The following is a 57,671-nucleotide window of genomic DNA, read 5'->3' on the forward strand; positions in this document are numbered from 1 at the left end:
GTTTATTAAAGTGCGCCTAAAATGTCCGGTTATCCACTTTTCATTCCAGAATTCGTGCTCTGCGCGAATTCTTCCTTGTTTTGGTTCAAGATTGCGAACGAGCTTCGCGAGTTTCGCAATTACCTATATTGTAAAGTAAAGACAAATATTTTATTATTATACATCAAAACATTTTTACTCTGCAGTTAGCAATAATAATAAAACATTCTGTCAATCTCTATATACAATATATTACAGTATTTTTCAAACTTTGTATACCCTTTTTCTTCTCTTTTTTTTTTTGCAAAAAATGACAATTTTTTTCTTATTAATTAACTCGCATTACAACACTAATTATTTAGAGCTTCTTATCTTTAAACAAAAATAGAGCCTATTCAAAAAATTTCTGAATAAGCCCAAATATTCTTACAACATTTTTTAACTTTTATACCGTACCATATTTTCAATCGGATACCTGTCAAGTTCTTCTATATGCTCCATATTTTTCCTAAACCGTTCATATCGGTTGCAACAATATTCTAAAAAATCATCTCCACTATAATGCCTGATTAGTGCCCATACTGTCCATAATAAATCCTGAGCCATCAAATAACATTTTATTTTCAATTTTTCTGGCTCAGGCACATTACTTTCATAATAAAAAGAAAAAAATTGCTCAATCGCTTTCTTTCCCAATTGGGATTCAATAATGTATGCTGCAATGTCCCACGCAGGGTCATTTTGCCCCGAATATTCCCAATCAATCAGATAGTATTCTCCCTTTTTATCAAGCAAAAAATTTTCCGGCACTGTATCATTATGGCATAAACAGTAAAACTCTTCCTCTAAATTATCTTCCATAAAATGAATCAAACGTTCCTTTAAAGTAAAATAATCAGAAAACATTAGACCATTTTGCTTATAAACCAGCTTTTCATAAAGAGCAATTTCCTTTTTCCAATCAAATCGGTTTGAAAATTTTAAATTACTTTGGTGGAGTTTTTTTAAAATATTCGAAACTCCCAAAAGATTTTCTTTTGTACTGGGATTAACTTGTGCAAGATTCTTACTTTCCCTTATATAAACTGAAATTTTTACACCTGTGTCAGAATCGCAGTAAACACATTTTGAATTAACTCCAAGCTCGGAGGCAATACCTGTATTAATCCGTTCCACTTTCCGGTTAATAAAATGCTCTGTCATCGTTCCCGGTTCACGAATTACATAAGTTTCTCCCTGAATTTCCATAATATAATTATAGTTTGTAAGACCACCCGCAAACCTAGATTTATCATACTCGATTGCAGCATCATTAAATACTTGACGGAGCGTCTGTTGTACTACTTCTTCTTTTCTATTCATTCAATTCACCAATACCCTCGTTTTTCTTTTTGACTCAATTATTGTAATAGTAGCAGAATTCGCTAAGAATATCAATATAATAACAAGTTTTGTCATGACAAATGTACCAATGGCTGAATGTAAAGAAAAAAATTATTTCCATAACTTTTGATACAATAAAACGACTTCTTCCTTTACAGGTATTCTAGGATTTCCCATTGTACACGCATCTTTTAATGCAGACTCCGCCATATCCCAGACCGCACTCTCATATTCACATTCCGGTACTTTTTCTATTTCCGATATCGTCCCCGGCATATTCATCTCTTTCATCATTCCTTTGACCCACTGAATTAAAGACCGAACTGCCATCGTATCATTAAAGCAATTAAGCCCAAGTATTTTAGCTGCCTTTCCATAACGTCGCATTGTTTCCTTATCTTCCGTTCCAATATTATAAGCAATCAGATAAGGTAAAATAATTGCATTTGCCCTGCCGTGTGGAATATGAAACTTTCCTCCAAGCTGGTGTGCCATTCCATGATTTAGCCCAAGAGAAGAAGTCTGAAATGCCATTCCTGCAAGACAGGACGCATAATGCATTTGTTCTCTTGCTTCTTTATCCTTAGGATTCCGATAAGAACGAAGTAAATAAGTACCGCATAATTCGATTGCCTTTTCTGCAAGTGCATCGGAAAAACAGGAATGTTTCGAACTAACCAAGGCCTCTAGTGCATGAGTCAATACATCCATTCCTGTATCCGCCGTAATAAATGCAGGAACACTTTCTACCAATTGAACTGCAAGAATTGCTTCATTTGGTGTCAGAGATTCAGAAGAAAGCGGTTGTTTTGTTTTCGAGCCAGGGTCTGATACAACCGAAATATTTGTCACTTCAGAGCCGGTTCCACTTGTAGTAGGAATTGCAATAAGCGGTATTTTTCCATAAGATTCTATTTTTAAGGCAAATTCTCGAATTGCCTTTGCAGAATCAATTGCAGAACCTCCACCGACAGCAACTAATACATCAGGATGATAAGTAAGCATTTTGTCAACTCCCTGCGTAATTTTATCAATTGGAGCATCCGGTGCAACTTCCTTAAATATTTCATATTCTTTCTTTCCCCGTTCCAGCGGCTCCGTAATCATAGTAATCATACCACTCTCTTCTACGAAAGGGTCAACAATCAGTAATACTTTTTGTCCTGCAATGGTTTCTAAATGTTCCAACGCATTTTCTTCAAAATAAATTTTTGTATTCATTGAAAAACAATTCATAATAACCTCCATTTTATACATTTTTATCTTCGATTCCATAATTTTATTGTAGTCCATTCTCTCTAACACAAATGAAAGAAATAGGAATTGTTTCTTGTATAATGCCTAACACTTTTTATCTATTCTTGCATTTTTTCACCTATCTTGCATTTTTTATACCTTTGCTTTTGTCATTACCTGTTTTTTATACTTTTGCGGAGTCATATTCATTCTGGCACAAAACACTCGATTAAAATAAGAAGGATCACGAAATCCACATTCTACTGAAACCCGGTAAGCCGGATAACTGGTTGTTTCAAGTAACTTACAAGCATATTGAATTTTAAGCCGATTTACATACTCTGTAAATGTAACACCTGTCTCTTTTTTGAATACCCTGCTAAAATACTGTGCGTTTACATATACTTCAGACGCAACCATTTCAAGCGTCATTTTCTCTTTGTAGTGTTTTTGAATATACTTTTTTGATTCCTCCACAAATGTTGGATGCTTTTCCTCTTCTTTCTCTTCGCTTTTAACAAGAGTTGTCTGTTCACCTGCAAAAATTTTCTGCGTTTCTTCTACCTTTTGAACCATATCTAACAACACATTCCGGATACCGGAAGGTTTCATTGGCTTTAGCAAATATTCATGTACATGCAGCCGAACTGCTTCCTGAGCAAATTGAAATTCCATATAAGCGGTAATAATACAGACACATACATGGGATAAAAAAGTCCGAATCTCACGAATGGCCTGAATACCATCAATTTCCGGAAGCATAACATCCATAAAAATAATATCCGGGCGATACTTTTTTGCCATATTCACTGCCTGGCGTCCATTTTTTGCCGTTATGACTTTAACATCTGATTTCAATGTTTCCTCTACAATTGCCTTTAAAAACTCTAATTCTAAGGGTTCATCCTCTACTACCAACACCGAATACATATCAATCACCTCATCATAAATTTACTTGGAATTGTAATAGATACCGTACTCCCACTAAAATCTGATTTTACAATATTTAATCCATACTCATCTCCAAAATATTGTTTTATCCGATTGTCGGTAATTCGAAATCCCAATTCACCGACAGCCTTTTCTTTACTTTGTAGCTTTTTTAACACATCCTTTGGAAAACCATTTCCATTATCCGCAACAAATATAATTATCTTTTGATGATCACTTTCGCCATATATTTTAATAAAACCGCCATCTCTTTTTTTTGAAATTCCATGCAAAATTGCATTTTCCACAATCGGTTGTAAAATCATATTAGGGACACGACACGTTTTTATATGTTCCGGCACATCAATTTCATATTCTAACCGTTCTCTAAGCCTTGCTTTTTGTATATACAAATACTTTTCTATATTATCAAGCTCCGTGCCAATGGTATGAAGGGATTCTCCTTTTTGCAGGTTATAACGCAAAAGATCAGATAAACAATAAATCAATTCCTCCGTTTTCGAAGCATGCTCAAAATAAGCCATTCTGGCTATACAATTTAAAGTGTTAAACAGAAAATGTGGATTTACGGTCAATGAATTATTTTTTGCTTCCAAATCATTGATTTTCTTTTTTAATATTTCACGTTCGATTGATTGCTCCAACCGATGTTCTGTATTTTCCTCTTCTGATTTTTCCAACTCTCTTGAAATATTTTTGGAAAGATAAGAACACAATTGCTTATGTACCTCACACTTTTCATTCTCAACAACAAGAAGCTCTGAATGCATCTTTGCTACTGTTTCAAATGAAAGCTTCTTTTTTTCCGCCAACAGTGAAAGTAAACCATTACTTCTTTCCCCCTCCGTATCCTTCGAATATGCCTGCAAACCGGTAATATAAGCAACAATCTCTTCTTTCTTTTTGATAGGCATAAGCACATTGTTTAGTCCTCTTTTACAGATAAAGCAACCGTTCTCTCCATCCTTGATATGTTTTTTATAATCCTCACATACAAAAGATTCCTCTTTTTGGCAAATGTATCTGCAAAAATTTGGTGCTGGTATCAGTTCCTGTATAATTTTTCCATCTAGGTCAACCAATAAAAGAGAATTTTTCGTGAGTGATAATAAATCACTGTATCTGCTATACAAATCCGATGCTACAATTAAGTCAAGACTATTTTCATTTTTACTCATATTCCTCTCCACTCCAATGTCCAATTTAAAACTAACAAATCAAACAAACATTTAATAAAATCTTTATCTATTATATATTATATATACAAAAAGTAAAAGCATGTCTTGTATAATATACAAAAAAATGCTATACCAGTTTACTCCTAGCATAGCATTTTTTCTATCGTAACAAAACTTATTTATTAGGCATATACTTCGAAACCATCTTTTTACCTTCCTCATTAATGGAATAAAAAAGGATTAATTCGCCACTGTCATTAAGCTCTGCGCCTGCATCTTCCAGGAGACCATTTGCTTTCAAACACATTGCATGATCAATAAAGCTTTTTTTTGTAAAATGTCGTTCTGTTCCATATTCATTTCTCATCGCTTCCATAATCTCATCTGGACAAGCTTTTTCCACTGTCGTCATATATTCCAATACACGAAATCGAACTGGTGCTTTCATACTCAAGCCTCCTCTTTTCTAATAAAATCCATTGGATTAACAGACACCAAAATTGCTCCAATTGTAACAATAATGCCTCCAACAACTACCATACCAGTAACACTTTCATGAAGAATGATAATAGACCATACAAATCCCCATAGAACATATGTAATATTAAGTGACATGCCTTTTGCAACACCACACATACTATTTGCATTATACCATGTTAAAAATGAAGTTGCGCAAACAAGCGCTCCAATCGCCATGATTCCGATTACTTCCGGCTGAGTAATTGCAGAAGCAAACAATTTATATCCTCCAATAATTGGGAGACCTACGATAAGAATCGAAAGACCTGACATCGCATCACGAATTGTAATTGCAATTTTAGGATCCATCATAGACATTCCAAATGTGGAAATCATGCCTTCAGCACCCCATCCAATTGCTGCAAGCAACGAAAATGCAATTCCAAGATAAAAATTTTGTGGATTACCATCTGGTTTGACATAAGAAACGATAATTGTTCCAATAATACAGATTGTCATACCAATTCCAACACGTTTTGATATCTTCTGTTTCATAAAAATCCGGCTTAAAATTGCTCCAACAACAGGACACAGTGCAGAAATTGGCATGGCATAAGTTGCTCCGGCATACATAATTCCCAAAAGATAAGCTACATTTGCAATTGGTCCACCAAATAAAGCTGCAAGACACACCATCATACCAGGAAAAGTACACAAATTCCTTATAATTTCCTTTCCACGTCCCTGCATAACATTAAGGCCAGTAAGCCATAATGCTGCAAGAGAATCATTAATGGCAATTGCAACCAATGAAGCGGCAATTAATGGTGCAGTTGCAAATGGTGCTTTTGCAGTAGCAAGACCAAGAATTACACTATAAAGTCCGTATGTCATACCAGACATAGCACCATGAACGGTACCTTTGCGCTCAAATTTTGCTTCTAAGTCAGCCTTTAACCGACTTGCATTTTGTCCCCCGACAACTGCTTGACTCATTTTGTTTTCCTCCTTACATATTTTATTATTAATCCCATAAGTGAAATTTTCTTCATTCTAGCAACAATTTTTATACTCGTCAATCTCGTCGATTCGGGTTGTTCCACTTGATTATCGAACTTATTTTTCGTTTCTTGGATAATCTTGTTAATTTTTTGACTATTCTTTACTTATCTTCCTTGCTTTTTGATTTTCTTCCTTTATTTATTGGATTATTTTGTGGTTTATAAAAGCTCTTAATTGTACAATCTTATTTTTGTTTTTTAACTGTTTTATAGCCTATGACAAAAAATCCGCTATACCATTTCTGACCTTAGTATAGCGGATTTACGATTAAATTAAAACTTTTTAGAGCGTACCTGCCCTATTATTTAATTTAATTTGATTTTGTTATTGTTCTGGCAATTTCTTCATAGTCTGGGTGACTGGAAACCTTAAACTTTCCAACTGAAATTCTATCTGAATATCCATTATTACATAAATATTGGTCAAATTTTTCTGCCTTATCAACCAGTCCAATATTCTCTAAATATCTCGAAACTTGAGCAGAAGACATTCCCTCCTGAATTGTAAATTTTGTATATTCTTTTACTTCACTCTCATTCTTTTCCGTTTCGTTCGATTCATTTGTCTTCTTAGACTCATTAGAATCCTTTGGTTTTTCTGTTGATTCCGGAGTAACGGTTGGTGTATTGCTACTGCCTGTTGTTAAAGACGTAGCCGCTTCGTCTTTCCGCTTTGGTGTTGGAGATGGATTCTGCATGTTTTCGAGGCTTTCCTTCAACTCATCTGTTTCCATTACCATTCCAAGCTCTTTCGCTTTTTTTATAATCTGTCCATCTGTCATTTCGTTCTTATCAGATACCCGATATGATATTGTAAGAACTAATGCAGTAAAAATAATACCAGTTCCTAATCCTCGTAAAAAATATTTCAATTTCATATTGTAACACCCTGATACAAATCAATAATTAATTTTACTTCCCCCTGCCCAATGTGAAGCAATTTGGAAATTTCTAATATTGATTTACCTTCCTGATATAAATTTAATACATTTTCCTTTAAATCCGATTCCTTTTCTTTTTTAGTATCTGGTATTACTTCTCTTGATTCTTCTATTTCATCTTCTAATCTTGTTTGAATTTCCATAGTTTCCTCATTTTCAAAATCTGTCTTTGGTTCTTTTAATGGCTTTTTCTTTGCATGTACCTTGTCAAAAAGTTCTGAATCGGCTGTTACCTCACTTTTCTCTAGCTTCTCATAAACTTTTTCTTTTCCCTCTTTTGCAATTTTTTGCAACATATCAATTCCCGTATAAGATTTTTGTGTTTTTTCCTGACTCAATCTCATCAAATCTTCTAAAGCAGCTTTTGATTTATCCGCCTCTGTTACCATTTTCTTAATCTCATCCTGCTTTGTATTTAACATATTATAAAGAAACACAACTTCTTTATGGTTTGTTTCAATTTTTTCTAATAACTGATTGGAAAATTCATCCATTGCCATTATCTTTTCATTTGAAATTGTACTTAATTCTTCATCTGTCTGATCGATTATTTCATTCATCTTTTCTGCAGTAACATTCTCTACCTGACTACGAACCTTTTCCTCATCTTTTTCGCTCCAAAGTTCATGGATCTGACCGGAACGGTCTGATAATGAAGCTGAATTCTGTCCCTTCTCAATTTTTTCTGAAATAAAATAACTGATGGCAACAATAATGAATCCAATTACCACTAAACTAATATCTAACATAATTATCCCTTCTAAATTCGAATATCAAGATTACTCATTTGAATTGACTTCTTCTCGTTCTCTTTTTCCTTCTCTTTATTTTGTTTTCCTTTTTTCCTTCTATTATAAGACGAATTATTTCCTTTTTCTTTTGCATCATAACGGTATTCATTATTTTCACTCTTCGTTGCTTTTACCGTCTGTTGACTATTATGTTTAATATTTTGATTATATTGTACACTAAGCTGTTCTTGAGCATGTGTCTGTCTTTGATTTGATGCAGACTGCATTTGTGATGCCTCTTGTGATTTATTTGGCATCATTGCAAAATCAATTGGTCGAATTGACATACACTCACCTCCTTATAAATTTGAGGTACAAATTTCTGCCCGATCTCTTACAAATTGACCATGGACAGTTTCATTTTTTATATATAATGTAGAATTACAAATAGTTACTTTGACGCCGGGATACGCACTTCCTGAAAATTTAATTCTGCCACCTTTGTAATTCTCTATTTCCATTTTTAATACTTTGTGCCTTAAAGAACATTTTTGGTTCTCCGCTTGAAGCTGTTTTGCCTTTAGGGCAGCTGTCTGTTCTGCCTGTACTACTTCTTTTGAGGCAGTTCCTGTCATTTTCTTTTTAGCACAGATTTTAAGAATCTCTACTAATTTTTTCTGCTCTTCTTCAATTTGTTCTAATCGCTCTTCTACCTGTTTAAATTCATCCAAAATTGCCTGATCAATTGCAATTGTTAAATTCGTCTGAGTTCCCATCACAGAACCCAGTGTAGTCGCTGTTATATTGGCAGTCGTTCGCACATTGCCTCCGGTAATCATACCTTTCTTACCACCAACTGTAATCGATCCTTTCGCTATAACATCACTGTGCATAATTGCATCTGTTGTAATTTCTCCATCTGTTATAACTTTACAATTTTCCATAAATTTAGCTACAATATTACCTTTTGCTTCTAAAACTCCTTTTCCCATTCCCTGAATTCCACGTTTTAAAATAATTTGTCCACCAGCAATTAAAGTGGCACCCTCTACAACACCATTTACAATAATGTCACCCTTTGCTTTTACTTTGAATCCTGAAATTACATTTCCTTTTACTTCTACATTTCCTTCATATTCAATGTCACCAGAAGCAACGCCTACATCTGCCGGAACTTCATATGTATCGGAAACAAAAACGCGGTCATCCGCCAACGTTACGTGACCATCTACATCCGAATACATTGTACATCCGTCTTCGGACAAATGAATATTTTTTCCATGCTTTAATACTTTGGCTACAACCTTTTTAGGTTTAATAACCCCTCCACATACATCAATTCCATTTTTTCCATAATCGACCGGATCTAACGTTGCAAGTACATCACCTTTATTAACATGATTTATCATATCTAAATGATGAAAGTCAACTGATCCATCTTCATTTACCTTTGGTTTTGTATTCAAGTCTGTATTAAAGTGATAGGTAATCACTGCACTTTTTCCCTCAACCGCTGAAGTCGCTAGTGCCAGTTCAAATTCCTTACTATACTCCCTTGTTCTTAAAAATTCATCAATCGCCTCATCTTTTACGCCAAACCTTACTCCAGCCTGAACTAGGGAATCAATTACGTCCTGCTTGCTCATTTGCTTACCTTTTGACGAAGGTGCCACAAAAATTCCTGTTGCTTTCGATTTATCTAATTCAACATGTACCAAAACTCTTTCATCTTCCGGCAATATCTCTTTTTCTGTTATCTTGACCTCCTGTGGTTCTTTTTCAGCCAATAACAATGCCGTATTGATTTCTTTCGGACTGTACTCTGTTAAATTAATCTGTTCAAAATAAGCTACAACTACATCGTATTTTACTTTCTCTCCTCCATTTTCAGCAGGATATACTTTCAAGTATGTTCCATCTTCCTTATGTACTAACTGAAAATAGCTATTCTTCCCCTCCATAATTTTCCTCCGTCTTTTATACAGTATAAGTTTTTATAACCTACAAATCAAAATCCATAAAATAATTCCATATTTTCTCCTAATTTTACCTTCATTTTTTTCAGTGCTTTTGTATGTAACTGAGAAATTCTGGATTCTGAAACTTCTAAAATTCTACTAATTTCTTTTAAAGTTAATTCTTCATAATAATAAAACAAAATTACTTTTCGTTCATTTTCTGTAAGCTCTTCTAACACCTCAGCTAATATCTTTTTTAATTCTTCCCGTTCAATAATACGCTCAGGTTGTTGAAACTGTATGCTTGTATTGGAATCAACTCTTATTTCACTTCCCTGTTCAAGAAATTCATCTAAAGAAATTAAATTTGTTACCTTCGTCTGATTCTGCCAACTATTCAACTCATCAACTGAAATTTCAAGTTCTTCTGCCACTTCTTCTTCGGTTCCAGGTCTTCCATGCTCTGCCTCTAATTTTTGATATGCCGTTTCCAGCTTCTTTTGCTTTTGGCGCAAAGTTCGCGGAATCCAATCCATTTTTCGAATTTGATCTAAAATTGCACCACGAATCCGAAGGCTTGCATATGTTTCAAATTTAACCCCTTTTAAAGAATCAAATTTATCAATTGCATCAATTAAACCAAATGTACCATATCCCACTAAATCGTCATATTCAACTGTATAGCCAAGGTACATGCTTAATCTTCCAGCTACCACTTTTACAAGACCAGCATACTCAATAATCAATTTTTCACGAATATCAGGTGACTTTTGTTTTGCATAATCAGCCCAAAGTTTATTTCTTTGTTCTTCGTTCATCTATGCCTCCACTATAAAATTTTATAACTATTCGTCCATCCCTTGACTATCTTCCGCATTTGTTTCTTCATCAGAATCTTCCTGCTGCTCTTCATCACTTTCCATAGCTTCTTCTTTCTCTTCTGCAACTTTTCGGCTTGCTTCCTCGTTTATCTTTCTTATAATCCGCTTTGCAATCAAGCCAACTATATAAAACAAAACTAACATTCCAAGCAAAAGCTTTAAAGCATATAATGTATCAACTTTTTTAATAATACAAAATATACACACAATAGCTCCCGCCGATAACATTGTAATCGCAGGTATATATCTTTCTTGCATTTTGTTCTCCCCCTTTAGACCTTTTTCGGAGGTTTGCCAACTGCCTTAATTAAAAGTTCTCCTGTTTCTGGATAAAATTCGATTGTTCGTCCATAAGAATTCCCAGTATCCTCCGCAAGAATCCGTATCCCCAACTGCTTTAATTTTGCCTTTGTTGCTATGACGTTACGTTCACCGATGCGAAGCATGTCATTACCACTCCCAAATGCAAACATTTGAGCTCCACCTGCAATTTTAGCAACCAATCCAATCCGGCTGGCACCATTTTTTACCATCATATCAATACAGGCATCAATCCCTGTATCTGCAAATTTTGCAACATTGCTGTTGTTCTTTACCGCTTGGCTGTCTGGCAGCATAATATGTGCTAAGCCTGCAATTTTTCTATTTGCATCATAAAGAGCAATGCCAACACAGGAACCAAGCCCTAATGTTGTAATTGCATCCGGAGCCTTGCATATATTAAAATCTGCCATGCCAACTTTAATCATATTACCCATATTGTAATCACCTATAATCCAAGAGAAGCCATAATTTTACTATACGACTCCAATGTTGGTATTAATACAAAATATCCGCTGACTTCTATGTCATCCTCAACGATTTGCGTTTTAATAACCAGTGCTTTATCACCGACCTTACCAAACTCAATCGCAGGTACACTCAAAATTGCTCCTGCCATATCAATTGCCATATAAGGAACCGATGATGTAATTAACATGTTCGTTAAAGTAGATATCGAAGATAAGTATGCACCTGCAATAATATTACCAATTTCATTAAGGGCAGACAAATCCATCTCTGTAAAAGATTCAAAATCCTCCAAATCCCGATTCATTAAAATATTAATCACATGATGAGCAGACTCCTTTTCCATCATAAACATCATCATGCCATCAATTTCCCCTTCTAGTGTAAGAAGGATTCCAACAATCAGATTTTCCGCTCCACCAATCATATCTGCCAAATCTTGAAAATCTAACAGCTCTACATTGGGAACTTTCATATCAATCTTTGTGGAATGTAACAGCTGGGACAATGCTGTTGTAGCATTGCCCGCACCTATGTTACCAATTTCTCTTAATACATCAAACTGCAACGAATCCATTGCACTATAATCAAAATCAGACAATTATTTCACCTCATTATCTTTATCTTTCTCAATAATAACATCCGCTACATTAAGTAAAGATATAAGTCCATCCTCATGTTTGCCAACACCGCTGATAAACTGTGATTTGTCATCATTTGCATTATATGTTGCTTTATCAATACAACTTGGATCCAAATCTACAACCTCTTTTACTTCATCAACGATTAATCCTACTGATGCCTGTGGTTCTAATTTTAAAATTATGATTCTTGTCGTATTTGTATATTCATCTGGTTCTAAATTAAACTTCAGTCTAAGACTCATAACCGGAACAATTTCACCACGGAGATTAATTACCCCTTTAAAATAAGTCTGGGCTTTTGGTACACGGGTAATTTTCTGCATACGCACAATATTCTCAACATACTGGATATCAATTCCATATTGCTCTGTTCCTATCTTAACACATATGTATTGTTTACTCTGTAATTCTTGTGTGCTATTTATATTTTCCATTTATGACACCCCCTACTAAACTAAAGCATTCGCATCAATAATTAGCGCAACTTCACCATCACCAAGAATTGCAGCACCACTAATCATCTTATTATTATTGATGTATTTTCCAATCGATTTAATAACAATTTCCAGCTGACCAATTAAATTATCAACAATAAGTCCTGCCAGTTTCTCACCTTTTTTAACAATAACAACTGTTAAGCTTTCTGCCTCCTGCTCTCTTGGTTCTACATCTAATACTTCATCTAAACGAATCAATGGTATTACAGTTCCTCTTAAATTGATTACTTCTTTTGTCTGAACATATTTAATATCAGAAAGAGGTACATCTTCAATTGTTTCGATAGATCCTAAAGGAATTGCATACTTCTCATCTCCAAGTTCAACCATAAGTGCCTGAATAATTGCCAATGTAAGTGGCAAGCGAATGATAAATGTGCTTCCCTCTCCTAAGACAGTCTTGCACTCAATGTCTCCACCAAGTTTCTCTACATTTGTCTTTACAACATCCAATCCTACTCCTCGACCAGATACATCGGATATCTTTTCTGCTGTTGAAAAGCTTGGTCTGAATAACAAGTCAATGATATCTTTCTGAGTCATTGTTTCTGCCTGCTCAGGTGTAATTGTTCCTTTGTCAATTGCTTTTTGTTTTACTTTCTCTGTATCAATACCTTTACCATTATCTCTAACTTCGATTACTACATTATTGCCATCCTGGTAAGCGTCTAAGAATATAGAACCAACTTCCGGTTTGCCAAGTGCAATTCTCTCTTCATTGCTTTCTAAACCATGATCAGCAGCATTTCGAAGTAAATGCTGTAATGGATCACCAATTTCGTCAATAACAGTACGGTCAAGCTCTGTTTCTTCACCGCTCATATATAATTCCATTTTTTTGCCCAGTTTCTTCGTCAAGTCACGAATCATTCTTGGGAATTTGTTAACAACGGTTTCAATTGGCATCATACGAACCTTCATAACAGACTCATGAAGATTTGTTGTAACTCGCTCTAAATACTCTACCTGCTCATTAAATGCAGTTCCGTCTTTCGCTCCATTTTCACTTGAACCAATGGAAATCAATCCATTTTTAGCAATAATCAGCTCACTAACTAAGTTCATTAATACATCAAGCTTTTCAATGTCAACTCTGACAGAACGATTTACAACTGGTTTTCCACCACTCTTCTTTGCCGGCTGAGCTGGCTGAGCTTTCTTTGGAGCCTCCTGTGTTGCCGCGGCAGCTTGTACCATGGCAGGTTGCGTTGGCTTTTCTTCTTTCTTCTCTTCTGCTTTTTCCTGCTCTTTTTCTTTTGCTTGTTCTTTTTCTTGTTGCAATGAGAAATCATCAATTGCTACATCTTTAATTTCAGAAACATTAAGAATTGCTGATTTAATTTTTTCCTTATCTTCTTTTGTAATTAAAATAATACTAAAGTCAAAATCAAATTTTTCATCCTCAATGTCCTGAACCGATGGCTCAGATTTAATTACTTCACCTAAGTCCTCTAATGCTTTGAATACAAGGAATGCCCTTGCTGCTTTTAATATACAATTTTCTGCAATATAGACTGTAATTCCAACTAAATTTTGTCCTGCTTCTTTTGCTTTTTCTAATGTACCAATTTCATATTCTGAAATTGCAATCTCTTTGAATTTCATGAAATTATCATCATTCGCAGGAGCCACAGCTTCCTGTTTTACAGTTTCCTTCGCTGGTTCTGCCGGTATTTCAGCGCCGGTACCTTTGGCCAGAATACTATTTAAATCATTTAAAATATCCTGATTGTCTTCTGTCCCTTCATCAGCGGTTTCTAAAATATTGTTCAGATAAGATTCAAGTGCATCCAAACCGCGGAATAAAACATCTACTAATTCCGCCTGAACTTTCATCTTTCCATTACGAATCTCTGAAAATACATTTTCCATATTATGAGTTAACTTTTGCATTCTTTTGTAACCCATTGTTCCTGCCATACCTTTTAAAGAATGGGCTGCACGGAAAATTTCATTAATTGTATCCTCGTTTTCTGGTTCCTGTTCCAAAATCAATAACTGATCACTTAAAGTTTGTAAATGTTCTTTTGTTTCATCAATAAAAATCTCTAAATATTGGCTTACATCCATTTAATGCACCCCCACATTCTGAGTGATTGCTCCTGATATTTTCTTTAATGGCTGTACTTCATCTACAAGCCCTGCTTCTGCTACAACTTTTGGCATTCCATATACCGTACATGTAGCAGCATCCTGAGCAATGACATAAATTTTCTTGTGTTCTTTTAATTGTTTAATGCCTCGTGTTCCATCTCCACCCATGCCAGTTAACACGACACAGGTGATTTCTTCAAAGTCTGAAGATACTAAAGATTCATACATAATGTCTGCACATGGTTTCAATCCGCCTCTTGCTGCCTCTTGGGTAACAGATATTTTATATTTTCCATCTGAAACTTTATTAAGTCTCATTTGACGACCACCTTTTGCAATATAAACGACACCATTTTGTAGCACTTCGCCGTCTTCGGCTTCTTTTACATGCAAATTACTCATTTCATCTAATCGGTTTGCTAAAGATTGCGTAAAACCTTCCGGCATATGTTGTACTAATAAAACAGGAGCGTTTAAATTCTTAGGCAGGGTTGGAATAACATCCTGTAACGCTTTAGGTCCTCCTGTAGAACAGGCCAAAGCAACAAGCTTGGTGCCTTTAATACTTTTTCCAGTCTGGATTTTTTTGCCAGCTGGTACTGATAGACTCGAACTGCCATTCTTTCTGTCGGTAATAGAAACTGTTGCTTCTCTTTCGTCGTCTATCCTCAAAGCAACTTTCAATTCCTTTAAAATCCGTTGCTTGAATGTATCACTTTTTGCCTCAACAAAACTTCCCGGCTTTGTAATAAAGTCAAAAGCACCTAATTCCAATGCACGAATTGTTTCTTTCGTACCTTCCTTTGCAACCGTACTAACAACAATTGTAGGAATCTTTATATTGTTTTTATTCATTTTTTCTAGGAATTCAAGTCCACCCATTTTAGGCATATTAATGTCTAATAATATTGCATCATAGTCTTTCGGATTTGTCATAATTAAATCCAAACCTTCAATACCATTCGAAGCAATTCCGGCAACTTGAAGTTTTCCATCTGAGTTTATTATATCAGACATTACCCTTCTTATAAGTGCAGAGTCATCAATTATTAAAATATTTTTTCTCATTATGTATAACCCCTTTCCCGTTGGCGTATTTTTCTTTCTTCTTCAAATATTACTCGGATTATTTTCTCTCTATCAGAATTTGATATATTGATAAACTCAACTCTATTCTCGAATAATCCCTGTTTATTCAATAGTTTTTTTGAGTCAACAACTCTTGCTTCGACTAATTTGCCTTCCCAGGTTTTCAGAGTAGGATAACCAAGTCTTAATAAAATACAGGTATCTTTTTTAAGTCCCATATCAGAATTAAAACAGCAGCCACCACCACTAATATCCGTTGCCATCCCTATTTTCCATTCCATTTGGTCAATTCCATATTCATCAATCGACTCTTTTGAATGATTGTCATTTACACAAGCATATAAAACTTCCCAAAAACATTCCAGCCGATAAAATCTTCTTCTTTGAAGCCGTTCTAAATCAGATTCTAAAAGCATAACTAAAATACACAAATTTTCTTTTTTATATCGAGTGATAATCTGTCCTTTACATTGATATAAGCCGCGTTCTGTATAAAACCGAAGTAAGTATTCCTCATCAGGTTCTAATGGAATTATTTTCCCTTTTATTATGGGAACTGACAATTCAATTTTTTCACTATTATCATAATCCAGTACCTGACTATAAAATATTTTTTCTTCATCCGGCAGCTTTGTTCTTCGATTGATTTTTATCAAATCAACCTTTACGCCGGGCAAAAATATTTTCGTTTTCATAGATCATCACTCCCTGCTTTATTGACCTAATTTAAAAAATAAATTAGAAAAAATTTGTGAAATTCCTTTTTTCATCTGTTGCTCTATTATTTCATTATTGTTTATCATAAAAGCTAACTCTGAAATTGCCTGGGCTGAAATTGATTTTGGATAAGCAATTGTCACAGGATTTTGCTGAAATACAGCCTTTGAAAAATAAGAATCCTGTGGAACAGCACCTAAAAACTCAATATTAATATTTAAAAACTTATTCACCACTACATTTAATTTATCATATAACTCTTTTCCTTTTGAAATTGTTTCTACTCGGTTCGAAATCATTCGAAGCGGAATACATTCCGCAAGAAAATCTTCTCTTTTGCTCAATGTTTTTAATAAAGCATAGCTATCAGTCATTGAAGTAGGCTCCGGTGTTACAACAAGTAACACCTCCGAACTGGCAGCAATAAATTCCATCACAACATCTGATATTCCTGCTCCAGTGTCAACAATAATCACATCCGCTATTTCATCCAGCTCACAAAGAGCATTTGTAAGAGTTATAATTTGTTCTCTGGAAAGATTAACTAGTTCTTGTATTCCCGATCCGCCTGAAAGAAAACCAATACCATTCGGACCATCTGTAATAATTTGCTTTAAGTTCTTTCCATTATAAATCAGGTCTGCTAAATTATATCTAGGTCGAACTCCTAGCATAATCTCTACATTAGCCAAACCAAAATCTGCATCTAAAATCACAACCCTTTTGCCAAGTGCCTGAAGATTTAATGCAAGATTCACTGATATACTGCTCTTGCCTACTCCCCCCTTTCCACTTGTAACCGTAATCACCCTTGCAACTGGACGCTGTTGGTTGCACTTTATTATATTTCTTAATTGTGTTGCCTGATCCATTAACGATTGCCTCCCAGCAGCTTCTTTGCAATGTTTTGAGCATCAATCTGTCCAATATCATCTGGCACATTCTGTCCCCATGTTGTATAAGATAATGGAACCCCTGTCGCCATTTTTATATTAAAAAGATTCCCAATGCAATCTGATTCATCCAATTTCGTAAATATCAAGTTATAGTCTGTAATTTCTTCATATGTTTTTGCAATCTCAAGTAAGTCTTTATACTTTGTAGTAGCACTTAATACAAGATATACTTCCCGTTCCTCTTTCGGAATTGCTTCAATTAACCTTTTAATGTCCTCTTTCTGCGCTTCATTATGATGGGAACGTCCTGCAGTATCAATTAAAACAATATCATAACCTGTAAACTCCCGCTTTACGTCTTCCATCTCAGTTTCTGTGTATACAACTTTAACTGGCACACCCAAAATATTGGCATAAGTTCTCAGTTGTTCCACCGCAGCAATACGATAAGTATCCGAAGTAACCATTGCAATTTTCGCTTTCCTTTTAAGCTTTAAACTTGCAGCTATTTTAGCAATTGTAGTTGTTTTTCCAACACCTGTAGAACCAACAAAATAAATAAATTTTGTTTTTCCCTCTTCCACTTCAATTGGCTTTGGCTGTCCTATTTTTAATATAATCTTTTGATAAACCGTTGACAGTATATTATCAACAGAAGCATCTGCATTTAACCCTTTTTCGATTTCTTTTATCAGTTGAGCCGCATACAACTCATCCACTTCATTTTGAATTAATTTTTCGGATATCAGTTTAATACATGCCTCATTTTTACTTTCTGTTTTTTCTTCCTGCTCTCTCTCAAGACTATCTGTTTCTTTTTTCACTTTCATCTGTGCTTCCAGCAAATATTGCAACTCATTTAAACGTTGCTCAATCGCCGTTTCACTTTCATTCTTCTTTTCCTCTTCTTCTGGTTCAATAATGATGTTAGGATTAGAAAAAAGTGGGTTCTCCTCTTTCTTAACAGCCAGGACCTCCTTTTTTGCCAATGACGGATTAACCGGTGCAGATGTCGACACACTATTGTCATTAATTTTCTTAATTTCAGACAGCATTTTTTTCCCGTCTGTATAAGAGTTTTCTTCGTCCACTGCCGCAGTTACTTCAACACTTGCTTTTTTAAAAAGTTTATAAATTCCCTTTGGCTTTATGTACTTAATATTCATTACAATTGCATCTTTGCCCAATTCGTTTTTTGCAAGCATGATTGCTTCATTTTCTGTTGCTGCTTGAAATTTTTTTATAATCACTAAACCGTCACCATCCCAACTGATTGTAATTCAACATTAGACTCAATTTCATTGTAAGAAACTACAATCAAATCTTTAAAATAGTCCTCTGTCAATTTCTTGAAATACATTCTCACAATAGGAGAAGTTATAATAATCGGGTTTTTACCCAAATTTTCCAACTTAACTACTTCCTCTTGAACAGAATTAATAATTTCCTGTGTAGTATCTGGATCTAATGTAAGATATGCACCCTGTTCGGTCTGCTTAACTGAATTCATAATCTCCTGCTCAATTTTCGGATCTAACGTAACTACACTGGTTGTTTCATTAGATGGGAAATACTTATTCGAAATCGCACGTTTCAAGCTCTGTCTCGCATACTCTGTCAAAACATCCGTATCTCTAGTTGTTGGTGCATAATCAGCTAAAGTTTCAAATATCGTAATCAAATCTCGGATTGATATTCCCTCTTTTAATAGATTTTGCAATACTTTTTGAATTTCACCAACACTGAGTAACTTTGGAACTAATTCATTTACTAAGGTTGAGTTTGCTTCCTGTACATTGCTGATAAGATTTTGTACATCCTGTCTTGTAAGGAGTTCATCTAAATGACTTCGAATCACTTCTGTCAAGTGAGTTGCAATAATTGAAGGAGGATCAACTACGGTATACCCCATAGATTCCGCCCGCTCTCTCTGACTTTCCGTAATCCATATTGCCGGCAGATGGAAAGAAGGCTCAAACGTAGGAATACCTGTTATTTCTTCTTCGACATATCCCGGGTTCATAGCCATATAGTGATCAAATAAAATCTCGCCATCACTGACCGGAACACCTTTTATCTTAATAACATATTGATTTGGATTTAACTGAATATTATCACGCAAACGAATCATTGGAACAACACATCCTAACTCCAATGCAATCTGTCGACGAATCATAACAACACGATCTAGCAAATCTCCTCCCTGATTCACATCAGCAAGAGGAATAATACCATAACCAAATTCCAATTCAATTGGGTCAACCTGTAAAAGCGAAGCTACATTTTCTGGTCTTCTGATTTCCTCCGCTGCACTCTCTTCACTATTGACTTCGGTTTCAATTTCTTCTACATCTAATTTATTCGCAATAATTCTTCCGGTAATAATGAATAAGAAACCATATGCAGGGAAAATGATAATACTTAACGGCGTCACAACACCTAAAAAGACCATTGCACCTCCAACCATATATAATACCTTTGGAATAGAAAACAGCTGATCAACAAGCACATCTCCAAGGTCTGCTTCCTTTGATATCTTTGTAACTAAAATACCGGTTGCAAGAGAAATCATTAGCGAAGGAATCTGACTGACTAAACCATCACCAATTGTCAATATTGTATATTTCTCTAGAGCTTCCTGCATTGGAAGCCCCCCATAGATCATTCCCATACAAAGTCCACCTGCAAAGTTTATTACCGTAATAATAAGACCTGCAACAGCATCTCCTTTTACGTACTTTGTAGCACCATCCATCGCACCGAAAAAACTGGACTCATCTTGAATCTTTTGTCTTCTTGCCTTAGCTTCTTCATCTGTAATCGCTCCCGTATTTAAATCAGCATCAATTGCCATCTGTTTACCAGGCATAGCATCCAATGTGAAACGAGCTGTAACTTCAGATACACGTTCTGAACCTTTATTAATAACCATCATCTGAACTATAATTAAAATTACAAAGACAATCGCACCAGTAACCAAATTACCACCACCAACGAAATTACCAAAGGTAGTTACAACATTTCCTGGATCACCTGTTGTTAAAATTAATTTTGTCGAAGAAACATTCAAAGAAATACGAAATATTGTTGTAAATAATAGTAAAGTAGGAAAACTTGATATATCCAATGCTTCTTTTGTAAACAGTGCAGTAAATAAAATAATCATTGCAATCGACATATTAAGTCCCAGCAAAATATCCAATAAAATAGAAGGCATCGGAACAATAAAGAATACTATTGCCAGCATTAAATACAATCCTAATACCATATCCGTTTTCTTCATTATTTTTGCCTCCTTTCCTTTTGTTCTTTCATATTATATTTTTCCTTTTAAATTATAAACATAGGCCAATACCTCAGCAACCATCTGATATAACTCAGGAGGTATCTCGGAATCAATGTCTACATTGTAATAAAGCATTCTCGCAAGCGGCTTATTTTCAACAATTTCTACGTCGTATTCTCTTGCCGCCTCTTTTATTTTCTGTGCTAAATAATCTGCTCCCTTGGCAATTACAACCGGAGCCGATTGTGACTCTCTGTCATACTTAATTGCCACCGCCAAATGAGTCGGATTCGTAATAACTACATCTGCTTCCGGCATTGCCTGCATCATACGCCTTTGTGAAACTTCTCTCATTTTTTGACGTATTCTACCTTTGATTTGAGGGTCACCTTCCGTCTGTTTATACTCATCTTTTACTTCCTGCTTTGACATTTTCATATCTTCTTTAAATTTGTGCTTCTGATAAAAAACGTCTGCCACTGCAATGATCATAAAAAGTTCACTAATCTTCAGTCCTAGGTCAATTACAATCGTTCCAACCAATTGAACTGCATCCCATAGAGAAATTTCATATAAATTAATTAACATTCCCCATTGGTCTTTTAAAGCGTCATATATTACATAAGAAATAATCCCTATTTTCACAATTGATTTTATCAATTCAAACAATTTATCTTTTGAAAATATTTTTTTAAATCCACTAATTGGATTCAGATTTGCAAATTTGGGCTGTAATGGCTTTAAGGAAACTTTCCATTTCACCTGATATATTGTTGCAATAAATGAAGTTAAAAAACCTGTCAGATACAATGGTAGTCCTAAAATTAAAACTTCTTTCAATCCAAAAAGAACTAAAGTAGCAGCTACATTAAAATTAAATTCATCTGCCAACAGAGTCGAAAGTAATTCATAACTTTCTTTAAAAGTGTCTAAAAAACCGGTTCCAAGATAACCAACTGTAATCTTTAATATAAGAAACAAGCCCAACAGACTGAATGCAATAATCAAATCCTGACTTCTGGCAATTTTACCATCTTCTCTTGCTTCTTTTAACTTCTTTGGTGTTGCATCTTCTGTTTTTTCTCCACCTGGTCCATCTTTCCCAAAAAACTGCAAGTTATAGGAAAGCAAATATCTTTTATTTATGTCCATGCTTCATTCACCTCTATGATGAAGCCAATGCTGCCATCATTATACTCATCATATTTTTCATTTCTTTAAAGATAAAGTCTGCAACCTGAGGAAGCATATCAACCATCAGAAATAAGATAATCAATCCGGCAAATATTTTCAACTGCATACCAATTACAAACATGTTCATCTGAGGAGCCACTCTTGCTAAAATTCCAAGTACAACATTAATTACCAGGGTCGCGGCAAATATAGGAAGTACAATGCGAAACCCTATTACAAAATAATCTGACATAAATTGTCCCATTATCTCATAAAGACTTCCCTTTAAAACAACATCTCCAACCGGAACAAGACGAAATGAATCTAAAATGGCACTTAAAATATAATAGTGCATGTTAGTCACCATCATAAGCAACATAACCATATAAGAATAGTAATTACCTGTAACTGTTGTCTGCAGTCTTGTTGTCGGATCCAAAACCTGTGCCATAGAAAATCCTATTTCCATATCAATTAATTGACCCGCAAAATTCAAAATATAAGTACAGATACTGGCCATATAACCTAAAACAAGACCTACAATTGCATCCTTTACAACCAGTAATCCATAGCCAATCACGCCATTATATTTCAATGGAGTATAATCAATCATTGATATCATCATAATCCCTAAAAATGTAGCTAACCCAACCTTCAATTTTCTAGGAACATTGGTAATGCTATAAAATGGAGCAACCGCCAAAAAAGCAGATATTCTTACTATAACCAACATATAGAATTCAACATTTTCAACAGTAAAGCTCATACTTTTTCCCTCGAATCATCTCATTTCATTGAATAAAATTACTAAAATTAACACATAATTCCTGCATAAATACAACTATATTGTTCATAACCCAATTTCCTGCAAGAATAATAACTACAAAAATAGCTATCAGTTTTGGTACAAATGTCAATGTCTGCTCTTGAATTGATGTAACTGTCTGAAAAATACTAATAATTAATCCGACAATTAGTGATACAAGTAACATTGGCGCAGACACTTTTATTACAATCCAAAGAGTTTCTCTGGCAATATCAATTACTTGTGCTTCTGTCATATTTTCTGCTTTCCTTTCTTATCCAACAAACATTCTGACATCAGTAAAATGTCTTCACTAATTCTCCAATAATCAAATTCCACCCATCTGCCAAAACAAAAAGCAATATTTTAAATGGCAATGAAATTGTCGTTGGAGGAAGCATCATCATACCCATTGACATTAAGGTTGATGAAACAACCATGTCTATTACAATAAACGGTAAATAAATTACAAATCCAATTACAAAAGCTTTCCGCATTTCGCTGATAATAAATGCCGGAATTAACGTTGTTGTTGGAATATCTTCTTCATTTTTCAAATCTTCGGAAGGTATATCCGCAATTTCTAAAAACAATTTTAAGTCTTTTGTATTCGTTTGTTTAAACATAAACGTCCGAAGCGGTTTTATACCTGCTTCCATAGCCTCTTCTTGGGTAATTTCCCCTTTTGAAAGTGGCTGAATTGCATCCGTATTAATCTGGCTAAAAACCGGTGACATAATAAAAAATGTTAAAAACAAAGAAAGCCCAATCAAAACTTGGTTAGGCGGCGTTGTCTGTAGTCCCAGTGCCGTTCTTACAAAATGTAACACAATAACAATTCTTGTAAACGAAGTCACCATAATTAAAATAGATGGCGCAATTGATAAAACGGTAAGCATTAACAAAATCTGCAACGATGCAGATAAATTACTGCTTCCGGCATTGGAAGAAATATTCAGTTGAAAAGCATCGGGTTCATCTACTAATGTAGAATCCTGTTCATTCGAATTATTGCTTTTTTTTGCACTGCTTGTAGTACGATTTGTTGCTGTCGCAGAAACAGGAGTAGCACAAATAAAGGTTAATAAACACATTAGCACCAAAAGACTTATATATTTAATAACTCTTTTTTGTTGCTTTTTTCCTTCTGTCTTCATGATTACCAACCTTTACTCTATTCTATATTTTTATTTCATACTTTTTTTGCCAACCTTCGCCAGAATATCTTTAAATAATTCTGGCGAATCCGGCGACTGATTTGAAAAAGATTCAAGTAATAATTGGTCATTTGGTATCTCTGTAAGAAATTCAATTTCTTCCTTACCAATACCTAATGCCAAATATTTCTCACCTATTCTTACAATTTGAATATACTTATTTGGAGCTATTTTATATGTTTCTATTATTTGAATATTTTTATTTTTTTGTTGTAACAGATTCGACTTACCTATAAACTTTGTTACCAAATAGCTAAGCCCCAAAATAAATAAAAATACAAGTAAAATTCCAAATAAGTTAAATAGGCTTTCTACTCTAGTAAGCCCTGTGGTGGTCAAATACATTTTAGCCCACCGCTTTTTTAACAGCTTCTAATACACGATCAGCCTGGAATGGTTTAACAATAAAGTCTTTTGCACCTGACTGAATGGATTCAATAACCATTGCCTGCTGTCCCATTGCAGAACACATAATAATGTTTGCATTTGCATCTGTTTCTTTAATTTTCTTCAAAGCCTGGATACCATCCATTTCTGGCATTGTAATGTCCATCATTACTAAATCTGGTTTTGTCTCATTATATTTTTCAACTGCCTTTAAACCATTTTCAGCTTCACCAACGATATTGTAACCATTCTTTGTTAAAATATCTTTAATCATCATTCTCATAAAAGCTGCGTCATCACAAATTAAAATGTTTTTTGCCATAGTAATCTCTCCTATTCACTTTAATACTTTATCTTACTATTTCAGTAACTCGAATTCCAAAACTTTCTTCAATTACAACAACTTCACCCTTAGCAACAAACTTTCCGTTTACCAATACATCAATTGGTTCTCCGGCAAGTTTATTAAGTTCAATAATTGTGCCTGGTGAAAAATCCAAAATTTCTTTAATGGACTTATTTGTTCTTCCTAATTCCACTGTTACCTCTAATGGAACATCCATAATCAGGTCAATGTTTTCTTGTTGCGTTAATGGATTTATCGCTGCTGTAAAAGGTTGGAACTGAGCTGGTTGCACATTTACATCCTGCATTGGCATTCCCTGTTGCATCATTGGCTGTTGCATCATTACAGGTTGACCCATTATTGGTTGTTGCATTGTTCCTGCCATATTCTGCACTGGCTGTTGCACTGGTGCCTCTGCCGGTGTAGGTGTCGGAGCAGATTGAGGCGCTGCCTCTTCTGAAACTGTATCTCCTGCACCAGAAAATTTCTTATATAAATCCTTAGCAAAATCCAAAGGATACAGCTGCATAATTTGGCTGTCAATTAAATCGCCAATCTCCATTCTAAACGATACCTGTATAAATTCACCACTTAAAAAATTATTTAAAGTAGCTTCATCAATTGTATCATTCAAGTCAATAAGACTTGCCACCGGTGGACTTATATCTACTTTCTTATTTAACATGGAAGAAAGAGAGGTAGAAGCAGATCCCATCATCTGATTCATCGCTTCACTAATTGCACTAAGATGAAGCTCTGATAATTCATCTGCTAAATTCGTTCCATCTCCCCCCATCATTAAATCTGTAATAATTTTAACATCACTTTCTTTTAAAATTAAAATATTACTGCCGTCAAGACCTTCTATATAAGAAATCTGTACGAATACACATGGTCGATCATAATTATTAGATAATTCCTCTAATGTCGTATTTGATACCGCTGGTGTTGTAATTACAACTTTATTATTGAGAAGAGTAGATAATGTTGTTGCTGCTGTGCCCATACATATATTGGAGATTTCTCCAACTGCATCTCTTTCTTCTACTGTTAAAGAATCTGATGCTGATGTAGCAGCAGTATCTTCTCCCCCAGCTGTGCCATTTAATAAGGCATTTATTTCTTCTTGGGATAACATACCATCCATAGTCTATGACTCCTCCCTTATGACTGATGTAATTCTAACTGCGTAAGTATCGGAAGCTGCTCCCGGTAATGCAGTAAACTTATTAATATTTCCAACATATACCTCTAGTTCATCGTCTATCTTTGTATCAAGACGAATAATATCTCCAGGTTGTAAATTCATAAAATCATTTACGGAAATAACACTTTTTCCTAATATTGCACGAATTGGTACCTTTGCTTTATTAATGATAGATTCAATTGTTTCACGATAGATTCCATCATCTTTAACCTGCATTGTCGAATACCAATATTTTGTATTTAATTTGTCTATAACAGGCTCTACACACATATATGGTATACATATGTTCATCAGACCTTCAACTGTACCAACTTTTACATTCATTGTAACAATTGCTGTCATCTCGCTTGGCGAAATAATCTGTGCGAACTGATTATTTGTCTCTATTCGCTCCAAACGTGGAGAAATCTCTGCAACACTTAGCCATGGCTCAACCATTAAATTAATACATGTGTTCAAAATTCTCTCCAATATAATTAACTCAATCTCTGTAAAATCTCTCGATTTCTCAAGTGGTGAGCCACCGCCTCCCAGCATACGGTCAACGATAGTATAACCTATATTCTCTGATAATTCAATTACAATATTACCCTCTAAGGGGGCAAAATTAACAATTCCCAATAACACAGGATTAGACAGGGCATTAGAAAACTCAGAATATGTAATTGCCTCTGAATTCATTACATCAACCTGTACATTTTTTCTCAAATATCCTGGAAGATGAGTTGATAACAACCTCGCATAGTGCTCAAAAATAATCTCCAGTGTCCTTAAATGCTCTTTCGAAAACTTGGAAGGTCTGGCGAAGTCATAATTCTTTACTTGCTTCTCACCTGCATCCTTCATCTCTTCAACATCTAAATCTCCACTATTCAATGCAGCAAGCAGATTGTCAATCTCATTTTGCGATAAGACATCGCCCATTACCTCTCACCTCTCAATCGACTTATGTATAATACTATATTCATTTTAACATAAACTTTCCACAATATAAAGCAGTAAATTACAATATATAGCATAATTTCTGCTTATAATACAAAGGTTAGTAGTTACAATTATTGAAATACAATGTTTCCTAAAGATACACCTACAATAAAGTCCGAAGAACCAAAGTATTCATTCAATCTGTCTACTAAATCATTTTTCAGTTTTTCCTTATCTTGTGTATCTTTAATTGTATATCCAGATATTACTGTATCAACAACATCCATAATAGCACTATTTTGTTCCGATAAAATACCGCTTAATTTTTTATAATCTTCAGAAGTTTTATTAATGGATAAAGAAACATAATCCATTTTACCATAATGGTCCTGACCATCACCACTATCTTTCAAATTAGTAGTCTTTGCTTCCTCGATTTTATAGTACTCAATATTTTCAACATCTACCTTAGGGGCAGAATCACCAGATAGTTCCAAATCAATAACAGAAGCCACCTGAGAAATAAGCTTATCTGTCCGCTGTGAAGTAGGAACAACCACAAACACTACAAGTGCGGTCATTATCGTATTCATCAATGTCAATGCCAGAATAATTATTGTTAAGATATTTTTCTTCATTCTCTTCTCTCCTAATCAATACGTGCATCAATCCACATCGGTATAAATCTTAATTTCTACACGCCTATTTTTTGCCCGGCCTTCCGGAGTATCATTTTTTGCAATCGGCTCATATTCTCCTCTTCCAGAAGCCTCCAAAGTCTTAGGATCTAAGCCTTTTTTCTCTGTTAAGTATTCAAATACTCTTGTTGCTCTCGCCGTAGACAGCCACATATTACTTCCATATTTAGAATTGCTAATTGGAACATTATCTGTATGCCCTTCTACAATAATTAAGTGTTTATCATAAACCTTTAATATATCACCTATTTTATCTAATACAGCCAAAGCTTCTTTTTTTACTTCATCCGTACCGGTATCAAAAAGAATGGCTCCGCTTAAGCGAATCCTTACATATTGGTTGTTGTCATCCATATTCACTTCAACTGTATCTGCAACCTTTTTCTTTTCCGTAGCTTCTACCACTTCTTCATACAAAGTTTCTGTCGCTTTCTTTTGCTCTTCTGCTACTTTTTCACGATATTTTGTTTCTACATCATTTTCTTCTGACTTCTCACTATCAGCCTGTTGTCCCATCTCATTATAGTATTCGCTTAAATTATCCAATTGGCTAATACCTTGTGAAATCAGTTTACCATCCCCAATTGCCTGTGCACCACCATCAAAAATACTAAAATTACTATTAAAAGATGCTGCTATCTCAGCAAAAGCTTCTGCATCAACACTTGAAAACGCGAATAGTAATACGAAGAAACACAACAACAAGTTCATTAAATCAGAAAAAGTTGCCATCCACGCCGGTGAACCTCCTCCACCGCCATCACTTTGTTTCTTTCGTCTTGCCATTATGCCTCACCGCCTCCTTCATTTCCTTCTCCAACGCTATCTCTATTCGAAGGAGCTAAGAATGATTTCAGTTTTTCCTCAATAACTCTTGGGTTTTCACCTGCCTGAATAGACAACAGCCCTTCTACCATAACCTCCTTGATACGGATCTCAGCAGCACTGTTATCTCTTAGTTTATTTGCTACCGGAGTACAAATCCAGTTTGCAATCAATGAGCCATAGAATGTTGTAATTAAGGCGGTTGACATGTTAGGTCCTACGGATGCCATATCCTCTAATTCCTTTAACATGTTAATCAGACCAATCAGAGTACCAATCATACCCCAGGCAGGTCCCATTGCAGCCATACGATCCCAAAATCCAGCACTGCTTGCATGTCTTTCTTCAATACAAATCAATTCTGTTTCCAAAATACTTCTAACCAGCTCTGGATCTGTACCATCAACAATTAATAAAATTCCTTTTTTTAAAAATTCATCTTCAATTCCATTTGCCGCTTCTTCTAGTGCCAATAATCCTTCTTTTCTGGCAACATTTGATAAATTAATTATATTATTAATTGTTTCTCCCTCATTAAAATTCTGTGTTTTCATAATCATTCCAATTGATTTTAATGAATTAATAAATCCCGGTATTCCATGGGCCTGGGTTAACATACAGGCTAACGTACCACCAAATGTAATAAGCATGGATGGAACATGGAGAAAATCCATAATTACAGAAAACGATTTACCAAATACCATACCAAAAATCATCAAGCCAAAGCATATTACCAATCCTAACAAAGATGCTATATCCAAAATCTCCACCTACCTAACTTTATTTTTCTAATTCTACAAATGAAATCTCTCTCCGATATCTGATAACTTTATCACGAATTTCCTTCCTGCTTTCCTTCACTATTATTTTCTTGCCAGAAGTTAAAGTGATAACAGTATCTGGAGTTTCTTCCACAATCTCTATCAACTCAGCGTTTACTGTTATTTTCGAATCATTCATTTTCGTTACTTCAATCATATGTACCTCTCTATTTTCCTATTATATCTAAAATAATTCACTTTTTCAATAAGTCCCATAAAAAATTTTCTTTTTTCTACATATTTTTATCTTTTTTCCATAAACTCTGAATATCCTCTGAAAAAGAATAAAGGAAGAGCAAACAGCAGACGACGAAAAATTATTTCGTTCCTACTGTCCGCTCTAACTATGAATTAACGTTTCAAATTAATCAATTCTTCTAATAAAGTATCTGATGTTGTAATAATTCTTGAGTTTGCCTGAAAACCTCTCTGAGTTGTAATCATTTGTGTAAATTCACTTGATAAGTCAACATTAGACATTTCTAAAACACCTGTTGATAATTTGCCGCCACCTGTTGTAATATCCTCACCAATACCATCAAACTCACCTGAGTTTTGTGTTTGTGCAAACATGCTGTTACCAACTGATTCCAAACCAGATGGATTAGCAAAACTTGTTACTGCAATCTGTCCCAATAGTTTTTCCGTACCATTGTCATATGTACCATAAATCTTTCCGGCTGTATCAATCTTAACACCTGTCATATTACCTACCGGAAGTCCGGCACCTTCATTATTATTATTTTTGTCACCTTTTGTGGATGTCACAGAAGACGTTCCACTTGTGGCAAACTGTGTTAAAGAAGACATTCCGATTGCAATTCCATTATATGCGTTTGCAGCTACACCTGTTGGTAAAAACTCATTATTTGTAGTTGTAATTTTTAAATTCATTGCAGTTGCACCTTTAGCACCCTGTGCCGGTGCTTTTCCAACATAAGAAAATGTACCATTGGAAGGATTAAATTTTAAAGCATTCTCCGCTGTACCTGTAGTCTTTAAACTATCTGTTGTCGCATCATAAGTGTAAGTAAGCCCTCCGAAAGTAACTGATGTACCAGCTACAGCTGTTTTTTTACCATCTGCACCTACTGCATAGAATATAGATTCATCTTTTGCATTCACAATATCTGTTAACGTCACTGTATAGTTACCTGCTTTTGCGTCTGCAGAACTGGCTGCCTTAATTGCAATTTTTGCAGTATAACTGTTACCAAGATTATCATAAAAACTTACCTGAACCGGTACACCTTTTCCGTCAGTCAGCTGACTATCCATAGAATCAATGTTACCTGTAATCGTAGCCTTTGTTGTAAGCTCCGGATTTGCATACAAATTTTCTGCTGACATTACTTTTAAAGCAGATACTTGTGATTTTAAAATATTTCCATTCGAATCTACCTGCCATCCCATTACGGTTGCCCCTGTAGATGTACATAAAGTACCGGCAGCATCCACATTAAACGCTCCGCTCTTTGTAAAATAATTTGTTCCACCACTATTTACAATAAAGAAAGAATCTCCACTAATCATAACATCAAATGGATTGTCTGTTCTTTGCGCTCCACCGGTTGTCGTAATACTTGTTGTAATCGAAGCTAAATTCGAACCAAGACCAATCTGCATTGCATTCTGACCCGCAGCACCGGTTGCAGCATTTGGTCCTGTAGCTGCTTGGGTTGTTTGATAAAAAATATCAGAAAAATTTACATTGCTGGATTTAAATCCAACTGTATTTACGTTTGCAATGTTATTACCAATAACGTCCATTTTTGTCTGGTGAACTTTAAGTCCGGATACACCAGAGAACAATGATCTCATCATAATTAAATGACCTCCTTAAACCTATTCCATGTCTTCCTTTTCTGTCATTCAAAGGAAAATGCCTCCATAAGGTCCAGCATCTTACACGGATTAACTGATTACTGCACCATCAATATTGGTAAATACTCCCTCTTCTGTGTCATTTACTGCTGTTACAACGGTATTATTTTTTATATTTACAATAAATGCCAGATTATCTACCATCACAAGAGATTCCCTAATACCTTTTTCTCTTGCTTTATTCGTCCCATTCTCTAGCCTCTCAAGCTGTGCCTTTGTCAAATCAATATGTCTGCTTGCCAGCCGTTGATTCGCATGCTTTGAAAACTTTAACTCTCCTAGGCCTTCTGATGCCTGTTTATTCTTTAATATCTCACTGAAGGAACCTTCCTTGTTTCCACTGCTTGACTGTGTTCTACTTTGCGACTTTGGTCGAATATTAACAACTTGCCCGGCCATCTGCTCAATAGAAGAGAATTTGTTCTGTGAAATATTCATCATATCATCCACCTTCTAAATCAATACACGTCAATTGCTTCCCTGCTTTTCATTTATTCAGCTTTTATCTGTCTCCCCTGATTCCTCCTGTTTGGAATCTTCACCTTCAGATTTTTCTGGCTTATTACCAGTAATACTAATTGTAACCTTATCTCCTATCGCAGTCTGATATGGATCATTAAACACAAATGCAATATTGTAATTTCCTGCTTCTAGATTTGAAAATGCTTTTTTGTCAATTTTCAGAATAATCTTGTTACCTGACTCGTCATCCTTATTTTTCTCATAACTCAAATATTTTGAATCAATAACCTTACCATTAATAACAACTGCAACCATGGATGCTTTGTAGTCGTCTTCACCAAGTGACATATTAATTAATACGTCCTCCGCTTCCTGATGATCATATTTTAATGATGCCGCCGGAACACTTGGAAGTTTTTTGGAAACAATATAGCTGCTATCAATTACTGTATACAAATCATCAATTGAATATAAATTGTTATCAATAGATAAGAATGTTTTACTTCCATTAACTGTTACATAATCTACAGATCCCTGAATCAACTTTTGATTGCCATTGGAATCTTTAACATTCATAATAACTTCTTTTCCTACTAAAGAAAAGGCTTGCGTATTCATTGTCGTCTGATTCAAGTTCTGCATTTGCTCTAATGATGAAAATTGTGCCAACTGAGATACAAATTCCGTATCACTTGCCGGATTTAATGGATCCTGATATTTCATCTGTGCAACTAGTAACTGCAAAAATTGGTCTTTTCCTAATTCGCCATTCGACTTTTTGGTCGTTGTTGTTGCAGATTTTGTCTGTTCTACTTCTCCATTTTTAACCGGAGCTACCAAATCAGCCATGGAACCACTCCTTTCTTAAATTATATTAAGCAGTGTAATCAATACTTCCGCCATTATCCTTTAATACTCTGGCAGCAAGTAATTCTTCTTCTGTTGCTTCCTCTTGGTTCTCGTCTAAAATGCTTAAATCAATTTTCCTGCGGTTACTACGGTCTTTGCTCTTTCCAGTATCCTGACTGCCTGTTCCATTTCCAGCCTGTGTATCCTGTTTAAATCCAAACTCAGATACCGTAACCTCAACAGCTTCTACTTTTAAGCCTTGATTATTAAGATTGTCCTTCAATGTCTGAATCTGACTTTCAATCGCTTCCTTTGCAGCGTGATTTTGAGCAATAAAACTTGCTGTCATCTCACCATTTTTTTCAACAACTGTCAAGCTAATTTTTCCCAAATGTTCTGGATTTAATTGCAATTCCATGCTTGTAGATTCCGGCTTAATTGCTATTTTTATTTGCTCTACTATCTGATTTACAATATCTTTCATTAACTGAGTCTGTTCAAATATCTGCTCCATATTCTCTAAGCCTGAATTCTGATGAACAGAAAGATTTTGTACAAACGTATCAAGTGGAGTCGCATTTTTCTCTGGCAAAATTGCTCTTTCCTTTTGATTACCCTGAGAATTATTCTCCTCTGTAGTATTTTCCTTTGTAACAGTAACCGGAATTGTTTCTGTTGCTTCTGAATCTGAAATTCCAGCTTGCGTATCTGACTGTAAATCAGTAAAATCTTCACTTTCCACATCGGATACCTCTTCGCGTATCTGATGTAACTGCTCTGCTAATGATGAAAGTTCAAATACTTCTTGTTTCGACAAATTCATCTCTTTCTCTGGCAATTGTTCTAAAAGATTAACCAAATCATTTAACTGCTTTGCTAAATCTTCATTCATTAAGAAATCAACTGGATTATTAAATCCATTAAAATTCAAAACAAATTCTTTTAAATTATCAGTATCTAGCAAATCAAAGGCAGTCATTCCTATTGCTTCCAATTGGCTTGTCAGTTCTTCCTGACTTATACCTAGCTCATTAGCTACATTTATAAGAATCATTTGCTCTAACTGACTTATTGCTTCTATAACTTCGTCTGGAATAGTTCCTTCTTCTATTTCTAACAAACTTTCATTTGAACCATCCACTGTATTTTTCGAAGTTTCAATACTGCCATTGACTGTTGAAACTGATTTTTGCAAAGAGTTGTCCTTTTTACCAATGGAAAACCCCTGCTTTTCATTAATAGCAGTCTTCTTAGAAGAAGCTTCTTTCCCTGTTCCTGAAATTTCTTTATTCTTCTGAATATTTCTATTCATAAGCATGTCAAAACTATTTTTACCATCAGAAGCATTTGATATATCCTTCCGGTCAACCGCCGCCATTGCGGTTTCAATAACTGGGATTGCCACTTTAGGTGTCATCATATATTTTTCCTCCTTTCTCTTAATATTTCGGCATAACAGCCTCTATGCTATAGCAAAGTTTACTGATTGTTCGAAAGTTTTGCCTGCTCTTCCGCATTTATAAGTGACATTTTCTTTGTAACCTTTGCTGCATATTCTGGTGACATTTCTGCAATAATTGCTGCACTTTGTTCTGTTTTCATATTTTTCAATATTCCACAAACCAAATCCAAATCTCCTGTCATAACCTCTAAAATCTGTGCAGCATTGGCAGGTTCCATCTTAGCATAACGTTCTCCCTGTTCTACTAAGCTTTGATCAGCTTGTATCTGCTCTACAACCTGCTTATATATTTTAGCGGCATTATCAGGGTCAATACTCTCATAGTATGCCTTATATTCCTCAATATCAGGTGCTTTGTCATTGAATACAACATTTTCTTCAAACTCTGCTACCCGCTTTTCAAATTCTTTTTGATTATCTTCAAATTCTTTTAACCTAGAATTCTCTGCTTCTAATTCAGAAATATAATCCGAATTGGCCGTTCCCGAACTGTCCATGGAATCTAATTGAAGCTCTAATTCTTTTATTCTTGCTAAAGCTTCATCTAAAGTACGATAAGTATTTCCTTCCTCATCTTTATTCTGTGAATTAGGAAGAATCCGATTAACAATTGGCACATCCTTTAGCACAGGAGTCAACACCTTGCTTCCAAATCCACCCACGTCTAATTTAATTAGTAATGCAAACACGGCAAGCCAAATAATGACTATTACCAAGGCAATTAGAAAAGATACTACTTTATTACCTGCCTTTTCTTTTCCTTCTATATTTTCTAATTCATCTGCTTCTCTATTTTTTTTATTTTTTCTCGCCATACTACTGATCCTCACTTGTTTGTCGATACATGAAGCTTACTAATTCATCTACTTCTTTTCTCTCTTCGTCATTCAATTCCTTTTTAAATTCTTCGAATGCCTTTTCTTTTAGCTTTTCTTGCGTTTTTCGCTCAATCATGGCTTCATTTAATTTAATTCGTGCAAGCTCAACCTCATTTTTTGCTGTATTCACAGCAATCATCTGCATCCGAATCTTATATTTTAAAATCTCAACCGAATCTTCCAGTCGTTTAATTTCTAAAAGATTTAACTGATTAATAATCCGGTCTGATAGTTCTTTCTCATATAAATTTTTTCTTTTATAAAGTGCTTCTAATTTTTCTTCCTCCAGATCAAGCTTATGTTTCGCTTCCGCAAAAATATTTTTTGCCTGCTCCTCCAGCTTATACTTAATGGAAAGAATATTTTCCATCCGATACACAAACTTTGCCATAACATCCTCGTATCATATACTTTTATTCTTCCTCAAACAAACTCTCTAATTGAGTAAGCTCTTCTTCTAACGTAAACTTTTCATTGACACCCTGCATAAGAAAATCATTAACTCTATCAATCTTTTCAATCGCATAGTCGATGTTTTTATTAGAACCACTTTTATATGCTCCAATATTTATCAAATCTTCTGCTTCTGTATAAGTTGCTAACACTGTCTTTAATGTACCTGCCGCTTTTTTATGCTTATCATCTGCAATTACTGACATAACACGTGATATACTCTGTAATACATCAATCGCCGGATAGTGGTTCTTATGACCAAGCTTTCTTGATAACATAATATGACCATCTAAAATACCTCTGGCCGTGTCCGTAATTGGTTCATTAAAATCATCCCCATCAACTAATACATTATATAATCCAGTAATCGAACCATGTTCTGCATTTCCTGCACGCTCCAAAAGTTTTGGAAGTTCAGCATACACACTCGGCGGATATCCTCTTGAAACAGGTGGCTCACCGGAAGCCAAACCAATTTCTCTTTGTGCCATGGAAAAACGAGTCAAATTATCCATCATCAATAAAACATCTTTTCCTTGATCACGAAAATACTCTGCAATTGCCGTTGCTGTTTTAGCCGCTTTATTACGAATAAGAGCCGGTTTATCAGAGGTTGCAACAACCACAACCGATCGACGCATTCCCTCTTCACCTAAATCTCTTTCAATAAACTCCCGAACCTCTCTTCCACGCTCTCCAATTAGTGCAATAACATTAATATCAGCCTTTGTATTTCTGGCAAACATACCAAGCAATGTACTTTTTCCTACACCACTTCCTGCAAAGATACCAATTCTCTGTCCTTTACCAACTGTCAGTAAACCATCAACTGCTTTTACCCCAAGAGGCAAGATTTCATCAATCAATTTACGCTTTAGAGGGTCTGGAGGTTCTGCCTCTGCTGAATAAGATTTCTCACATTTTAAAACAGAACCATCAATAGGATTTCCTAAGCCATCTAACGTCTTGCCTAATAGTTCCTCTCCAACTTTTACCTTAAACGGAGCCCCTGTATTTTCCACCCTGCTACCCGGACCAACACCTGTCACATCCTGATATGGCATCAAAAGAACCCGATCATCACGAAAACCAACTACTTCCGCTATTACCTCTTCTTTATTTTCACCTGAAATAATTTTGCACATGTCATTTAACTTTGCATTTGGTCCGATTGATTCGATGGTAAGTCCAACTACTTTAACTACCTTTCCCAATCGTTCTTCGTAATTTTTTTCCATCAATGACTGGTACTTTGAAAAATCAATATTTAAAGAGTCCAACTTATCACCTGCTTTCCCATTCTATTTTTTTCTGCTATTTCTCAATATTTAATAATTTCAATGTTTCAATTAAATTTTTGAGCTGAATATCCAGACTACAATCAAGAATCTTATTATCCGTTTCAATGATGCATTGATTTTTCTTAAAGGAACTGTCTTCTAAAATTTCAATTCCATCTGCCCGTCCAATTGCACTGCAAAGTCTTCCTTTTCCTTCTTCTAACATCATATAATCTTCCGAAGAACAATAAATACTATATTTTTCGCTTCGTCCGATTTGCTGAATTCCATTATGAACAAGATGCAATATAACTTCTTTTTTACTTTCGATTAAAACTCCTGTAATTTTCTCAATTAAGCCAATCATGACATCAACAAACTTCGGTTCTGCTTCTTCAAGAAGGCGTCCATATTCTTCCCTATCTGCTTGTCTTTCCTCTTCCAGCTTTGCCCTCTCTTTTATCAGCTGATGTTCACTCTGCTTCATTCCATCTGCATACCCAGTTTCCTTTCCTACCTGATATGCAGCCTCTTTAATCGAAGCAGCCTCCTCCTGGGCAGCAACAACTAACTGTTCTGCTTCTTTTTTGGCATTCTCAAGAATTTCTTTTGCTTCCTCTTTCAGGAGTTCTACTTCTTCCAGAAGTGTTTCATTCATCTCAGAATCGCCTAAATCTTCTGCCGGCTCAATTGGTTCCATCATTTTGCCTTCAGACTGTTCTTGTCTGCCAAATGCACTATCAATTGCTCCTTTTGGTACAGCCAAAATTTTGGTTAATAACTCTTTTTTTTCGTCTGAATCAATCACACGCTTTTCTTCATTGTCAAAATGAATATAATTCCATTTTACAATATTACTAGACAATAATCTCGTCACCTCCACCTCTAGCGATAACAATCTCAGCGGACTCTTCTAATTTTCTAATAATATTAACAATCTTCTGCTGTGCTTCTTCAACATCCTTCAAACGTACCGGTCCCATAAATTCCATATCTTCCTTAATCATTGTAGCCAAACGTTTTGATAAGTTATTAAAGATAACGTTTTGTACATCTTCATTGGAACCTTTAAGAGCAACTGCAAGCTCATTATTATCAACTTCTCGAAGAACTCTCTGAATTGACTTGTCATCCAGTGAAAGAATATCTTCAAATACGAACATCTTCTTACGAATTTCATCCGCCAATTCTGGCTCTTCAATTTCCAGAGTTTCCATAATATGTTTTTCAGTTCCTCTATCAACTGTATTCAAAATTTCTACGATAGAATCTACACCACCAACAATTGTGTAATCCTGGTTAACAAGTGAAGATAATTTCTGTTCCAATACTTTTTCCACTTCCTTAATCACATCAGGTGAAGTACGGTCCATCATAGCAATACGTTTTGCAACATCGGCCTGCTTTTCCGGTGGAAGTGCAGAAATAATCTGTGCAGACTGACCAGAAGACAAATACGATAAAATCAAAGCAATTGTCTGTGGATGTTCATCCTGAATAAAGTTAAGTAACTGACTTGCGTCTGTTTTACGAATAAATTCAAATGGACGCACTTGAAGAGAAGCGGTAAGTTTTCCAATAACATCTCTTGCTTTCTCCGCACCAAGTGCTTTCTCCAAAAGCTCTTTCGCATAATTTACACCGCCCTCAGCAATATATTGCTGTGCCAGACATACTTCATAGAATTCGTCTAACACCTGATCTTTAACCGAGGGAGAAATACTTCTTGTATTAGCAATCTCTAATGTCAATTCTTCAATTTCATCTTCTTTTAAATGCTTAAATATCGTAGCTGAACGTTCCGGTCCTAATGATATAAGTAAAACTGCTGCTTTTTGAAGTCCACTTAAATCATGATTATTACTAGCCATTTATTTTACCCCCAATCCTCTTGAAGCCAGTTACGCAACAAGCTTGCAACCGCTTCTGGATTTTCATCTACAAATTTTTCAATCATCTTACGAGTCTCTGATTTATCACTAAATTCAATATCCTCCAAGGACTGGTTTTCCTTTGTTGTAGCAAGAAGCTGTTCTACTGATAATTCCGGCTCCATCTCTGTCACTTCAACCGGAGCTGTTCCCTTGAATACAACGAAGATTAATAATGCAATAATTAGAACCGCCAAAATAATCATCAAGTAATTTGTAAAATCAAATGGTTCTGTTTCTTTTGCATTAAAAATAGGAACTTCCCAAGTTACAACTGATATATTCGCTGCATCAATACCTGTTGTCTGTGAAATCAAATCTGTAATCTGATTCACATCATCATCTGTCGCAACCCGGTTATTATTTTGATCAATGAAATCTTCAAATGTAATTCCATCCAATAATCCCTGCCGCTCTACATCTTCTTCATTGTATACTTTATATCGCACAGCAACTACTGCAATAGAGGATTCTTCTGGCTTAACAGCTCCGATTTCATAGTCACTTTTCGTCACACGTTCATTTGGAAGGTAGTCATATTTGTTTTGTTCTACTTTAGAATCACTTCCACCTTCTGTCTGAATATTATAATCCGTATCATCCCCATTTGAAGCAGTTCCCGGTATGCCTCCTGAAGTTGTATTTCCCTGAGATTTATATTCATAACTATGAGAATATACCCCCTGCTCCTGACCGTCAGTTGGCGTATATTCTGTATATCGTTCTGTTACCTTATTAAAATCAAATTTAATATTGGAAGAACCAATCGTAGCAGAATCAAATCCGTAGTTTAATAAAACGGATTTTACATCCTCACTTATTGTATTTCTTAATTTTTCTTTATAATCTTCCTTATCGCTAACTTCACCGCCTAAAACATCATCGGAACCGCCACCAAATAATAAATTTCGGTCCTGATCCATAATTACAATGTTATCGGTTGATTTGTTACCAACGGCATTCGCTACCCACATTGCAATTGAGCGGGCTTCTTTCGCTGTCATTTCCTTCTCCAAAGAAAGCATAATACTAACAGATGCTTCTTTGGCATCATCAAAAATCGTATAACTTGTATCCGGCTGATTTAAATAAACAGTCGCATCTTTTACACCGTCATATTTCATAATATAAGAACGTAACGTCGTCTGTTTTGCCAAAGTACGTTTTTGCTCTTTTTCTTTTTCTGTTGTACTCATGGAGTTATTATAGGCATCCTCCCAACTCCACTCATCTGATAAAATGTCATTTTCCGCCATCAGATTAAGACTTGGTGTATAATCTTTTTCCTGAACATAAATGGTCATTCCGTCTTTCGACTGTTTATACTTTATTTCATTACTATCCAATAAATTAACTAATTCACTCGCCTGTTTATTATCTTCAAACGATGCCAATTTTGTATCATACTTTGGTCTCGTAAAAAAATATGTAAGCAAAACAATTGTAAAAAATATAGCTGCAATGACGCAAATGATAATTGTTTTTTGCTTGTTTGTATACTTATTCCAAAATTCCAAAAATCTCTGAGGAATTTGTTTTATTCGTTCCTGCATGGTCAACTCTCCTACCTGGTTTTATTCTGCCTCTTATTTTTCTTCCTCTAGAACTGAAGATTCATAAGTTCTTTATAGGCATCTAAAACTGCATTTCGAACAGCTACCGTATACTGCAATGAAGTATTGGCTTTTTGCTGCGCAATCTGCAAATCATGGTAATTCTCCGATAAACCTAAAGAATATTTTATTTCTTCCTCTTCCGCCAGATTCGATAATTCATTTGTTTCATTTACCATAGATAGAGCTGACTGAAATAGGGATTCAAATGCCTGATTACGATTTGTTTTATTTGCTGACTTTGTCGCCTCTACATAACGACCTGCATCAAAAACGCCTCCAGCCGATAAGATTGTGCTCATATATGTTTCCTCCTGCTATAATTTCAACTATTTAATTTCCAACGCTTTCATTGCCATTGCTTTTGTTGCATTAAAAGCTGTAACATCAGCTTCGTAGGCACGGCTGGCGTCAATCAAATCTGTCATTTCTGACACAATATTCACATTCGGATATGTTACGTATCCTTCTTCATTCGCATCAGGATGAGTTGGGTCATAAACCATCTTTCCATCCGAATTGTCTTCAACAATCTGTGTAACCTTTACTCCATTCGCCAGATTGCTTTTTGCAACTGAAAAAGCCTGACTAAATGTAGATGCACTTTTCTCAGCAAAAACAACATTTTTTCTTTTATATACGTTGCCATTAGCATCTCTTGTAGTATTAACATTCGCAATATTTTGAGAAATTATGTCCGTCCTAAGTGTCTGTGCCGTCATACCACTTGCACTCGCATTCATCGCGCCAAATACTGACATTGTAAATCCTCCTTATTATTTTCGGTTTCTTGTTTAACAAACTTTTTATTATCTTGTAAGAACAGCTTTAATTCTTGAAAATTCCTGATTAATAGAATCAATTAATGTATTATAACGTATTTGATTTTTTGCAAGCTCCGCAGTTTCTGTAGAAATATCCACATTATTTCCATCATAACGATAACTTAAATTCGAATATTCTGTATATGTAGTTCCATTTATCGTACTCAGATCCAAGTTTGCTACGTTTTCATCCAATGAACCATCTCCAGTTAACGCACTCATCAAATAAGATTCAAAATTTACATCCTTACGTTTATAATTTGGAGTATCTTTATTTGCGATATTATTAGAAATCGCCTCATTACGAAGCCACCCTGCATCCGCCGCACGGTCTAATACATTAATATAATTATATGCACCTGATCCAATCATAAATTTTTCCTCCACAATATAGCTATAGTATATTATAGACATTTTTCGCTAAAAATACAAGACACATTTTGCAAAAAAGTCAGAATACACAACACTTTTTTAATTTCTATAGGTCCATTGTCCTAAAAACTTTTTTATAAATCAGACGATTTTCCTATTTCATCTCCTGGTTTTATCCATTTTTTATCAATTATTTACTTTGCAAAATTCCTCTTTTCTCTAAATTGTCAAAAAAGCACAAAATGAGTCAAAGAAAATAGTCTTCCTTAACTCATTTTGTTTCTGCCTTCCTGGCCTATATTAAATTGTTGTAATTTTCTTAATGTTTAATTATTTTTAATTTTTTTTAATTCATCAAAAACTACATCATTAATAACCTTAATATACGTACCTTTCATACCTGAAGATCTGGATTCAATTACTCCGGCACTTTCAAACTTTCTTAAAGCGTTTACAATAACAGAACGAGTAATCCCCACACGATCCGCAATCTTGCTAGCTACTAATATCCCCTCATTGCCATCAAGTTCTTCAAAAATATGTGTAATAGCCTCTAATTCAGAAAATGATAATGTACTGATTGCAGATTTTACAATCTGAACCTTTCTATTTTCTTCCGCACTTTCTTCATTTACGGAACGTAACATTTCAAGTCCTACTACGGTTGTACCATATTCACTTAAAATAATATCGTCTATTGTATACTGTATGTTATTCTTGTATAAAAACAGTGTTCCCAGACGCTCCCCTGCAATTTCAATTGGTGTAATTATTGCCTGATAATCATTTACTCCTTCAAATTCAAATCCTAATGTTGCTAAATTCACATTTTCTTTTGTTGATAATACATTCAACAGTCTCTCATTTAGCATTTCATCAATGTGTCCACCCACGTTATCTTTAATTAATTCTTTTATTTCAGCAATGTCCGGGCGATTCTTAATTCCAAGAACCTTTCCCTTTTTACTGATAACAAGAATATTAGATTCAAGTATATCACTTAATACATCACAAATATCATTAAAAACAACTTTATGTGAATTATTGTTATGCAATAACTTGTTTATTTTTCTTGTTTTGTCAAGTAATTGAACACTCATGCTATTCCTCCTATTCTCTAAAACTGCTTTTTCTCTTCACCAATTAAATTATCATTTTCTAATTGCCTATTTTCATATTTTTATAAATTTTACCACAATTCAATCTAAAGTACAATACTTTTTCTTTATTATTAAACATTTTATATTTTTCAATCATTTTTCCAAACTTTAAAGTGCAAAACTAAAACAATTCTGAACAAAGCTCTATTTTACTTTTCTTTGTTCAGAATCGCCTCATTTTTCCATTCAATTAGAGAAGTTTTATTTGTTCTTTACAAATCCACATTTTTCTTCACTGCACACAAGCTTAGCACCTTTTTCCAACAAAACATTTCCACATTCCGGACATTTTTCTCTTGATGGTTTTTGCCATGTCATGAAATCACACTCTGGGTTATTTTCACATCCATAATATTTTCTTCCTTTTTTCGTCTTGCGGATAACCACTTCTTTTCCGCATTTTGGACAAGGCACACCTATCTTTTCAAAATACTGTTTTGTATTCCGACAATCTGGAAAGCCGGGACAAGCTAAAAATTTTCCATGAGGTCCATATTTAATTACCATATTTTTTCCACATTCTTCGCAGATAACGTCTGTAACCTCATCTTCAATGTCAACTTTCTCCAGCTCCTTTTCTGCAATATCCACTGCTTCTTTCAAATCCGGATAAAAATTACGCACAACGGTTTTCCACTGTACAGTTCCATCTTCTACACAGTCTAATAGTCCCTCCATATTAGCAGTAAAGTTTACATCAACAATACTGGAAAATCCTTCAAGCATAATTTGATTTACAATTTCTCCAAGCTCTGTCACATACAAATTCTTATTTTCTTTTGCAACATAACGCCTTGCTATAATTGTTGTTATCGTCGGTGCATAAGTACTTGGTCTTCCAATTCCTAACTCTTCTAATGCTTTTACTAATGAAGCTTCTGTATAATGAGCCGGCGGCTGCGTAAAGTGTTGGCTATGTTCAAATTTCCCCAATGTAAGAGGTGTATCTTTTTCAATTGACTTAGCCAACACAGTTTTTTCTACCTTATCTTCTTCCGTTGTATAAACAGTCATAAATCCGTCAAAAATTACTTTTGAAGCCGCCGCAGTAAAACGATAACCATTTCCATCAATTTTAACCGACGTTGTCTGGTATTTCGCCGGCTGCATCCGGCTGGCTACAAAACGCCGCCAAATTAGTTGATAGAGTCTGAATTGATCTCTTGATAAATCTTCTTTTAATTGGCTCGGACTCAACTCTACATACGTCGGACGAATCGCCTCATGTGCATCCTGAATCTTTTTCCCTGTTTTTTTATTATTGTCTTCTTTCGCTACAAATTCTTCACCATAGGATTCTTCTACATATTTTTTTGCAGCTAAATCTGCTTCTTCTGATACACGGGTCGAATCAGTACGAAGATAGGTAATAATACCAATGGTTCCTTTTCCTTTAACAGCAATTCCTTCATAAAGCTGTTGAGCAAGACGCATTGTTTTCTGCGTCGAAAAATTTAACGTCTTCGCAGCTTCCTGCTGTAGTGTGCTTGTTGTAAAAGGAATCGGTGCTTTTTTAATTCGCTCTCCAACCTTTACATCGCTTACAGAAAAATTTGCATTCTCTAAATCTTTTAATATATGATTTAATTCTTCTTCAGAATGAATTGTCATCTTTTCTTCCGGTGTCCCATAAAACTTAGCAACTAATGGTTTCTTTTCTCCCTTCAAATCAAATGAAGCTTCAAGATTCCAATATTCTTCCGGAACAAACTCATTAATTTCCTGTTCCCTATCACAAATAATTCGAAGTGCAACTGACTGAACACGCCCGGCACTCAGTCCTCTCTTTACTTTTGCCCATAATAATGGACTAATGCTATAGCCCACCATACGATCCAGCACTCTTCTTGCCTGTTGTGCATCCACTAGATTCATATCAATATCTCTGGCTTGCTTAATGGATGCTTTCACTGCATTTTTTGTAATCTCATTAAATGTAATACGGCTTGTATTCTTCTTTTCTAGTTTCAATGCATGAAATAAGTGCCATGAAATTGCTTCTCCTTCGCGGTCGGGGTCAGTTGCAAGATAAATCTTATCTGCCTTTTTAACTTCCTTTCGAAGCTTCGCAAGCAATTCTCCCTTTCCCCGAATTGTAATATATTTTGGTTCAAAATCATGTTCTATATCAATTCCCATCTGGCTTTTAGGCAAATCCCTGACATGCCCGTTTGATGCTACTACTTCATAATTCTTTCCCAAAAATTTTTTTATTGTCTCCGCTTTTGCTGGAGATTCTACAATGACAAGATACTTTGGCATCTCAACACTCCCTTACATTAATCAATCTCTTTCTATAACAAAACAATTGCTCGTTATTTCCCGGATTCTATTTTGCAATTGTAATTCGATAATAGCTTCTGTTACCTCCCAAAAAGGCATCTGAGTTTCTTCTATAATAATGCTAATATGTTTCGGCTTGAAACTCAAACAACTATACACCATTTTTTGCTTGAAATCAAGGAAAATTTCATTTTTTTTATTTATTTGTGAAAATTTTTCCCATTTTACCTCATAAAAATCTATTACATCGTTCGGTTTCGTAACTAAAAATGCCCCTTCTTTAATTAATGAATTACTTCCTTCACTAAGCGAATCCCATGCCTTTCCCGGAATTGCAAAAATATCTTTTCCCTGCTCTAATCCAATCTCTGCTGTAATCAGAGAACCGCTTCTTTTTTTCGCCTCAACGACAATGATTCCATCCGCCAATCCACTGAGAATACGGTTACGCATCGGGAAATTTCCTGCTTTTGGCGCCGTTCCCATCGCATATTCAGAAATAATTCCACCCCTATTTATCATTTTTGTAAATAAAGAAATATGCTCTGGTGGATAACAAACATCGACTCCACAGCCTAACACGGCAAATGTATCTCCATCTCCTTCTAAAGCACCACTATGAGCATACCCATCAATTCCCCTGGCTAAACCACTGACAATTTGAATTCCTGCATTTCCCAGTTCTCTCCCAAACCACTCTGCCATTTCCTTTCCATATGCCGAACAATTTCTTGCACCTACAATTGCAACCGATTTCTTATTAAAATCCGGAAGCTTTCCTCTTACAAATAAAGCATCTGGCGGGTCATATATTCTTGATAACTTTTCTGGATAGGCTTTTTCTCCCCTTACAATAAACTGAATTTGCCGTTCCTTAAGCTGATTATAACTTTCCTCAATTTTTTCTTCGCTGATTCCTTCCTTTGCCTGTATTAATCCTTTAATGTCTTTTTCCGTTATTCCTTTTATACCCTGATATGATGCAGAATCGACCCGAAAAATACATTCTGCAGTTTTAAAATGTTTCAGTAATATAGCCCTTTTCGCCTTACCAATTCCTTTAATCTGATACAGCCAAAACAAAAATGCCTTTTCTTTCATACGCCGTTCTCCCAATACTGATTATCAACACCACGATAAAAAAATGCCTCTGCTAAATGATTTTTCTGTATCATTTCTTCTTCATCCAAATCAGCAATTGTTCTGGCCACTCTGAGGATTCTATGATAGGCTCTTGCACTAAGCTTGAATTTATTAAACATTTTTTCTAAAAAAATCTGTTCTTCTTTATTAAGCGGACAAAAATATTTAAACTGTTCTCCACAAATTTGAGAATTAAATCGAATATTCCACTCTCTATATCGTTCCCTTTGAATGTTTCTTGCAACTTCTACTATCCTCTTTAAATCTTTCGATGTTTTTTCTTCGCCTTTTATTAATTGATTATATGCAAGTGGTAAAACTTCTACACACAAATCAATCCTGTCTAATATTGGACGGCTAACCCTTCCCAAATATCGTTTCACCTGTATCTCACTGCACAGACATCTTTCCCTATTCGGAAAATAGCCACAGGGACAAGGATTCATTGCACAGACAAGCATAAAATCTGCCGGGTAAGAAATATTTCCTCTTAACCTTGTAATTCTCACCTTCTTTTCTTCCAACGGCTGTCTTAAAAGTTCAATTGTTCCTTTGCGAAATTCTGGTAATTCATCCAAGAATAAAATTCCACCGGAAGCAAGGCTGATTTCTCCCGGTTTTGGAGTAACTCCTCCTCCAACTAATGCAGTATCTGTAATACTATTATGCGGTGCCCGAAATGGTCGTTCCTTAATGCGCCCATTCTGTTCATTTAGTAATCCGGCTACACTATAAATCTTTGAAATCTCCATACTCTCTTCAAAAGAAAGTTCAGGAAGGATTGTATTCATGCGTTCTGCAATCATCGTTTTTCCAGTTCCTGGTGGACCAATTAGCAGCAGGTTATGAAAACCGGCTGCTGCAATCACTGCTGCCCGTTTTGCCTGACTTTGTCCTCTTATATCTGAGAAATCCTTGTGTTTTAATGAAGAAGAATTACACGCGAAATTTTTATTATCGTATTCGAATTCAAGATAATCATTTTCTGATAAACTCTCCCCATGAAAATACGCAATCGCCTCTTCTAAATTCTGCACGGGAATTATCTCCATATCCTCAAAGACAATTCCTTCTTTTCGATTCTCATAAGGAATCATACATTTTTTAAATCCATTCTGTTTTGCACAATAAATAATAGGCAATACCCCCGTAATGCCATGAATTATACCATTTAAACTTAGTTCTCCTACAATAATTATATCTTCAAGCTTTTCTTGGGAAAGATACCCGAATGAGGCAAGAACTGCCAATGCAATTGGCAAATTGAATGCGGTCCCTTCCTTTCGAAGATCCGCTGGTGACAAGTTGACTGTAATTCTTTTCGGCTGTAAACAGTATCCTTGATTTTTAATCGCAATCCGAACCCGCTCCTTTGACTCTTTGATCTCAGATGCTAAAATACCAACCATTGAAAACATCGGCATCCCATCCGAAACATCAGCTTCAATCCGAATCACAGTTCCTTCAATTCCAGCCAACAATATGCTGGATACTATACTAATCATAAAACTCCTTTCTAAAAGACTCTCAACCTGAAAGGAATATCTTATTTATAATTATAGCAAATATTTGAAATTTGTCCATTTACTTTTTCTCAAAACATAAGGTTTCCTATTTACCAATTTCACTATGTTTATCAAAAGTAATAAAAAATGTACTATAGACAAATCCATTTTTCTTATTTGCAAAAATTTTTTTATATCTATAGTACAATTATTTATTTTCCTATTTTTTATAATTACAATACTAATTATCCAATATTTTCTTTATCTCATCCATAAATGTATTGACATCTTTGAATTCCCGATATACCGAAGCAAACCGAACATATGCTACCTGGTCAAAATCTTTTAACTTATCCATTACAATTTCTCCAATTTTACTACTTGGTATCTCTTTTACTTCCATATTAAAAATTGTCGTTTCTATCTCATCAATCAATTTATTAATTTCATCCACCGACATTGGACGTTTGTGACAAGAACGGAAAATTCCTCGCTCAATTTTACTCCGGTCGTAAGATTCTCTATTTTGGTCCTTTTTAATAACAATAAATGGAATTGCTTCCACTTTTTCATATGTAGTAAAACGCTTCACACAATTATCACACTGTCTTCGCCGCCGAATTGAGCTTCCATCCTCTGCCGGTCTTGAATCAATCACTCTTGTATTTTCCTCTCCGCAAAACGGACATCTCATCTTATATCCTCCTATCGTTTTATCTGACACTTTTCTATTCTTGTATTTTCTCACTTTTCATTATATTGGTTTTAAAAACACAGGTCAAGCTATACTTTGCACTTCACAAAGATTTTTTCAACATCCACCTCGACTAATATTACATCCGCACCCACCTGTCTTATATCACAAAAATCAATCACATATTCGTGGTCCCTGCCTAACATTCCCCATATTTTGCAGGGACCGGGAATAATGATTTTTTGGATTCGTCCCGTACACAAATCAAATTCAATGTCATCCGGATAGCCAAGACGCATGCCGTCGCATATATTAATAACTTCTTTTTGTCTTAACTCGCACATTCTCATACCGATTCCTTAACTTTTGCTTTATTACTTATTCTATTCAAGAAGTCAAATAATTTTTCATGTTTTTTAACGCTGACTTCTCCAACCGGGAAACCTGTGCCTGAGAAATTTGTATTTCTTCTGCCACTTCCATCTGTGTCTTTCCTTCAAAATATCGCAAATTAATAATATTATACTCTCTTTCAGGCAGACGATTCATCGCCGATTTTAAAGAGATTTCTTCTACCCATTTCTCTTCACGATTCTTTTTATCACTCACCTGATCCATAATATATAAAGTATCTCCGCCTTCTGAATATACAGGCTCATAGAGAGATACCGGGTGTTGAATTGCATCCAATGCATAAATAATATCTTCTGCCGGAATTTCCAATTTTTCTGCAATTTCTTGTATTGTCGGTTCTTTATCTGTTTTTTTCATAATATCTTCTTTTGTATAAATTGCCTTATATGCTATATCTCTTAAAGAACGGCTTACCCTGATGCTGTTATTATCTCTAAGGTATCTTCGAATCTCTCCAATAATCATTGGAACCGCATATGTGCTAAATTTTACATTCTGAGTTATATCAAAATTATCAATCGCTTTCATAAGGCCAATACAGCCTATTTGAAATAAATCGTCTACATTTTCATTGCTTCCGGAAAAACGCTGAATAATGCTAAGAACTAACCTTAGGTTCCCTTTGATATATAGCTCTCTAGCCTCTTTATCGCCTTCCATTACTCTCTTAAACAGAGCTTCTTTCTCTTCATTTTTTAATAAAGGTAATTTTGACGTATTCACACCACATATTTCAACTTTATAAAGAGCCATTACTCGAACCTCCACTGTAAATGATTGATATAATTATCATTCACATTTTAAAGAAGATTTATACTGATAATGACTCTACCAATGATTTCCTTTTTATGCTTCTAATCGTATCATTTCCTTTTTTAATCGCTTAATTATTTTTTTCTCTAACCTTGAAATATAAGATTGGGAAATTCCTAAATAATCTGCTACTTCCTTTTGTGTCCGTTCGTTTCCATCAATTGTATTAATACCAAATCGCAGCTTTATAATTACCCGTTCCCGTTCTGTTAGTTTTTCCATTGCTTTGTTTAATAGAGAACGATCCACTTCATCTTCTATTCCTTTTGAAATGATATCTTCATCCGTTCCTAAAATGTCCGATAGCAAAAGTTCATTTCCATCCCAGTCTACATTTAACGGTTCATCAATCGAAACCTCTAACTTCGTTTTACTGTTCCGCCGAAGATACATTAATATTTCATTTTCGATACAGCGGGAAGCATAAGTTGCCAGCTTTATATTTTTATTTGGATTAAATGTATTAATTGCCTTAATTAATCCAATTGTTCCAATTGATATTAAATCCTCAACCCCTACACCAGTATTGTCAAATTTCTTTGCTATGTACACAACTAATCTCAGATTATGTTCGACAAGTATACTTTTTGCCTCTTCTTCTCGTTTTGTACCTAATAATTCTATCATATCCATTTCTTCTTCCGCTTCCAGTGGAGCCGGAAGCACCTCAGCTCCTCCGATATAGTGAATATCCCCTTTTGTATTTTGAAAAACACTCCAAAAATCGGGTATCATTCGAAATTGAAATTTATTCGGTATTGATATTCTTAGCAACATTTCTTTCCTCCCAGTTCTAGTTATTCTGTTATATATTGCTCATGCAAAATAAATTGATATTGTTTTTGTGTCGATACAGATTCAAAAACAATTCCAAGCAGTACCCCTCCTACTATTTTCTCCTTTTCGTCCATATGTATTAGCATTTCATCAACATAAACACCTGGCATAAACCCATTGCGATTTCCCAAAGAATGATAAGGTATCCATTTTATAGGATGTACGGTATCCATTTCTTTTGACCCAAATTGCAAAATTGCGTTTTGCAATTCTTCTGTAAATAAAACTTTTACCACGTCATACTCTGCAACAATAACCGGTCGTTTCGTGATTGGCTCTCTTAGCTGGTTACCCGTATCTAAAAGTGCTTTTCCCCTGCAACATAAACCTGCATTTTTAATTATCACATCATATAAGTTTTTTTCTTCGATTCTGAATTTTCTACATCTTTTCCAAAAAAATAATATAATTAAACTGCACAAAGCACCGATAAATAGTACCAAACCGGCATAAACTTTGCTATCATTTTGTCGATAAGGAAAATTTCGATTTAAAATTGTTGAAATAAATCCATTTAAAAGAATTCCAAGTCCATATAAATATATGAGATCAAAAAAGAAATCTCGGATTGATTCCTTTTTATAACTAATTCGAATCATTCCATACGCTAAAACAACATTTTGAAGAAAAAAACTTACAACAATTGGAATCCCCCTTAAATAGATTGTCATACAGGCTCCAAAACCGCCAATTATTCCTCCGGCTGCTAAACGAATTTTTGTTATTGCATGCTTTCTGATTTTTCCAAGCAGCCATAGCAATATAATATCCATTATTGTATTAACTGCCCAAAAAACATCCAGATAAATTATGTAATTCAAACGTCACCTCCATCTTAAGGAATAGCTTCATTATACCTTGTTTCTACTGCATATCTTGTCAGATTCTGTTTGATATTCCTGCTTTTCATCGTAAAAAAATGACCCAACCTCTGTCGTTTTGACAAAAGATTGAGTCATTTTTTTATCTATGACGATTTTTTTGTAAAAATTCCGGTATTTTAATGCCGCTATGTTCGTTCTCATCACGTTTTATATTGTTCAAATTTAGGTTTGGCATAACCGGTGTTGGACTAACCGGCTGTTGTGCATAATCGTTACTTGTCTGTGTTGAAGTTTTCATATCCGGTTCTGCGACCGGTGTTGGATTAAATCCTGTCACACCATTACTTATAGTTGGATTAGCAAATGGAGTCTGGCTCTTTTGTTGATTATTTGACAAAAAACTTGCGGTCTTAACATTACCTGCACCATCGTGCAATCCGGTTGCAATAACCGTTATCGTAGCAGAATCAGTAGCTGTTTCGTCATACATTGCACCAAAAATAATATTCGCTGTTTCACCTGCAAGCTCCTGTACATAAGTTGCAGCTTCATTCGCTTCAATCAAGCTTATATCACCAGAAACATTAATAATTACATGAGATGCTCCTGTAATTGTAGTTTCTAATAATGGACTTGTAATCGCCTGTTGTACAGCTTGTACACACTTATCATCTCCAGAACCAACTCCAATTCCGATATGAGCGATTCCTTTATCTTTCATAACAGTCTGAACATCTGCAAAGTCTAAGTTAATTAAACCTGGTACATTAATTAAGTCTGTAATCCCCTGAACACCTTGTTGCAACACCTCATCGGCTTTTCGAAGAGCATCCGGCATCGTTGTTCTTCGATCTACAATTTCCAGTAATTTATCATTTGGAATTACAATTAATGTATCCACATTTTCTTTCAAACGTTCAATTCCACTAATTGCATTGTTCATTCTGGCTTTGGCCTCAAACTTAAATGGCTTTGTTACAATACCAACCGTCAAAATTCCTAATTGTTTTGATATGTTAGCAACAACCGGTGCAGCACCTGTTCCTGTTCCTCCTCCCATACCACAAGTAACAAATACCATATCGGAACCTTTAATTAACTCGGTTAATTCTTCCCTATTTTCTTCCGCAGCTTTTTCACCTATCTCCGGCTGAGCTCCTGCTCCTAATCCTTTTGTTAGTTTTTCACCTATCTGAATACAGGTTGGTGCCTTACAAGTTTTTAAATGCTGTTTATCTGTATTTACACATACAAATTCTACACCTATTATATTTTCTTCAATCATCCGATTTACAGCATTATTTCCAGCTCCGCCAACTCCAATTACAAGGATCTTAGCTGTTGCTTCCGTTTCATTAGTTCTAATCTCAAGCAAGGTACTTCCTCCTCTTTCTCATTCTTCTATCTTTTCTTTTTTGTTTTACAGTCAAATAAAATAAGTAACTAACTATCCTATCCCTCTTATCCACTCTCTTCTATGTATATCAAAATTGATTTTTTCTAAAAAAGAATCTAGTCCTCTCTATATCATATATTTTTTTAAGTAAATAATCAAGCCTTAATTCTAGTTTTTCACAGATTTTCTATCGACTTTATCCAACATTTACTCTATACATTTCAAAATCACTTCACTGCCTGATGTATAATTTTCCATATGTATCACACCTTTTAACTTTTGATCGACCGCTTTTGGTAAAATCTCAGACAGTGCCGCAATCTGTTCATCGTAAAAATCTTTCTTACCAAGATAGATTCTAATACCGTTACACTCTAACTCTACTTCCTTTTGATCATTAAATCTTATTTTATTTATCTCCAAATTGTATCGCTGTAAAAGCTGAGATAAATCAAGAATCTGGGCAAAAATATCTTTTTCCTTTACCTGTAACGATTCGTATAAAACAAATCCTTTGGAATGAAGTCCTACAATATTGGGGATTCCGCCAACCGGCTCTTGGGAAGATTCAAGTACAGTTCCTTCTTTATCAAAATATACATATTCCCCCATATATTTTATGCTTGCAACCAACGTCTTTTCATATACTTTAATTTTCAACCCGTTTCGTCCCTCTCGTTTTACCGTTATTTTCTGGACAAATGGAATATCCTTTAATCCAATATAACGATATTTCATATAAAACAAAATCGTATTATTATCAAAAAGAGATTCAAAAAGCATATCTTTCATCTCTTCTTGTGTATAGTGGTCACAACCACTAATTATGATATTTTTTGCACGAAAGGAAAGAAAAAATCCAGCAATTAAAATCAGAAACAAAATAAGTATAATACATCCTGTCCATTTTTTTGTAGTATGTTGCTTCATCTTACTTTCCTTCCTTTCTATTTCTAACAGTAGCGAACTTTTGCACCTAATTGACAAAACGCACTGCAGATATCTTCGTATCCTCTCTCAATATATGGAACACCATATATTCTAGTCGTTCCTTCTGCCATAAGACCAGCTATTACAAGAGCCGCTCCACCCCTGAGATCATGAGCATAAACGTCCGTACCATATAATTGACTCACGCCATATATTTTGGCAATTCTTCCATCCACTATAATATCGGCACCCATTTTACGAAGTTCCTTCACATTTTCATAACGGGATTCAAATATTGTTTCTTCCATTATGCTGGTTCCTACTGCAGTCGAAAGAATTGCCGTAATCTGTGACTGCATATCAGTCGGAAATCCCGGATAAGGTTTCGTAACAATATAAGGGACAGCTTGTTTTAATAAAGGTGCTTTCATATAAATTTTATCAGAATCAAAAACAATTTGACAACCAATCTGTTCTAAGACACCAAATAATGCACCAAGATTTGCACCACAATCTGCCCACAAGGTGACTTCTCCACCGGTTCCCGCTGCAGCAGCAAGATAGCTTCCTGCTACAATCCTGTCGGAAGAAATCGTATACTCAACATCTGATAATTCTTTTCCACCTACAATGACAATCATTCCCTGATGATCATAATAGATTTCCGCACCCATTTTCTGAAGAAAACAGCATAGTTCTTCAATCTCTGGTTCCCGTGCTCCATTCTCAATTACTGTAACACCACTTGCATTTACTGCTGCCATGATTATATTCTCTGTTGCACCTACACTAGGAAATGGGAGGACAATATTCGCACCTTTCATCCGATTACACTGACACGCTATTTCTGTTTCTAATTCTTCAATCTCTACATCCATTTGCCGCAAAGCCTGAAGATGAATGTCAATTGGTCTTGCACCAATCGAACATCCACCTGGATATGGAATCTTTACGCAGCCGAGCCGACCTAACAGCGCACCCATGAAGAACACGGAAGAACGCATTGCTTTTGCATATTGCTCTTCCAACTCACAGGAACAGATTGATTCTGTATTAATTGTAATGCAATCACCCTGCCAATTTACTTGACAACCTAAATGAGTAAGCAATTGCAACATATTTTCAACATCGCCAATTTGCGGGCAGTTTCGCAAGGTAACGGTACCAACATTTAATACGCTGGCTGCCAATATAGGTAATACTGCATTTTTAGAACCTTGGATGTTTATCTCGCCCTGTAACATATTTCCACCGTCAACCTCTATATATGCCACTTTCCGCACCTCGAAAACCAAAATATACTATTAATATATGCAGGTTTTCTTATATTGTGCTACCTTTCATATTTTATCTGGTTTGACACACTTAAAGCGATTCCCATTTCAACTAACATAACTGCGATTGATGTTCCTCCGTAACTGATAAACGGAAGAGGAATTCCTGTTGACGGAATAGAATTCGTTACTACCGCTACATTAATAATAACCTGTAACGCAACATGAACTAAGATTCCTGATGTTATCAGTCCGCCATATAAATCTGGTGCATTGATTGCAATGATAAAAAGGCGCCATATTAGTAATGCAAATAAAAGAATAACCGTTACGGCTCCAAATAAGCCCAATTCTTCGCAAATAATAGAAAATATCATATCATTCTGTGCTTCCGGTACATAGCCAAGTTTTTGCATACTTCTGCCAAGTCCGGTTCCAGTTAATCCACCAGAGGCAATCGCATACAATCCCTGGAGAATTTGAAATCCTTTTTCATGATTTTCCACATCAAGCCAGATTTGCACACGTTCCATACGATACCCTTCACCAAGCATAAGATACAACGCACCTATCGCAACAATTATCGAACCTGCTGCAAAAAAGTACCCTTTCTTTTTACTGGCAACAAAACAGATTCCAACCATAATTCCACAAATAACAATCGCCGTACTCATGTTTTCTTTACCAATTAAAACAATTAACGGTGAAATATATACGCCAACCCGAAAAAATCCCGTAATATTATTGATTTTCTTCGGTGCCATATATACAATATACGAAACAAATAAAACAGTTGCTACTTTAGACAAATCAGAAGGTTGAAAAGTCCCAAGCGGTCCTAAACTAATCCATCGTTTCGCATGGTTAATTTCCACTCCGAAAAATAAAACATAAACTTGTAACAAAATAGATACTATGTAAAGTGCCGTTACCGGTTTTATATTAAGAATCGGCATTTTCCCAAGCAGCATCTTGTAATTTAGTTTTGATACAATAAGCATTGCTATAATCCCCAAAACAGCAGATATTCCCTGTCGTTTCAGATAATACATGGAATCATTTTTTACTAATTGAGCAGAATATGAACTTGTACTGTATATCATAATAAGCCCAAATCCTACTAAAAACAGGGTTAAAAACAATAAGCTATAATCATAATAGCTATAGGACCTGTTTCTTCGATTTCGCTGTTCCCGACTTGTTCTCGCCATAGTATGTTCCTGCTCCCATTCTTTTCTATAACTGATTTACATACTCTTTAAACTTTCTTCCTCGTTCTTCAAAGTTTTTAAACATTCCCCAACTTGCACACGCAGGAGATAATAAAACAGCATCTCCCTCACTTGCATTTACCGCACAAATCTTAACTGCCTCCTCTAAGGAGTCCGCAAATTCAATTGCTGTAAATCCACATTCATTTGCCTGCTGTTTAATTTTCTCTTTTGTTGCTCCAATTAAAACTAACTTCTTTACCTTTCCATCAAAAGACTGAATCCATTCTTTATAATCAGAACCTTTATCATAGCCTCCTCCAATCAAAAAGGTTGGTTTTACCATTGCCTGAATTCCCTTGATTGCCGCATCCGGATTGGTTCCCTTAGAGTCATTGTAATAAGTAACACCATTCTTTTCTGTCACATATTCAATTCTATGTTCTACAGATGTAAATGAAGTTACAGCCTCGCGAATTGCTTCCATTGGTACACCAATATGATAAGAAATTGCAATTGCTGCCATTACATTTTCATAATTATGTGTTCCAAGCAATTTCAAGTCTTTTATATTACATACAATTTCATTGATGCCGTTTTCCTTATAAACAAAATTTCCTTCCTTATCCAAGAAAATTCCTTCTTCTAACTCACGTTTGCTACTAAAGAAAAACACTTTTGGACGAAGGGTCTTTGCCATTTCTCTTAAAACTTCATCCTCATAATTTAAAACACAAGTGTCATTAATTCCCTGATTGATTGCAATTCTTTTTTTCGCCGCAATATAATTTTCCATTGTATGGTGGCGGTTTAAATGATCTGGCGTTATATTTAAAATTGCACTAACTTCTGGCCGGAATTCATGAACAGTTTCTAATTGAAAACTGCTCATTTCCGCTACTGTAATAGAGCTTCCTTTTGTGTTTAATACCATATCTGTATATGGAATTCCAATATTTCCAACAACATATACCGATACATAATAATGTCGCATAATTTCTCCAACAAGTGCTGTTGTTGTCGTCTTACCATTTGTTCCTGTTATCGCCGCCATTTTTCCTTTACTAAATTGATATGCAAGTTCAATTTCTCCCCAGATTGGGACATTATTCTTTTTCATTTCTTGAATATATGGAAGGTCAAGGGGAACACCCGGGCTTAATACAACTAATTCGATATTGTCTTTTAGTTCTTTTGGTAGTTCACCAATGATAACCTGAACCGAAATACTCTTTGGAAGCTTATCTAATACTGCCTGCTCCGTAAGTGCTTCATTACTATCCTGTAAATATACCTTTGCTCCCTCCGTACAAAGCAATTTCACTGCTGCAATTCCACTAATTCCTGTTCCTACTACAAGAACGTTCTTATTTACTAAATCCATCTTTTTTCCCATGCTTATCACAATCCAATTTGTGACACTGCCCTGATAAAATGCTGAAAAACGGGCAGTCGCATAGCTTCCTTTCCTTTCTTATTCTCTCAGCACCTGCATGTTTAAAGTGCTAATAAGCCAACTAAACATAAAATTGCCGTAATAATTGAAAAAACGGCTACTACTCTTGTTTCCGACCATCCACATAATTCAAAATGATGGTGAATCGGAGCCATCTTAAAAATACGCTTTCCTCCTGTTAAATGAAAATATGTCACCTGAATCATAACAGAAAGAACCTCTACCAAATATATTAAACCGATAAGTGCAATAAAAATTGGCATTCTAAGTATAAATGCGGAAGCTGCCACAAAACCTCCCAATGCAAGAGAACCTGTATCTCCCATAAATACTCTGGCAGGATATACATTATAAATTAAAAATCCTAAAAGACTTCCAACCACTGCACAGGTAATCGGAGAAATTCCGCTCCCTACACCAATTGCCACAACCGAAAAAAAAGTTGCTACTAAAACGGTAACACTAGAAGCCAAACCATCTAACCCATCGGTAAAATTAACACCATTCACAGTTCCCAAAACTACTAAAAATAAAAAGGGAAGATAATACA

General features: G+C 35.1%; 61 protein-coding genes (1 of these 61 running past the window's edge). All 61 read right to left on the reverse strand.

Annotation, left to right across the window (positions count from 1 at the left end):
- Nucleotides 1-417: 417 nt before the first annotated feature.
- Nucleotides 418-1,341 (reverse strand): choline/ethanolamine kinase family protein, encoded by a 924-nt coding sequence (locus tag FYJ58_RS03675; RefSeq protein ID WP_154517414.1) that lies wholly within the window; start codon nucleotides 1,339-1,341, stop codon nucleotides 418-420.
- Nucleotides 1,342-1,473: 132 nt separating this feature from the next.
- Nucleotides 1,474-2,598, reverse strand: a complete 1,125-nt coding sequence (locus FYJ58_RS03680; RefSeq protein ID WP_154517417.1) for a 1-propanol dehydrogenase PduQ — start codon at nucleotides 2,596-2,598, stop codon at nucleotides 1,474-1,476.
- A 153-nt stretch (nucleotides 2,599-2,751) separates the two neighbouring features.
- Complete coding sequence (locus tag FYJ58_RS03685; RefSeq protein ID WP_154517420.1) at nucleotides 2,752-3,528, reverse strand: response regulator transcription factor; 777 nt, start codon at nucleotides 3,526-3,528, stop codon at nucleotides 2,752-2,754.
- 5 nt (nucleotides 3,529-3,533) lie between these two features.
- Entirely contained in the window at nucleotides 3,534-4,727 is a 1,194-nt protein-coding gene (locus FYJ58_RS03690) for a histidine kinase (RefSeq protein ID WP_154517423.1), read from the reverse strand.
- Between the two features lie 175 nt (nucleotides 4,728-4,902).
- Entirely contained in the window at nucleotides 4,903-5,175 is a 273-nt protein-coding gene (locus FYJ58_RS03695) for a hypothetical protein (protein WP_154517426.1), read from the reverse strand.
- A 2-nt stretch (nucleotides 5,176-5,177) separates the two neighbouring features.
- Nucleotides 5,178-6,182 (reverse strand): DMT family transporter, encoded by a 1,005-nt coding sequence (locus FYJ58_RS03700; RefSeq protein WP_154517429.1) that lies wholly within the window; start codon nucleotides 6,180-6,182, stop codon nucleotides 5,178-5,180.
- 376 nt (nucleotides 6,183-6,558) lie between these two features.
- Nucleotides 6,559-7,125, reverse strand: a complete 567-nt coding sequence (locus tag FYJ58_RS03705; RefSeq protein WP_154517432.1) for a BAR domain-containing protein — start codon at nucleotides 7,123-7,125, stop codon at nucleotides 6,559-6,561.
- Nucleotides 7,122-7,937 (reverse strand): DUF6115 domain-containing protein, encoded by an 816-nt coding sequence (locus FYJ58_RS03710; protein WP_154517435.1) that lies wholly within the window; start codon nucleotides 7,935-7,937, stop codon nucleotides 7,122-7,124. Before FYJ58_RS03710 ends, FYJ58_RS03705 begins: the two co-directional genes overlap by 4 nt.
- Nucleotides 7,938-7,948: 11 nt before the next feature.
- Nucleotides 7,949-8,266 (reverse strand): hypothetical protein, encoded by a 318-nt coding sequence (locus tag FYJ58_RS03715; RefSeq protein ID WP_154517438.1) that lies wholly within the window; start codon nucleotides 8,264-8,266, stop codon nucleotides 7,949-7,951.
- A gap of 12 nt (nucleotides 8,267-8,278) precedes the next feature.
- Nucleotides 8,279-9,880, reverse strand: a complete 1,602-nt coding sequence (locus tag FYJ58_RS03720) for a DUF342 domain-containing protein (RefSeq protein WP_154517441.1) — start codon at nucleotides 9,878-9,880, stop codon at nucleotides 8,279-8,281.
- Between the two features lie 47 nt (nucleotides 9,881-9,927).
- Nucleotides 9,928-10,695, reverse strand: a complete 768-nt coding sequence (locus FYJ58_RS03725) for a FliA/WhiG family RNA polymerase sigma factor (protein ID WP_154517444.1) — start codon at nucleotides 10,693-10,695, stop codon at nucleotides 9,928-9,930.
- Nucleotides 10,696-10,722: 27 nt separating this feature from the next.
- On the reverse strand, nucleotides 10,723-11,016 hold the full coding sequence (locus FYJ58_RS03730; RefSeq protein ID WP_154517447.1) for a hypothetical protein: 294 nt from the start codon (nucleotides 11,014-11,016) through the stop codon (nucleotides 10,723-10,725).
- A 14-nt stretch (nucleotides 11,017-11,030) separates the two neighbouring features.
- A complete protein-coding gene (locus FYJ58_RS03735; protein ID WP_154517450.1) occupies nucleotides 11,031-11,516 on the reverse strand; it encodes a chemotaxis protein CheD in 486 nt (161 codons plus the stop codon).
- An 11-nt stretch (nucleotides 11,517-11,527) separates the two neighbouring features.
- On the reverse strand, nucleotides 11,528-12,148 hold the full coding sequence (locus tag FYJ58_RS03740) for a chemotaxis protein CheC (RefSeq protein ID WP_235912542.1): 621 nt from the start codon (nucleotides 12,146-12,148) through the stop codon (nucleotides 11,528-11,530).
- Nucleotides 12,149-12,625, reverse strand: a complete 477-nt coding sequence (locus tag FYJ58_RS03745; protein WP_154517453.1) for a chemotaxis protein CheW — start codon at nucleotides 12,623-12,625, stop codon at nucleotides 12,149-12,151. It lies immediately after the preceding gene.
- Nucleotides 12,626-12,640: 15 nt separating this feature from the next.
- Entirely contained in the window at nucleotides 12,641-14,758 is a 2,118-nt protein-coding gene (locus FYJ58_RS03750) for a chemotaxis protein CheA (RefSeq protein WP_154517456.1), read from the reverse strand.
- Nucleotides 14,759-15,850 carry a chemotaxis-specific protein-glutamate methyltransferase CheB gene (cheB, locus tag FYJ58_RS03755; protein WP_154517459.1) on the reverse strand — a complete coding sequence of 364 codons (1,092 nt, stop codon included), beginning with the start codon at nucleotides 15,848-15,850 and terminating at the stop codon, nucleotides 14,759-14,761.
- Complete coding sequence (locus FYJ58_RS03760; RefSeq protein WP_154517462.1) at nucleotides 15,850-16,566, reverse strand: flagellar brake protein; 717 nt, start codon at nucleotides 16,564-16,566, stop codon at nucleotides 15,850-15,852. Before FYJ58_RS03760 ends, cheB begins: the two co-directional genes overlap by 1 nt.
- Nucleotides 16,567-16,584: 18 nt before the next feature.
- Nucleotides 16,585-17,460, reverse strand: a complete 876-nt coding sequence (locus FYJ58_RS03765; RefSeq protein ID WP_154517464.1) for a MinD/ParA family protein — start codon at nucleotides 17,458-17,460, stop codon at nucleotides 16,585-16,587.
- A complete protein-coding gene (gene flhF, locus FYJ58_RS03770) occupies nucleotides 17,460-18,734 on the reverse strand; it encodes a flagellar biosynthesis protein FlhF (protein ID WP_328597794.1) in 1,275 nt (424 codons plus the stop codon). Before flhF ends, FYJ58_RS03765 begins: the two co-directional genes overlap by 1 nt.
- Nucleotides 18,734-20,767: a flagellar biosynthesis protein FlhA gene (gene flhA, locus FYJ58_RS03775; RefSeq protein ID WP_154517466.1), complete on the reverse strand. Its 2,034-nt coding sequence runs from the start codon at nucleotides 20,765-20,767 to the stop codon at nucleotides 18,734-18,736. Before flhA ends, flhF begins: the two co-directional genes overlap by 1 nt.
- A gap of 33 nt (nucleotides 20,768-20,800) precedes the next feature.
- Complete coding sequence (gene flhB, locus FYJ58_RS03780; RefSeq protein ID WP_154517468.1) at nucleotides 20,801-21,922, reverse strand: flagellar biosynthesis protein FlhB; 1,122 nt, start codon at nucleotides 21,920-21,922, stop codon at nucleotides 20,801-20,803.
- A gap of 13 nt (nucleotides 21,923-21,935) precedes the next feature.
- The gene (fliR, locus tag FYJ58_RS03785) at nucleotides 21,936-22,709 is read right to left on the reverse strand and encodes a flagellar biosynthetic protein FliR (protein WP_154517470.1); all 774 of its coding nucleotides are present in this window, start codon (nucleotides 22,707-22,709) and stop codon (nucleotides 21,936-21,938) included.
- A gap of 25 nt (nucleotides 22,710-22,734) precedes the next feature.
- Nucleotides 22,735-23,004, reverse strand: coding sequence for a flagellar biosynthesis protein FliQ (fliQ, locus tag FYJ58_RS03790; RefSeq protein WP_154517472.1), 270 nt, complete (start codon nucleotides 23,002-23,004; stop codon nucleotides 22,735-22,737).
- Nucleotides 23,005-23,044: 40 nt separating this feature from the next.
- Nucleotides 23,045-23,905, reverse strand: a complete 861-nt coding sequence (gene fliP, locus FYJ58_RS03795; RefSeq protein ID WP_154517474.1) for a flagellar type III secretion system pore protein FliP — start codon at nucleotides 23,903-23,905, stop codon at nucleotides 23,045-23,047.
- 30 nt (nucleotides 23,906-23,935) lie between these two features.
- On the reverse strand, nucleotides 23,936-24,310 hold the full coding sequence (fliO, locus tag FYJ58_RS03800; RefSeq protein ID WP_154517476.1) for a flagellar biosynthetic protein FliO: 375 nt from the start codon (nucleotides 24,308-24,310) through the stop codon (nucleotides 23,936-23,938).
- Nucleotide 24,311: 1 nt separating this feature from the next.
- Nucleotides 24,312-24,674, reverse strand: coding sequence for a response regulator (locus FYJ58_RS03805; protein WP_154517478.1), 363 nt, complete (start codon nucleotides 24,672-24,674; stop codon nucleotides 24,312-24,314).
- A 28-nt stretch (nucleotides 24,675-24,702) separates the two neighbouring features.
- Complete coding sequence (fliY, locus tag FYJ58_RS03810; RefSeq protein ID WP_154517480.1) at nucleotides 24,703-25,845, reverse strand: flagellar motor switch phosphatase FliY; 1,143 nt, start codon at nucleotides 25,843-25,845, stop codon at nucleotides 24,703-24,705.
- Nucleotides 25,846-25,848: 3 nt separating this feature from the next.
- On the reverse strand, nucleotides 25,849-26,829 hold the full coding sequence (gene fliM, locus FYJ58_RS03815; protein WP_154517482.1) for a flagellar motor switch protein FliM: 981 nt from the start codon (nucleotides 26,827-26,829) through the stop codon (nucleotides 25,849-25,851).
- A gap of 131 nt (nucleotides 26,830-26,960) precedes the next feature.
- Nucleotides 26,961-27,467: a flagellar basal body-associated FliL family protein gene (locus FYJ58_RS03820; RefSeq protein ID WP_154517484.1), complete on the reverse strand. Its 507-nt coding sequence runs from the start codon at nucleotides 27,465-27,467 to the stop codon at nucleotides 26,961-26,963.
- A gap of 27 nt (nucleotides 27,468-27,494) precedes the next feature.
- Nucleotides 27,495-28,313 carry an OmpA/MotB family protein gene (locus FYJ58_RS03825; protein ID WP_154517486.1) on the reverse strand — a complete coding sequence of 273 codons (819 nt, stop codon included), beginning with the start codon at nucleotides 28,311-28,313 and terminating at the stop codon, nucleotides 27,495-27,497.
- On the reverse strand, nucleotides 28,313-29,113 hold the full coding sequence (locus FYJ58_RS03830) for a motility protein A (protein ID WP_154517488.1): 801 nt from the start codon (nucleotides 29,111-29,113) through the stop codon (nucleotides 28,313-28,315). Before FYJ58_RS03830 ends, FYJ58_RS03825 begins: the two co-directional genes overlap by 1 nt.
- Nucleotides 29,114-29,132: 19 nt before the next feature.
- On the reverse strand, nucleotides 29,133-29,330 hold the full coding sequence (locus FYJ58_RS03835) for a flagellar FlbD family protein (protein ID WP_154517490.1): 198 nt from the start codon (nucleotides 29,328-29,330) through the stop codon (nucleotides 29,133-29,135).
- 194 nt (nucleotides 29,331-29,524) lie between these two features.
- The gene (locus FYJ58_RS03840; protein ID WP_154517492.1) at nucleotides 29,525-30,997 is read right to left on the reverse strand and encodes a flagellar hook protein FlgE; all 1,473 of its coding nucleotides are present in this window, start codon (nucleotides 30,995-30,997) and stop codon (nucleotides 29,525-29,527) included.
- Between the two features lie 90 nt (nucleotides 30,998-31,087).
- Complete coding sequence (locus FYJ58_RS03845; protein WP_328597795.1) at nucleotides 31,088-31,498, reverse strand: TIGR02530 family flagellar biosynthesis protein; 411 nt, start codon at nucleotides 31,496-31,498, stop codon at nucleotides 31,088-31,090.
- 54 nt (nucleotides 31,499-31,552) lie between these two features.
- Entirely contained in the window at nucleotides 31,553-32,368 is an 816-nt protein-coding gene (locus tag FYJ58_RS03850; RefSeq protein ID WP_154517495.1) for a flagellar hook capping FlgD N-terminal domain-containing protein, read from the reverse strand.
- A 25-nt stretch (nucleotides 32,369-32,393) separates the two neighbouring features.
- Nucleotides 32,394-33,788: a flagellar hook-length control protein FliK gene (locus FYJ58_RS03855; RefSeq protein ID WP_154517498.1), complete on the reverse strand. Its 1,395-nt coding sequence runs from the start codon at nucleotides 33,786-33,788 to the stop codon at nucleotides 32,394-32,396.
- Between the two features lie 59 nt (nucleotides 33,789-33,847).
- Nucleotides 33,848-34,645, reverse strand: a complete 798-nt coding sequence (locus tag FYJ58_RS03860; protein WP_154517501.1) for a MotE family protein — start codon at nucleotides 34,643-34,645, stop codon at nucleotides 33,848-33,850.
- 1 nt (nucleotide 34,646) lies between these two features.
- Nucleotides 34,647-35,099: a flagellar export protein FliJ gene (gene fliJ, locus FYJ58_RS03865; RefSeq protein ID WP_154517504.1), complete on the reverse strand. Its 453-nt coding sequence runs from the start codon at nucleotides 35,097-35,099 to the stop codon at nucleotides 34,647-34,649.
- 22 nt (nucleotides 35,100-35,121) lie between these two features.
- On the reverse strand, nucleotides 35,122-36,399 hold the full coding sequence (gene fliI / locus FYJ58_RS03870) for a flagellar protein export ATPase FliI (protein ID WP_154517841.1): 1,278 nt from the start codon (nucleotides 36,397-36,399) through the stop codon (nucleotides 35,122-35,124).
- A gap of 76 nt (nucleotides 36,400-36,475) precedes the next feature.
- The gene (locus tag FYJ58_RS15130; protein ID WP_154517507.1) at nucleotides 36,476-37,318 is read right to left on the reverse strand and encodes a FliH/SctL family protein; all 843 of its coding nucleotides are present in this window, start codon (nucleotides 37,316-37,318) and stop codon (nucleotides 36,476-36,478) included.
- Nucleotides 37,299-38,312: a flagellar motor switch protein FliG gene (gene fliG, locus FYJ58_RS03880; RefSeq protein ID WP_154517509.1), complete on the reverse strand. Its 1,014-nt coding sequence runs from the start codon at nucleotides 38,310-38,312 to the stop codon at nucleotides 37,299-37,301. The genes FYJ58_RS15130 and fliG overlap by 20 nt, the downstream gene beginning before the upstream one ends.
- A gap of 5 nt (nucleotides 38,313-38,317) precedes the next feature.
- Nucleotides 38,318-39,925 carry a flagellar M-ring protein FliF C-terminal domain-containing protein gene (locus FYJ58_RS03885; RefSeq protein WP_154517512.1) on the reverse strand — a complete coding sequence of 536 codons (1,608 nt, stop codon included), beginning with the start codon at nucleotides 39,923-39,925 and terminating at the stop codon, nucleotides 38,318-38,320.
- A gap of 47 nt (nucleotides 39,926-39,972) precedes the next feature.
- Nucleotides 39,973-40,287 carry a flagellar hook-basal body complex protein FliE gene (fliE, locus tag FYJ58_RS03890; RefSeq protein WP_154517515.1) on the reverse strand — a complete coding sequence of 105 codons (315 nt, stop codon included), beginning with the start codon at nucleotides 40,285-40,287 and terminating at the stop codon, nucleotides 39,973-39,975.
- A gap of 27 nt (nucleotides 40,288-40,314) precedes the next feature.
- Entirely contained in the window at nucleotides 40,315-40,746 is a 432-nt protein-coding gene (gene flgC, locus FYJ58_RS03895) for a flagellar basal body rod protein FlgC (RefSeq protein ID WP_154517517.1), read from the reverse strand.
- A gap of 48 nt (nucleotides 40,747-40,794) precedes the next feature.
- Nucleotides 40,795-41,181, reverse strand: coding sequence for a flagellar basal body rod protein FlgB (gene flgB, locus FYJ58_RS03900; protein ID WP_154517520.1), 387 nt, complete (start codon nucleotides 41,179-41,181; stop codon nucleotides 40,795-40,797).
- 326 nt (nucleotides 41,182-41,507) lie between these two features.
- Entirely contained in the window at nucleotides 41,508-42,281 is a 774-nt protein-coding gene (gene codY / locus FYJ58_RS03905) for a GTP-sensing pleiotropic transcriptional regulator CodY (RefSeq protein WP_154517523.1), read from the reverse strand.
- 261 nt (nucleotides 42,282-42,542) lie between these two features.
- Complete coding sequence (gene topA / locus FYJ58_RS03910; protein WP_154517525.1) at nucleotides 42,543-44,603, reverse strand: type I DNA topoisomerase; 2,061 nt, start codon at nucleotides 44,601-44,603, stop codon at nucleotides 42,543-42,545.
- Nucleotides 44,604-44,624: 21 nt separating this feature from the next.
- Nucleotides 44,625-45,725, reverse strand: a complete 1,101-nt coding sequence (gene dprA / locus FYJ58_RS03915) for a DNA-processing protein DprA (RefSeq protein WP_154517528.1) — start codon at nucleotides 45,723-45,725, stop codon at nucleotides 44,625-44,627.
- Nucleotides 45,722-47,272 (reverse strand): YifB family Mg chelatase-like AAA ATPase, encoded by a 1,551-nt coding sequence (locus FYJ58_RS03920; protein WP_154517531.1) that lies wholly within the window; start codon nucleotides 47,270-47,272, stop codon nucleotides 45,722-45,724. Before FYJ58_RS03920 ends, dprA begins: the two co-directional genes overlap by 4 nt.
- Nucleotides 47,273-47,513: 241 nt before the next feature.
- On the reverse strand, nucleotides 47,514-47,966 hold the full coding sequence (gene nrdR, locus FYJ58_RS03925) for a transcriptional regulator NrdR (RefSeq protein ID WP_154517534.1): 453 nt from the start codon (nucleotides 47,964-47,966) through the stop codon (nucleotides 47,514-47,516).
- An 89-nt stretch (nucleotides 47,967-48,055) separates the two neighbouring features.
- The gene (locus FYJ58_RS03930; RefSeq protein ID WP_154517537.1) at nucleotides 48,056-48,316 is read right to left on the reverse strand and encodes a YlmC/YmxH family sporulation protein; all 261 of its coding nucleotides are present in this window, start codon (nucleotides 48,314-48,316) and stop codon (nucleotides 48,056-48,058) included.
- A 37-nt stretch (nucleotides 48,317-48,353) separates the two neighbouring features.
- Nucleotides 48,354-49,133, reverse strand: coding sequence for an RNA polymerase sporulation sigma factor SigG (gene sigG, locus FYJ58_RS03935; RefSeq protein ID WP_154517540.1), 780 nt, complete (start codon nucleotides 49,131-49,133; stop codon nucleotides 48,354-48,356).
- Between the two features lie 93 nt (nucleotides 49,134-49,226).
- Complete coding sequence (sigE, locus tag FYJ58_RS03940) at nucleotides 49,227-49,970, reverse strand: RNA polymerase sporulation sigma factor SigE (protein ID WP_154517543.1); 744 nt, start codon at nucleotides 49,968-49,970, stop codon at nucleotides 49,227-49,229.
- Between the two features lie 20 nt (nucleotides 49,971-49,990).
- A complete protein-coding gene (locus FYJ58_RS03945; protein WP_154517547.1) occupies nucleotides 49,991-50,851 on the reverse strand; it encodes a sigma-E processing peptidase SpoIIGA in 861 nt (286 codons plus the stop codon).
- Nucleotides 50,852-50,993: 142 nt separating this feature from the next.
- Entirely contained in the window at nucleotides 50,994-52,229 is a 1,236-nt protein-coding gene (gene ftsZ / locus FYJ58_RS03950; protein WP_154517550.1) for a cell division protein FtsZ, read from the reverse strand.
- 228 nt (nucleotides 52,230-52,457) lie between these two features.
- The gene (locus FYJ58_RS03955; protein ID WP_154517553.1) at nucleotides 52,458-53,180 is read right to left on the reverse strand and encodes a cell division protein FtsQ/DivIB; all 723 of its coding nucleotides are present in this window, start codon (nucleotides 53,178-53,180) and stop codon (nucleotides 52,458-52,460) included.
- 23 nt (nucleotides 53,181-53,203) lie between these two features.
- Nucleotides 53,204-54,454, reverse strand: coding sequence for a UDP-N-acetylglucosamine 1-carboxyvinyltransferase (murA, locus tag FYJ58_RS03960; protein ID WP_205839141.1), 1,251 nt, complete (start codon nucleotides 54,452-54,454; stop codon nucleotides 53,204-53,206).
- Between the two features lie 59 nt (nucleotides 54,455-54,513).
- Nucleotides 54,514-55,665 (reverse strand): FtsW/RodA/SpoVE family cell cycle protein, encoded by a 1,152-nt coding sequence (locus FYJ58_RS03965; RefSeq protein ID WP_154517556.1) that lies wholly within the window; start codon nucleotides 55,663-55,665, stop codon nucleotides 54,514-54,516.
- A gap of 25 nt (nucleotides 55,666-55,690) precedes the next feature.
- Nucleotides 55,691-57,049 (reverse strand): UDP-N-acetylmuramoyl-L-alanine--D-glutamate ligase, encoded by a 1,359-nt coding sequence (gene murD, locus FYJ58_RS03970; RefSeq protein ID WP_154517847.1) that lies wholly within the window; start codon nucleotides 57,047-57,049, stop codon nucleotides 55,691-55,693.
- Between the two features lie 113 nt (nucleotides 57,050-57,162).
- A protein-coding gene (gene mraY / locus FYJ58_RS03975; protein ID WP_408647363.1) for a phospho-N-acetylmuramoyl-pentapeptide-transferase crosses the window boundary here: on the reverse strand, nucleotides 57,163-57,671 show its 3' portion. The gene runs 430 nt beyond the window's last position; the window shows 509 of its 939 coding nt (coding positions 431-939); its start codon lies off the right edge, out of view; its stop codon occupies nucleotides 57,163-57,165.

Source organism: Velocimicrobium porci, assembly GCF_009696045.1.
Lineage (GTDB): Bacteria > Bacillota > Clostridia > Lachnospirales > Lachnospiraceae > Velocimicrobium > Velocimicrobium porci.

Coding starts and splice junctions, on each gene's coding strand:
- FYJ58_RS03965 (WP_154517556.1), bottom strand. CDS start 55,665: ATGGCGAGAACAAGTCGGGAACAGCGAAATCGAAGAAACAGGTCCTAT.
- fliQ (WP_154517472.1), bottom strand. CDS start 23,004: ATGACAGAAGCACAAGTAATTGATATTGCCAGAGAAACTCTTTGGATT.
- cheB (WP_154517459.1), bottom strand. CDS start 15,850: ATGAGAAAAAATATTTTAATAATTGATGACTCTGCACTTATAAGAAGG.
- fliG (WP_154517509.1), bottom strand. CDS start 38,312: ATGGCTAGTAATAATCATGATTTAAGTGGACTTCAAAAAGCAGCAGTT.
- FYJ58_RS03685 (WP_154517420.1), bottom strand. CDS start 3,528: ATGTATTCGGTGTTGGTAGTAGAGGATGAACCCTTAGAATTAGAGTTT.
- FYJ58_RS03930 (WP_154517537.1), bottom strand. CDS start 48,316: ATGAGAATGTGCGAGTTAAGACAAAAAGAAGTTATTAATATATGCGAC.
- FYJ58_RS03690 (WP_154517423.1), bottom strand. CDS start 4,727: ATGAGTAAAAATGAAAATAGTCTTGACTTAATTGTAGCATCGGATTTG.
- topA (WP_154517525.1), bottom strand. CDS start 44,603: ATGCCAAAGTATCTTGTCATTGTAGAATCTCCAGCAAAAGCGGAGACA.
- fliO (WP_154517476.1), bottom strand. CDS start 24,310: ATGTATTTGACCACCACAGGGCTTACTAGAGTAGAAAGCCTATTTAAC.
- FYJ58_RS03735 (WP_154517450.1), bottom strand. CDS start 11,516: ATGGGTAATATGATTAAAGTTGGCATGGCAGATTTTAATATATGCAAG.
- FYJ58_RS03705 (WP_154517432.1), bottom strand. CDS start 7,125: ATGAAATTGAAATATTTTTTACGAGGATTAGGAACTGGTATTATTTTT.
- FYJ58_RS03695 (WP_154517426.1), bottom strand. CDS start 5,175: ATGAAAGCACCAGTTCGATTTCGTGTATTGGAATATATGACGACAGTG.
- fliM (WP_154517482.1), bottom strand. CDS start 26,829: ATGGGCGATGTCTTATCGCAAAATGAGATTGACAATCTGCTTGCTGCA.
- sigE (WP_154517543.1), bottom strand. CDS start 49,970: ATGTTGCTAAGAATATCAATACCGAATAAATTTCAATTTCGAATGATA.
- FYJ58_RS03955 (WP_154517553.1), bottom strand. CDS start 53,180: ATGAAGCAACATACTACAAAAAAATGGACAGGATGTATTATACTTATT.
- FYJ58_RS03850 (WP_154517495.1), bottom strand. CDS start 32,368: ATGGCTGATTTGGTAGCTCCGGTTAAAAATGGAGAAGTAGAACAGACA.
- flhA (WP_154517466.1), bottom strand. CDS start 20,767: ATGAAGAAAACGGATATGGTATTAGGATTGTATTTAATGCTGGCAATA.
- fliY (WP_154517480.1), bottom strand. CDS start 25,845: ATGGATGGTATGTTATCCCAAGAAGAAATAAATGCCTTATTAAATGGC.
- dprA (WP_154517528.1), bottom strand. CDS start 45,725: ATGAAAGAAAAGGCATTTTTGTTTTGGCTGTATCAGATTAAAGGAATT.
- sigG (WP_154517540.1), bottom strand. CDS start 49,133: ATGGCTCTTTATAAAGTTGAAATATGTGGTGTGAATACGTCAAAATTA.
- FYJ58_RS03675 (WP_154517414.1), bottom strand. CDS start 1,341: ATGAATAGAAAAGAAGAAGTAGTACAACAGACGCTCCGTCAAGTATTT.
- FYJ58_RS03835 (WP_154517490.1), bottom strand. CDS start 29,330: ATGATTGAAGTAACGAAAATGAATGATTCGAAAATAACAGTAAACGCT.
- FYJ58_RS03860 (WP_154517501.1), bottom strand. CDS start 34,645: ATGGCGAGAAAAAATAAAAAAAATAGAGAAGCAGATGAATTAGAAAAT.
- FYJ58_RS03710 (WP_154517435.1), bottom strand. CDS start 7,937: ATGTTAGATATTAGTTTAGTGGTAATTGGATTCATTATTGTTGCCATC.
- murD (WP_154517847.1), bottom strand. CDS start 57,049: ATGGATTTAGTAAATAAGAACGTTCTTGTAGTAGGAACAGGAATTAGT.
- flgB (WP_154517520.1), bottom strand. CDS start 41,181: ATGATTGGATCAGGTGCATATAATTATATTAATGTATTAGACCGTGCG.
- fliP (WP_154517474.1), bottom strand. CDS start 23,905: ATGAAGACAGAAGGAAAAAAGCAACAAAAAAGAGTTATTAAATATATA.
- FYJ58_RS03715 (WP_154517438.1), bottom strand. CDS start 8,266: ATGTCAATTCGACCAATTGATTTTGCAATGATGCCAAATAAATCACAA.
- FYJ58_RS03885 (WP_154517512.1), bottom strand. CDS start 39,925: ATGCAGGAACGAATAAAACAAATTCCTCAGAGATTTTTGGAATTTTGG.
- FYJ58_RS03820 (WP_154517484.1), bottom strand. CDS start 27,467: ATGAAGAAAAATATCTTAACAATAATTATTCTGGCATTGACATTGATG.
- fliI (WP_154517841.1), bottom strand. CDS start 36,399: ATGGAAAAAAATTACGAAGAACGATTGGGAAAGGTAGTTAAAGTAGTT.
- FYJ58_RS03825 (WP_154517486.1), bottom strand. CDS start 28,313: ATGGCAAGACGAAAGAAACAAAGTGATGGCGGTGGAGGAGGTTCACCG.
- FYJ58_RS03750 (WP_154517456.1), bottom strand. CDS start 14,758: ATGGATGTAAGCCAATATTTAGAGATTTTTATTGATGAAACAAAAGAA.
- FYJ58_RS03680 (WP_154517417.1), bottom strand. CDS start 2,598: ATGAATTGTTTTTCAATGAATACAAAAATTTATTTTGAAGAAAATGCG.
- FYJ58_RS03840 (WP_154517492.1), bottom strand. CDS start 30,997: ATGATGAGATCATTGTTCTCTGGTGTATCCGGACTTAAAGTTCACCAG.
- FYJ58_RS03725 (WP_154517444.1), bottom strand. CDS start 10,695: ATGAACGAAGAACAAAGAAATAAACTTTGGGCTGATTATGCAAAACAA.
- flgC (WP_154517517.1), bottom strand. CDS start 40,746: ATGTCAGTATTTGGCGCGATGAATGCGAGTGCAAGTGGTATGACGGCA.
- FYJ58_RS03765 (WP_154517464.1), bottom strand. CDS start 17,460: ATGGATCAGGCAACACAATTAAGAAATATAATAAAGTGCAACCAACAG.
- FYJ58_RS03920 (WP_154517531.1), bottom strand. CDS start 47,272: ATGATTAGTATAGTATCCAGCATATTGTTGGCTGGAATTGAAGGAACT.
- codY (WP_154517523.1), bottom strand. CDS start 42,281: ATGAGTGTTCAATTACTTGACAAAACAAGAAAAATAAACAAGTTATTG.
- FYJ58_RS03805 (WP_154517478.1), bottom strand. CDS start 24,674: ATGGCAAAAAACATTTTAATTTGTGATGACGCAGCTTTTATGAGAATG.
- FYJ58_RS03760 (WP_154517462.1), bottom strand. CDS start 16,566: ATGAAAACGAAAATATTTTTGCCCGGCGTAAAGGTTGATTTGATAAAA.
- nrdR (WP_154517534.1), bottom strand. CDS start 47,966: ATGAGATGTCCGTTTTGCGGAGAGGAAAATACAAGAGTGATTGATTCA.
- FYJ58_RS03730 (WP_154517447.1), bottom strand. CDS start 11,016: ATGCAAGAAAGATATATACCTGCGATTACAATGTTATCGGCGGGAGCT.
- fliR (WP_154517470.1), bottom strand. CDS start 22,709: ATGAGCTTTACTGTTGAAAATGTTGAATTCTATATGTTGGTTATAGTA.
- flhB (WP_154517468.1), bottom strand. CDS start 21,922: ATGGACATAAATAAAAGATATTTGCTTTCCTATAACTTGCAGTTTTTT.
- FYJ58_RS03845 (WP_328597795.1), bottom strand. CDS start 31,498: ATGATGAATATTTCACAGAACAAATTCTCTTCTATTGAGCAGATGGCC.
- FYJ58_RS03700 (WP_154517429.1), bottom strand. CDS start 6,182: ATGAGTCAAGCAGTTGTCGGGGGACAAAATGCAAGTCGGTTAAAGGCT.
- fliJ (WP_154517504.1), bottom strand. CDS start 35,099: ATGGCAAAGTTTGTGTATCGGATGGAAAATATTCTTTCCATTAAGTAT.
- FYJ58_RS03745 (WP_154517453.1), bottom strand. CDS start 12,625: ATGGAAAATATAAATAGCACACAAGAATTACAGAGTAAACAATACATA.
- fliE (WP_154517515.1), bottom strand. CDS start 40,287: ATGAGCACAATCTTATCGGCTGGAGGCGTTTTTGATGCAGGTCGTTAT.
- FYJ58_RS03855 (WP_154517498.1), bottom strand. CDS start 33,788: ATGATGACACCTAAAGTGGCAATCCCAGTTATTGAAACCGCAATGGCG.
- FYJ58_RS03720 (WP_154517441.1), bottom strand. CDS start 9,880: ATGGAGGGGAAGAATAGCTATTTTCAGTTAGTACATAAGGAAGATGGA.